Below are 57,671 nucleotides of genomic sequence, written 5' to 3'. Positions count from 1 at the left end.
CATCCAAAGAAATTAACCTATTTCAATTTCGAGGGATTTTTTAAAATAACAACCACCCTTATTTTACTTTTAGAGCAAAAACTAAAATAAGAAATTTCCTTATTTTATTTTTAGGACAAAAACTAAAATAAGAAATTCTTTATTCTATATTTGCGTGAAATCCTAAAATAAAATCTAATGAAAAACTTTAAATCGGGTATAAAAATAAACCAAGGTTACTACAAAAGTTTCCAACCGAACTTTATAAATAAAGCTTGGATATTAGATAACATGGAAATTATCACTCTTCTAAGCAAAGCAGATAGGATGCTTGGACGACTAGATATGTATTCGGAACATATCCCCAATATTGATTTATTCATCAGTATGCATGTAATGAAAGAAGCGACACAATCATCTAAAATAGAAGGAACACAAACAAACATGGAAGAAGCTCTTCTTGCGAAAGAAGATGTCCCTTTAGACAAAAGAAATGATTGGATGGAAGTCCATAATTACATCAATGCGATGAATGAGGCGATTAAAATGCTGGAAGAACTTCCTTTTTCTTCCAGATTGATACGGAATGTTCATAAAGTATTACTTAGTGGAGTGCGAGGAGAACATAAACAACCCGGAGAATTTAGAAAAAGTCAGAATTGGATCGGTGGCGCATCAATCAATGATGCGATATTCGTTCCACCCGTGCATACGTCCATTCCAGATCTAATGAATGATATTGATGAGTTTGTACACAACGACAAATTATTGATTCCTGAATTATTGAAAATTGCTTTAATCCATTACCAATTTGAAACTATTCACCCTTTTTTAGACGGGAACGGAAGAACTGGACGATTAATGATAACCCTCTATTTAGTAAGTAAAGGTATTCTAAAACGCCCAATCCTATACCTATCTGATTACCTGGAAAAGCATCGGAATTCCTATTACACAAATTTAATGCGGGCACGTACAGAAAATGACATTACTAGTTGGTTTCGATTCTTTTTGACCGGAGTAATTGAAACAGCAGATAACGGAGTCAAAACTTTTGAAAATATTTTATGCCTGCAAAAGGAATACGAAGAAAAAATCAAATCCTTGGGAAGCCGATCTGCAAACGCATTAAAAGTCGTAACCGAATTGTACAAACGACCTATTGCAAGTGCCAATTGGATTGCAGAAATTGCAGACATCAGTACCGCATCCGCTTACAAACTAATTAGAAACCTGGAAGAAGTCGGTATTCTATCTGAAGTGACAGGAAGCAAAAGAGGACGGATTTATATATTAAAAAAATATGTTGACATATTCAACTCATAAACAGCGCAGCATGAATCCCTGTATATAACCACTTATCATCCATTCCCGCAAATCACTCACAAATTGAACAAAAAATTGATAATCAATACAAACGCCATGTCAAACACCATCATATTCAACGCCCGAATCCTCACCATGAACGAGGAGATGGAGATAATTAAAAACGGTTCTATCCTAATAGAAAAAAATTGCATCAAAGAGATTCGCCCCGGTAAAATCGAGATGCCTGATGCCGAGAACTTCGACGCAGAAGGCATGATCGTGATGCCCGGGTTCGTGAACACGCACACGCACGTCCCCATGACCATGCTGCGCGGGTACGCCGACGACCTACCCCTCCACACGTGGCTGAACGACCACATCTTCCCGGCAGAAGCCCGCATGGTGACGCCGGAGAATGTCGTCATGGCCACCCGGCTGGCATTCATCGAGATGATCAAATCGGGCACCACCTGTTTCAACGACATGTACTTCTTCGAGGACATCATCGCCGCAGAAGCCCGGAAAGCCGGGATACGTGCCGTTATCGGCGAATCGCTCATCGACTTTCCCACGCCCAGCTTCCGCACGCTTGACGAGGGGATCGCCCGTTGCGAATCCCTCGTGCAACAATGGTACGGGCACGAGCTGATACACCCGACCGTCTGTGCCCATTCACCGTACACCTGCTCGAAACAAACCCTGAGAAAAGCAAAAGACATCACGGAAAAATACAACATACCTCTTCACATCCACGTGGCGGAAACCCGCCAAGAAGTGGAGGACATCACCACGCGGACAGGCTTATCCCCGGCAGCATACCTCTACTCGATCGGTCTGCTCGACCGGAACGTAATTGCCGCCCATTCCGTCTGGCTCAACCCGAATGACATCGAATTATACGCCCGCACGGGAACGTCCATCGCACATTGCCCAAAAAGCAACCTAAAACTTGCCAGCGGGATTGCCGACACGGACGCCTACCTGAAAGCCGGAATAAACGTGGGCATCGGGACGGACGGCACGGCAAGCAACAACACGCTGGACATGGTGGAAGAAACGCGTTTCGCCGCCCTACTCCCCAAAGGAGTACATTACAACCCGGAGGCAGTCTCCGCGAAAACCGCCTTGCGGATGAGCACCATCAACGGGGCAAAAGCTCTAGGGTTAAACCACCTGACCGGCTCCCTCGAACCGGGCAAACGGGCGGACCTGATCGTGGTTCATGCCGACGCCAGCAACATGATTCCGATGTACAACGAATACTCCGCCATCGTGTACGCAGCAAACAGCAAGAACATCCGCTCCTCGATGGTCAACGGGAAATGGATCATGCTCAACCGGGAAGTTATGAACATCGACAAAGAAGAAACCATGAATGCCATGCGACGCATCTCCGAAACCACTGTTTGACAGCCACAAATCGAAATAACAGATTAATTTTTCATTTTCAATTTTCAATTTTCAATTCTCAATTATATTCGTTAGTTTTGCAGACCTTTTTATAAAGAAAGGAGTTTATAAACACTATAAACCCAATTAGATATGGAAAAGAAAAATTATGGAGGACTCGAGGATGAGTTTACGGCATACGAAAGTGCCGAGATTGTAGTATTGCCTGTACCTTATGACGGAACAAGCACGTGGTTGAAGGGAGCGGACAAAGGTCCCGATGCGATCCTTGAAGCATCGGCTAACATGGAACTCTACGATATCGAAACGGATTCCGAAGTTTACACCCGCGGCATAGCGACACTAGACCCGGTGACGGAAGCCTCCTCCCCGGAAGCCATGTCCCAAGAAGTTGAAAAACAGGTTGATAAAATCTTGACAGATAAAAAATTCCCCGTGATACTGGGCGGAGAGCATTCAGTCAGCATCGGGGTATTCCGGGCTTTCGCCAAACACTATGACAAATTTTCTGTCCTGCAACTGGACGCTCACTCCGATATGCGTAGCGAGTACGAGGGTTCTACCCACAATCACGCTTGCGTGATGGCTCGTGCCAAAGAAGTAGCGACTGTCGCACAGGTGGGTATCAGAAGTTCAGCCATCGAGGAAAAAGAAAATATCATGCCCGACCGTATCTTTTACGCTCACGACTTGCATGACGCCAAGGAGGGGAACAACTGGATGTACATGGTATCCCAGAAATTACACGACAACGTGTATATTACCATCGATCTGGACGTTTTCGACCCGGCTATCGTGCCCGCAACCGGAACCCCGGAACCGGACGGATTGTATTACAGAGAGGTACTGAACTTCCTCAAACTGATTAACGAACGTCATAACATCATCGGTCTGGATGTGGTAGAACTTTGCCCCAACGACGTCAACAAGTCATCCGACTTCCTGGCAAGCAAACTGATCTACCAGATATTGAGCATGAAATATCAAAACCAATGATCAGAAATCACATAATCAAGAAATTGAGTCAATAAGGTCCTCATAATTGTACCTTATATTTTTAAATAAATAAAATGGAAAAGAAAGATTTATTAAAAGACACTATCAAACACATCGACATCAAGTCGTATGACTCAACCCAATTGATCGACGCGATGCGCGATATGTCCTTCACCTCTCGCGATACAGCCAGAGCAACTGATATTCTGATGAAAATGGTTGGCGAGAAAGAGTGTACGAATATTCTTACCATTGCCGGGAGTACCAGTGCTGCCGGATGTATGCAGGTTTACGTGGATATGGTTCGTAACAAGATGATCGACGTGGTAGTATCCACGGGTGCTTCTATCATTGACATGGACCTGTTCGAGGCTCTTGGCTTCAAACACTACAAAGGACACCAAGACGTGCCTGACATGCAATTGAGAGAACTTTACATTGACCGTATTTACGATACGTTCATCGACGAGGAGGAATTGCAAGCTTGCGACCACACTACTTACGAGATCGCCAACAACTTGGAACCCCGTCCTTATTCATCACGTGAATTTATATGGGAGATCGGGAAATGGCTACACGAGGGACACGCCGTGAAAAAAGACAGCTTAATCCAAACTTGCTATGAATGCGGGGTACCCATCTTCTGTCCGGCATTCTCTGATTGTAGCGCAGGATTCGGTATCGGTAAACACCAATGGGAACACCCCGACAAACACGTGTCTATCGACTCCGTGAAAGACTTCGTCGAATTGACCCAAATCAAAATCAAGGCAGGAACCACCGGATTATTCATGGTCGGTGGCGGAACCCCGAAAAACTTCGCTCAAGACACCGTAGTCTGTGCCGAAATCTTAGGTTTTGACGTGCCCATGCACAAATACGCCATCCAAATCACCGTGGCTGACGTTCGCGACGGTGCATGCTCCTCTTCAACTTTGAAAGAAGCTTGTTCATGGGGTAAAGTAGACGTTACCTACGAACAAATGGTTTACGCCGAAGGAACGACCGTTATTCCCGCTATCGCCAGCTACGTTTACCACAACGGACCTTGGAAAGAGAGAGAATACAAGAACTGGAACAAATTATTCCAAAAATAAGAGAACGAAAGGGACTTTGCTGTCCCTTTCTTCATTTTATAAACTCCCGCTTGCGGAAAACTTCTACACTTCCGCGGGGATAAATTCCTCATCATCCTTCCCCGCTTCCTTTCTATTCTCCCGGAAAATTTCTATATTTACTTCTTGAAAAAGGGAGATGGAAAACAGGAAAATCATTCACATTGACATGGACGCCTTTTACGCTTCCATCGAGCAACGAGATCATCCGGAATACCGGGGAAAGCCCCTTGCCGTGGGAAGAGCGGAGAAGAGAGGGGTTGTAGCGGCTGCAAGTTACGAGGCTCGCCGTTATGGCGTACGCTCTGCCATGTCGTCCATGAAAGCCAAGCAATTGTGCCCGGACTTGATATTCGCCTCTTCCCACATGGAGCATTATAAAACGGTTTCCGAGCAAATACACGAGATTTTCCGGGAATACACGGATGTCATAGAACCTCTTGCCTTGGACGAGGCATTTCTGGACGTCACGGAGAACAAAAAAGGGATTTCACTCGCCGTGGATATCGCCCGCGCAATAAAAAAAGAGATAAAGGAGAAACTGGGGCTTATTGCCTCCGCCGGGGTGTCTTACAATAAATTCCTGGCGAAAATAGCTTCCGATTACAAGAAACCGGACGGACTTTACACGATACATCCCGACCGGGCGCCCGCCTTTATCGCCAAACTACCGATCGAGGCATTCTGGGGAATCGGCAAGGTAACCGCCCGCAAGATGCATTCTCTCGGGATACACACGGGTGCCGACTTGAAGAAATGCACGTTGACTTTTCTTACCCGCAATTTCGGGAAAGCCGGAAGCCTGTACCACGATTTCGCCAACGGCATAGACCCAAGAATCGTCTGCCCCGAGAGAATCCGCAAGTCCGTGGGTTGTGAAAGTACTTTCGAGAACGACCTGACGAATTATATCGCCGTCATTATCGAGCTGTATCACGTGGCAACGGAACTCATCCATCGGCTGGAAAAGTCTAATTTCAAGGGACATACTCTCACGCTAAAAATCAAATTCCATGATTTTACTCAAAAAACACGCAGTGCCAGTGTGGCACACGAACTGTTTACATTAAAAGAAATACTCCCCCTGGCAAAAAAACTTTTGAAAGACTTAGAATTAACACAGTTTAGGATTCGCCTCATAGGTCTTTCAGTTTCAAATCCTTATGAAGAGATCGCAGACACTTCTCCTTTACAATTAAAGTTTGATTTTGATTAATTAGGAAACCTTTACGTTATATTGACGTATATAGGCATACAATTTGAATTAAAACATAGTGTAACCGGAACTTAATAGAAAAGTAACTTGGTTACGATGTAAAACCGATACATTTGTATCGGAATTCAAAAAGAGAGACTTCGATTTTTTTTCATAAATTTGTTATTGGTATTTTGGGTCCCCGCTGAGACAGCGCGGACCATTTTTATTTTCAGAGTTCATTAAAATTTTGCAGACAATCTTGAAACCTTTACATCGATAATACGTTTACATGTGTAGATTTCAATGATTAATCTATATAATGGAAATTTAACGGAAAGAATTTTCATATATAAAGAAAATCCGATACCTTTGTATCGGATTTCAAAAGAGACTTCGATTTTTTTTCATAAATTTGTTATTGGTTGCCTCCTGCTGTGACAGCACGAGGCTTTTTTCTTTCACCGTTGCTAAGCTATAAAATCTTTCTTTACCTACAAACGTTTGCGGGACTTTTAATAGTGTTAAATTCACGTCGCCATATAACACATTGATTTTCTGTGTGAAAATATTTACATTAACATTTAATCGTGAGGATTTTTACAAAAAAAGAGACGTGTCAAAACTCCATTGAAGTCATTGACACGCCCTTTCAATATCTAGTAGATTTTATTCTGCTTATTCCAAATAGGTATATCCATACAGTCCAGAACGGTAATTTGACAAAAACTCGCGACCTTCTTCCGCAGAAATAATTCCTTTCTTCACGGAACTGGTCACCCATACCTCAACGGTACGTGCCATTTTCTTCGGCATAAACTGCACGTATTCCAACACGTCTGCCACGGTTTCACCCTCTATCACCTTGTCTATCACGTACTCGTCGCCTTTCACTTTGATATGAACGGCATTCGTGTCGCCAAACAGATTGTGCAAATCTCCTAGAATCTCCTGATAAGCCCCCACGAGGAATACCCCGAAATAATAAGGTTCTTTCCCGTTCAGCTCGTGTACCGGAAGGTGGTAGGAGAAGTTACGCGTAGAGATAAAATTATCAATCTTCCCGTCGGAATCACAGGTAATATCCTGCAAAGTTGCCGATTTGGTCGGTTGTTCGTTCAAGCGGGAAACCGGGATAATCGGGAATATCTGGTCAATCGCCCAAGAATCGGGCAACGACTGGAATAACGAGAAATTACAGAAATATTTATCGGGTAATAACTTGGAAATCTTTCTTAACTCATCCGGCGAGTGCTTCGTGTTCACCGCCATGTCGTACACGTCACGTGCTACCGACCAGAACAAGCGCTCAACCTGTGCTCGGGTATACAAATCGATCAACCCGAGATTGAACAACCCCAGTGCATCCTCGCGGATCTGCATGGCATCATGCCACGTTTCGATCAAACGGGGCTGATTGAGGTTTTCCCAAAGGTCGTACAACTCTTTCACCAACTCGTGGGCATCTTCCGCGATTTCCTCGTTCTCGTCGAAAGCCGGCAAACTGGTACTTGCCAATGCCTCGAAAATCAACACGGAATGGTGTGCCGTCAAGGAACGCCCCGATTCGGTGATGATATTCGGTTGTTCTAGCTCGTTTTTCTCGCAGGCATCCACTAATGCGGAAACTGCATCATTCACGTACTCCTGAATCGAGTAGTTCATGCTGTTACCACTCGTGGCGGAACGGGTACCGTCGTAATCGACCCCCAGTCCTCCGCCGATGTCGACGAAGTGTACATTATAGCCCATCCCTTTCAATTGCACGTAGAACTGGGAGGCTTCTTTCAATGCCGTTTTGATACGGCGGATATTTGTTACCTGGCTGCCGATATGGAAATGTATCAATTGCAGGCAATCAGTCATCTTATTTTTCTCGAGCACCTCGAGTGCTTCCAGCAATTCGCTCGAGTTCAAGCCGAACTTGCTCACGTCGCCTCCCGATTCTTCCCATTTGCCACTGCCGGAACTTGCCAGCTTGATCCGGATACCGATATTCGGGCGAATTTTCAAACGCTTGGATATAGTCGCTATATTCCTCAACTCGTTCAACTTCTCTACCACGAGGTAAATGTTCCTTCCCATCTTCTGTGCCAGCAATGCCAACTCGATATAGTTCTCGTCCTTGTATCCGTTACAGATAATCATGGCATCGTCGTCAATGTCGATGGACAGGACAGCGTGCAATTCCGGCTTGGAGCCTGCCTCCAACCCGATATTATACTTTGTACCATGACTTACAATCTCCTCCACGACCGGACGCATCTGGTTCACCTTGATCGGGTAGATAATAAAGTTCTTCCCCGTATAACCATATTCCGTGGCAGCTGCCTGGAAACAACTTGAGATTTTCTCGATCCGGTTATCCAGAATATCCGGAAACCGCAACAACACGGGAGCGGACACATCCCTCACCTGAAGCTCTTCCATCAATTCTTTGATGTCTATCCTGGGTCCTCCCACCTTCGGCGTTACCGTCACGTGTCCTTTCTCGTTAATCGAAAAATAGTTCAGCCCCCAACCGTTAATGTTGTACAGTTCTGCTGAATCGTCAATGCTCCATTTTCTCATTTCTGTTCTATAAGATCTTTAAGATTGATTGTCCCGCAAAGCTACAATATATTTTCAAAAATAACGCACTTTTACGCGGGATAGTCCGAACCTAACCCTCTAAATTATTTAACTTTTAGTATCTTCTCTATAATTTTTGGATTTCCCGTATCCCGTCACGGGTTATCATTAAACGAAAACGCCGGTACTCGACATTCCCCTCGTGCTGGAGTTGAATCAAAAAATTGACGTAATAGATTTTCTCCCCCTTGATCGAGGCGTGGTCTGCCTCCCCTTCCGGGACATACAATTCATAAGCAGGTTCGTCCATCTTCCGGGCAAAACTCCCCAGGTCGAAACGAATAATCTCGTTTATCCCCGCAATGTCATACTGCCCATACTCGTCCAGAATCTCCGCGTTTAACTGCACCCATTTCCGGTACAGGATGATCCGCTCGCTCGAGTTCCGGTTGTCTGCCGCCAACAAGTCGGTACGTGCCCGCCGGCTGATGATCTCCTCCGGCACTTTATTTTCCGAGATAAAGTCCACGCCGTCCTTGATCTGCCCGACAACCTTGTCGCCCATGCTGACTTTTATTTTCCGGTCAAAATAATTCTTTCCCAAACGGTGTGCAAAGTAGAATCGCATCAATTCTTTGATGCGGTCTTTCAGCATATAACTCACGACTAAAGCCACGAACAAAGGCATCGTAAAGTTACCGTATTTTTTCTGGAAGGAGAAAGCGATTACCGTGGCAAATATCATCGACAACCCGGCAGCTATACTATAATATATTTGTTCAACCAGTACCCCGTCCCGTTTCTTGGATGCTTTCAAGAAAAGATCGCTCTCCGCATATTTTTTCAGAATACCCCGCCGATAGATCACGGCTCGATTCTGATCTTTACTGTCCTTTTCCGCCACGAGATAGCCGTTTTTCTGCTTGTAGCCGATTTCCCCGTGTATCAACTCCAACAATCTTTTCTTTTCCAGCTTGTAGCATTTTGGATCGAACTCCTTCAACCCGTCCAACAAGCGGAAAGTATGAAACTCTATCAGATTCGAGAGATACTCATCCCCGAAAGAAAAATAGTTCGCCGCCTCTTTAGGCAGCCCCGTGACATTAATGATTTTTTTTAATTCCCGGTAACGCCGGGCTATAACCCGAACACAAGTCACGTAATGCTCCACCTGAAGCTCCCGTTCGCTCCTCTCTACCTCGTGATGAATTGCCTCGTTCACCTTCCCCCGCAAGGCACTTTTAAATATGGAGGTAAACATCTTGATCTGGTACTCGTAAGTTTCGAGCGCTTCCTTCGTGCGTTCTTCCACGAGATGCAGGAAAGCATCCTCCAAAAACACGAAAGGCGTCCACTCCCCCTCGGCAATTTCTTCCAACGAGTAAATCGGAGTTATCAACCGCACGTTGGAACGCACATCTTTGTAGAAATCATCTTTCGAGTAAGTCGACGCACTAATACCAAGACTATGTGGCACGAAAAACCACGTGTTCATCCTGAACTCGTTCTCCTTCCGGTTGCGATCCACCACGTACCCCACCTTCATCTCCACAGAGTACTTATCATGCAGCTTTACTTGAATATCAATCATAACGAATCTACATCCTAAAATCGTTATGCAATGTACGCATATTTTTCAGAATAGAAAAACAAAAAAGAACGCTTTAAAAGCGTTCTTTTTATTGTTTGGTCGAGATGACTGGACTTGAACCAGCGGCCTCCACGTCCCGAACGTGGCGCGCTACCAACTGCGCTACATCTCGTTTCCGTTTTGCGAGGGCAAAGATAATAAAAGTATCAATTATAATCACTATATTTGTGGAAATTTTTTATTGAATAATTTTTTTTCTTGCTATGGACTCGATAAGACAAAATAAAGTAGGGCGTTTAATACAACGGGATTTAAGCGAAATGTTTCAAAAAGAGTGTAAAGAATACACCGGAGGTGCGATGCTTTCCGTTACAGCAGTGAGAGTTAGCGCAGATATGTCATATGCCCGGGTGTACTTGAGCATATTCCCGTCCAAGCTCTCGGGGAAGGTGCTGGAACTTTTGGATGAAAAGAACAAAAACATCCGTTTTATTCTAGGGAAAAAGATCGGAAAACAAACCCGTATCATCCCGGAATTGCGATTTTTCGTGGATGATAGCCTGGATTACATCGACAAGATTGATTCCTTGTTGAAGCAATAGCCCCGTTCACGATGAACCTGTCGATATTCATTGCCCGGAGGTACCTGTTCTCGAAAAAGAAGCAGAATGCCATAAACATTATTTCCATCATCAGCATGGTGGGAGTCATGATAGGCACGACAGCATTGATTGTCGTGCTTTCCGTGTTCAACGGCATCGACACGTTACTTACAACGGTCACGGACAGTTTCACCCCGGACGTGACCATTTCTCCGGTACAAGGGAAATTTATTACCACGGATTCCGTGTTGCTGGAACAATTGAAAAAGACGCCCGGCATCGCTTCTTTCGACGCCGTCGTGGAAGAAAATTCACTGGTTAAATTCGGGGACAAGCTCGTTCCCGTGGTCGTGAAAGGCGTGGACGAAGATTACGCCCGGCACGTGGGCATCGAACCCACAATCGTCAGCGGGAAATACGCTTTGCAAGAGGGTGACAAACCGACCGTGGTACTCGGGTATGGCATTGCCGCCGCTCTAAAAACCCGTCTTGGTGTACAGAACCCGGTGACCTTCTATTATCCCGATAAAACAGCCTCGTCGGCATCCATGTCAGCGTTGAACAACCAACGGATATACCCGATCGGGATATTCTCGGCACAACAAGATATTGACGGGAAATACGTGATCACGGGTATCGAAACCGCAAGAAAGTTGTTCGGGGTTCCGGGAGAGATATCCAAAATAGAGATCAAACTGCAAAACCCGGACGACCTCGCGTCCTTCAAAGCTACACTCGCCTCCCAAGTCGGAACCGAGTATAAAGTACTCGACAAATACGATCTCAACCGCTCGTTTTACGCCATGATGAAATCGGAAAAGTTGGCGGTATTCCTGATCTTGTTGTTTATTTTATTGATTGCTTCCTTTAATATTGTAGGATCTGTTTCCATGTTGATTATCGACAAAAAAGAAGATATAGGAATCTACCAAGCCCTCGGGATGACAAAAGAAAAAATCATTTCCATCTTCAAACTCGAGGGCAACTTGATCACGGGCATTGGGGCTCTTATCGGGCTGATTGTCGGAACGGTACTCTGCCTGTTGCAAGAATATTACGGATTCATCACCCTCGGGAATGGAAGCTACATCATTAGCGCCTATCCCGTGAAGGTAGTCACTTCGGACATCTTGACCATCATGGTCACGGTGATTGCTATTGGCTTTATCGCCTCGCATTTCCCCGTAAAATTCCTTGTCAACAAAATCGTCAAATCATAAACAACAATATATGTATAAACTTCTGATATTCTCGTTCATTCTCACCCTTTTCACTTTCCCCGGCAAAGGACAGGAAAAAGAGCGCATTGTGCTGATAGAAACTAACATGGGGAATCTTAAGGCTAAATTATACAACGACACGCCGATTCACCGGGATAACTTTATCGAACTGGCAAAATCCGGTCAATATGACGGAACATTATTCTACCGGGTGATTAAAAACTTCATCATACAAGGAGGTTCAGAGGACAGCCGGAATGCCGTCCCCGGACAAGAACTGGGTTACGGCAGAGAAATCACGATAGATGCGGAAATCAAACCGCATCATTATCACAAGAAAGGAGCCCTGGCAGCACCCCGGCAACCGGACGAAACGAATCCGCTCAAGAAATCAGACATCTCGCAGTTCTATTTTACTGTCGGCAGAAAATACCCGCTCCAAGAACTGGAATATATCGAGAAATCGGTTAACTCCCCTATCAAACGAGCGATACAGAATAAATACTATACCCCGGAGAAAAAAGCAATCCTAGATTCCTTGAAAGCCCAGAAGAATGTCCCGGAATTTCGGAAAATAGCCAACAAGATCAAAGAGGACATCGCCCGGGACTGGGACAAGAATACCGACAAACTCTTCATGGACGAAGCGAAAAAACAAGCCTACACGACAGCGGGCGGCGCTCATGACCTGGATGGCGAGTACACGGTGTTTGGAGAACTGATCGAAGGTTTCGACGTGCTCGACAAAATCGCCGCCTTACAGACGGATAAAAAGAACCGTCCGGTAAAAGACGTAAGAATAATCAAAGTAAAAGTAATTGAATAATGATCGCACGCAAATACATTCTATTATCGCGAACACTGATATGGGCAGGAATCATTTTCTTCCTGTGTGCCATTCCGTCGAGCTCCATTCCCGACCCGAAACTCAATATTCCCCACCTGGATAAAGTAGTTCATTTCGGAATGTTCTTTATCATGTCGATCTTTCTGTGCAGCGAATTACGCTACCAAACCAATTTGTCCCCACGGGCTTGCTACCCGATCGCCATCGGGTTCAGTTTCGTGTATGGCGGACTGATCGAAATATTGCAATACTCGTGTTTTCACCGGGGTGCCGAGTGGTGGGATTTGATTGCCGATATACTCGGGGGAGTGGCAGGCTGTTTGCTATACCCCACTGCAAAAAAGTACAAAGACAAACTGATTGCTCGTTTCTGGAAAAAGAATTAATCACGATAGCAAGAATGTGTAAGACTTTTTTATTAACTTTGCCCTCCAAGGATTTCAAATTTTTGAGAAGATGTTAGATAAGATAAAACAACTCCGTGATGAAATAGCAAACTTCCAAGCCACGACGCTGGATGAAGTAGAGCAATTTAGAATCAAGCATTTAAGCAAGAAAGGTTCTATCGCCGCTCTGTTTGATGATTTCAAAAGCGTCCCGGTTGAGCAAAAGAAAGCCGTGGGACAGGAGTTGAACGTGTTGAAAAATACGGCATTAGAGAAAGTAAACGAGTTGAAAGAGATGTTGAGTAACGCGGAAGAAGGGCTCAGCGGGCTGGATATGACCATGCCGGGAGACCCCATGAAACTCGGGACTCGCCACCCTCTGTCTATCGTTAAAAACGAAATCATATCTATCTTCAACAGACTTGGTTTTACCGTGTCCGAAGGACCCGAAATCGAAGACGACTGGCACAATTTCTCTGCATTGAACTTCCCGGAGGAACATCCGGCTCGCGATATGCAGGACACGTTCTTCATCCAGAAGAACCCTGATCTGGTACTCCACACGCACACCTCATCCGTGCAGGTTCGCGACATGGAAACACACCAGCCTCCCATTCGTCTTGTTACCCCAGGACGGGTATTCCGTAACGAGGCTATCTCGGCTCGGGCACACTGTATTTTCCACCAGATCGAGGCACTTTATATCGACGAAAATGTTTCTTTCGCCGACTTGAAACAGACTCTCACTTACTTTGCAAAGGAACTATTCGGGGCTGACACGCAAATTCGTCTGCGTCCCTCGTTTTTCCCGTTCACCGAACCGTCGGCAGAAATGGACGTATCCTGTACGTTATGCCACGGGAAAGGCTGCAACGTGTGCAAAGGCACGGGTTGGTTAGAAATTTTAGGTTGTGGAATGGTTGACCCCAACGTACTCGAACTAAATGGTATAGACAAAGAAAAATATACCGGGTTCGCACTGGGAATGGGAATCGAGCGTATCGCGATGTTGAAATATGGCATCAAAGACATACGCCTTTTCTTCGAGAACGACATCCGCTTCCTTGAACAATTTTCGGCCGCAGGCAAATAATATATAAACACAACACAAGAGAGATGAGGATGCCGTTTATGCGGCTCCTCATTTTTTATTCACTCGAAAACATTTGTTATGAAAAAAAAACTTCTCTTGTTCCTGGTTATCCTTCCCTCTATATTCCCGGGATGTAAGGCTCAATCATCTATATCCCCGGAAGATAAAGCCACTCTCACCCGATTCTTCGAGTACGCCTCGGAAAAGGGATTATACAAATTTCCCTTGAACGAACGGATTGTAGCTATCGGGCAATTCTTTATCAATACGCCATACAAGGGAGGCACGTTGGAAATCAACCCGAAAGAACAACTTGTCGTAAACCTACAGGAACTCGATTGCGTGACTTTCGTGGATAATGTACTTGCATTAGCTTTGTTGGAAAAATACGATCCACAACAAACAGAAACATTCTTGAAAAACTTACAAAGAATACGTTATCGAAACGGTGAAATCACCGACTACACGGCACGCCTTCATTACTCTACCGATTGGTTATATGAAATGAGCCAAGCAGATATGCTGAAAGATGTTACCCGGGAGAACGAAGGCATACCTTTCCCTAATAAAGTTGGTTTCATTTCCCGTAATTGGCAAAAATATCCTGTATTAAAACAGGATTCCACCCTTGTCGAAAAGATCGTCCGCATTGAAAACAATATCAATAACCGGAAATATTACTATATACCCAAAGATCAAGTTTCCTCCGCAACCGGACAAATCCAACCGGGAGACATTATCCTTATCACAACGGATAAAAAGGGACTGGATACCGCTCATGTGGGAATAGCTATCGAACAAGAAGGACAAATTCATCTGCTCCACGCCTCTCTTTCCGCCCGAAAAGTGGTCATCACGGAAAACACTTTACCAGAATATTTGCAGGGCATTCGCTCCCATTCAGGCATAATAATTGCACGTCCTGTCAATTTTAAATGAAATTAACATCCTTAAGAAGCGCTAATACGTATATTTGGTCAAATTATTGTTATGAAATTTGATATATATCGTGGAATTTGAATATAAACCTAAAATCGAAAGAATATGAGAAAAGTATTTATCGGAACACTCGTCGTGTTAACCTTCGCGATACTGAACGGATGCGGGAGCCGGAAAATTGCCCGTTTAGACCCGAGCGAAACTATTGATTTGAGTGGACGCTGGAACGATAGCGATTCACGCCTCGTGTCAGAAGAAATGATCGGGGACTTATTGACCTCTGCCTGGATTCCCCGCTATTTAAAAGCGAACGAAAAACGCCCGGTAATCGTGGTCGGGCTAGTGGAGAACAAGAGCCATGAACACATTAATTCTGAAACTTTTATCAAGGATGTCGAGAAAGCTGTCATCCGTGATGGAAATATCCGTTTGGTCGTAGCAGGAGAGAAACGTAACGAACTACGAAAAGAACGTGCAGAACAACAGGATTACGCTTCCCCCGAAACCACCAAGAAATGGGGTAAGGAACTAGGAGCAGACTTTATCCTGCAAGGTACAATCAACAGCATCGTGGATTCGTACAAGAAACAAAAAGTAGTCACCTACCAAATTGATTTGCAACTTACTAACATCGAAACGAATGAAGTTGTCTGGATGGGGGACAAGAAAATAAAGAAACAAATCACGGATAAAGTATTCTAATTAGTTTGTAAAGCTTATAAGGTTCATAAAGTTTATAAAGTAATCCAACGCTACATGATACACGTTCATCATTCATATTTTAGCAGAAATGCCGCAAGGATTCACAAGCTTTATGAACCTTACAAACTCTTCGGGTTCATTATCGTTCTCTTCCTCTTTTCCGGATGTGCCACCTGGTACCAACGTACCGCCGAATTTCAATCAGCCGTGACTGCCGGGAATTTTGAAAAAGCAAACAAACTACTGGATAAAGACAAAAAACAAGCTACCGGGAAAAACCGGATTCTCTACTATCTCAACAAAGGATACGTGGAATTCATGCTGGGACACCCCCAAAATAGCAACCAGTATTTTGAAACTGCCGAGAATCTAATTGATGAGCAACATCGCAATCTCGGTTCGGAAGCAGTCGCCTTAATCACGAACCCGGAAGCACGTCCGTATCACCCGGAAGATTTCGAGGTAATCATGATCAATTTTTATAAAGCATTGAATTACCTTGACTTGAACGACATGGAAGGGGCTTTGGTGGAAGTCAGGAAAATAAACATCAAACTGTATCAACTGAATGACAAATATCCCGACCACAAGAACCGCTATCAACGGGACGCTTTCGCCCATTTACTGATGGGATTGATCTACGATGCCTCCGGGGACGCCAACAACGCATTCATTGCATATCGTAACGCTTACGAGGTCTACCAATCCGATTACACGAAAAACTTCGGAGTGCAAGCCCCGGAACAATTGAAACAAGATCTGATGCGTTCCGCCTATAACTGCGGATTCACGGCAGAATTAAAGCAATATGAGAAAGAATTTAACACTACTTACAAGCACACCCCACCCCCGGCAAACGGGCAACTTGTTTTCTTCTGGCTAAACGGAATGGGGCCCGTGAAAGCGGAATGGAGCATCAATTTCGCCAAACAAAAAAGAGGCGACGGGGCAATCGTCTTCCACAATGACGAATTCGGATTTGCATTCCCCTTCTTTTTTGATTCCCGTTACTCGGATGCCGAACGACAAAGCATTGCCAACCTACAAATGCTGAGAGTCGCTTTCCCAAAGTACATGGAACGTCCGCCCTTGTATGCCAACGGCTCGCTCGTGCTCGACGCAAAAACCTATCCCCTGGAAATTGCAGAGAACATCAACGAGATTGCTCTCAAGACTTTGCGAGATCGCATGGTGCGTGAATTTTCTACTTCCCTCTTGCGTGTAGCCGCCAAAAAAGGAATCGAGTACACCGCCCGAAAACAAAACGAATGGCTCGGGTTCGCCGTCGGCATTGCCAATTCCCTGACAGAAAAAGCAGATACCCGCAACTGGCAAACACTCCCCTATTCCATTTCTTACACTCGTGTCCCTCTCAATGCCGGAATAAACAACATTCCCCTGCAATTTACCACTCGCAACGGTTCCCGCAACACGGATCAAATCTCCATCGAAGGCGGTGGCAGGAAAACCCGCTTTCACGTGTTCCAAACGATGGACTCCCGCCAATTCTAACCTTGTCCACGCACCCCTGTTCCAAAAGTACAAAACATTTTTCCCCCTTTTAAATCCTTCCGTGTTCATTCCGCACACGAGGTCTATCCTTATTTCTCAACATGAATAAAACCGCCCCCTGTCGGCTTTAACTCGGCTATAAGTCTACTTTATTCCATCTCCTCACCCTAAAACAGCAGAAATATACCCTGATGCGCAGGACAAAGCCACAAATTTACTTTTTGTCCTGCACGCAAAACAAATGCCTAAAGATTTTCACAATTTTACCATCTGCAATCCCATCGGACACTTCATCAACTCGAAAAAAGGAACCTGCGACAAGATTAAAACCACCCCGGAAGAAGCCCGCCCCGCGTAATTTTGATTAATATCATCTCTCGTTACAAAACCTTCCTTCAATATCTTATTTACCGCATACTTAAAAATCTCAATCTTAATTTTTCCTATTTTCCCATTAGACGTAATTCTTTTCACTTCACCCCAATCTACTTCAAGTATTTGATTTTCGTTCCCATTTTCCCGCTTCAACGTTTTGCCTGCCAAAGGAATAATATATTTACTCCAAATCGTATCAAAATCAAGTCCTTGTGAATTAACATCTACATCCCTCTGTCGTGAAACAGATTCATTTCCCTTCCCGTCCAAATAAATAATATCAATTTCCAATTTTCGTGCAACCATTACAGCATCATCCATCACATCACCACTTGTCACCATTATCGCCCTCGTGCAATCAAAATATTCTTTTGTACCGCATAACTCCATCACCATTTGTCGATTGATCTTTCTCGTTCCCCCTCCATAATTTTTTACTTGAATAGCAATTTTTTCATTACTCTTCCGTGCAAAAATATCTACTCCCCAATCTCCCGTTTCCGGAGTTATTTCAATTTCATATCCTTGTTGGCGAAAATAATCGCCAACAAACAATTCGTATTCTCTCGGTTTCATTAATCTCTCAAATTAGCAAAAGGTCGTTTACCAGAATATTCTTTTTTAAATGATTGTATCAATTCTCGTTCCATTTCTTCCGGATCCTCTACCGGTTTCCAACATATTAACAAATCACCGGCATTCTCTATTTGCCAAATGTATCGACCTCCCCAATGACCAACATTTTCCCCTTGCCCAAACTTCAAGTACTGCGACAAACGCCTATACAAGGTTGCCAAGGATGTTTTTCCTCCCGCCTTTCCAATATAAATCACGGGAGTATCAACAACCCAATTCTCTCGTAATTCACGTAATGAAACATTCGGATTTTTCCCCTTGAACAATCCCCCGCACCCCTTCTCCAAGAAAATCGGCATCCCGTCATTCACGTACAACACGAGATAAACACCTTTCTCTTTCGAGATACAAGAAGCATCTCTCCATAACTCGTTTATTGACACGAAACCAATAAACCCTTCTTTTTTTAATTCTTCGATAGATTTAAATTTCATAACTCATAACCTTTTCCTCGTTCAATTTCAAAAAAACTTACTTCATTATTAACCTACATTACAATAAAGATAAAGAATAAATGAACATAAAAATGAATATTCCAATAAAAAAAGCAAGAAGAATTTTATTAGCCATCTTTTCCTTATTATCCAAATTCGCCGTATCAATTGCTTTATAAAGTCTTATAACTTTTTTCGAACAAGCACTACCTTCTCCATATGCACTCAAGTAAATAACTTTACAATTCGCATTACCAAAAAAGATTCTAACAGATTGATTTCCTTGTAAAGGAATTTCTCCTAATTCAGAACATGTAACTTTAATTGCATTCTTTACATCCCAATATAACATGATTTGTTCTTTATCTTCAATTAATTCTTTGGGTGTATGAAAATGTAATATTTTAGGGTTGCTTATATCTGCTTGCTTTAAACATATCTTGGAATACGTAGTATACTCGTGCTTACTAGCTACTAATTCAAACACACAGCATCCATTCGTAAATTTATTTATTCTAATATTTTTACTTCCTGCTAAAGATTGTCTTCCCAAGTTTTTGATATAAACATTTTCTGCATATAAAACTTCCCAAGATAATGTAATTATGTCACCAACATGCACTTCATCTCTAGAAGATGTAAAGTACATAATTTGAGGTTCCTCTAAATCCATGTAATCAGAATAGTCTTGCTCATCATCTTCTGAATGTGATTTCTGATTCAATAGAATTTCATATGCTTCTTGAATTTCTTGAAATCTTTCTTTAAAAAATTCGTCATTTTGATGCAAATCCGGATGAAATTTCTTAGCATACTTTTTATACGCTTGCTTTATTTCATCTTGTGTAGCTCCTTTTTCTAACCCTAATATTTGCCAATAATTTTTCATAGATTATCTACTTTTCTATCCTTAAGAAATAACAATATTTACCAAGAATAACTACCGATTACATTCAAAAAGTTAAAATCACGTTGAGATCAATCAAATATTAAGGCTATAATCCCAGAAATCAATATCAAAAATACAATTAAAGCAAAACATCCATTTAGCGCATTCTGCACTTTTTGCTTCTTACATTCAATCTCTTCCGGAGTCATTGTCATGGCTTTAAACTCCAAACCTTTTAGGATAAGCCCACCAATTACTACCCCAATAATAATCAATATTACAATCATTTTTATTAATTTCAAATTAAAAAATCACTTCTTATTCTCCCTGAAAAAAGAATAAAAATTATTTCTAACGCCTTTGAAATGACTTTCATTATTGCACGGTATATAAAATCAATCGACCAGCTTTCGTGATTTTATAAATAGGTCCTAATTCATCACAAAAAGTTAATGACCCATCTTCTCTAAGTAAAATGTATTCTCTCATTTCGTCATTATAAACAAATTTCTTCATCCCTCGCCACATTGAATATTTCAAAGACTGTATTCTAAAATCGCCATAAACATCTGTCTTTTTCATTTTATAGACCGTACCTTCTTTATAGATTTCTATCCAAAATACACCACCACCAACACTCGCCATATAAGTATCTTTCCATTTACCTAAACTTACTCTAGTCGACTTTATAACTTTCTTCTCTTCTACTTCTTTTACAATTTTAGCTGAAACTTTTTCTATTTTCTTCTTTTCCTCGAATCGTTCTTTCAATTTTTTCTCTGCTTCTTTATTCCCTTGTGATGTAGCTTTTTGATACCATTTTTTAGCCATCTCAAAATTTCGTTCTGCATAATAAATATCCCCAACCACAACTTGTGCATCCCTATCCCCCCGTAAAGCTACTCTCTCAATTAAATTGAAACCTCTCTTTTTATTAAGCATCGTACCTTGGCTATTGTATAACAAACATCCTAATACAAATTCCCCTTCTCGATATCCACCTAAAACTGATTTATTTATCCAAAAATAAGCCTGATTACTATCACGCTTCACCATTTTCCCTTCAAAATAACAACTTCCAAGTGTAAATTGCGCTACCGGATATCCTTGTTTCGCCGATTGAATACAATATTCTATAGCTTGATTTGAATCTCTCAGCACCCCACATCCCTCCATATAGCACAAACTCAAATAATACTTTGCAATAGAATCATTCAACGACGCCGCTTCCCGCCAACATTCCAAAGCTCTTAATGTATCTTGCTTAAGAAAAAGAGTATCTCCCTGTTTACGCCATTCAACACGACTTTTCACATTACTATTTATTGCACTTTTGTTAGTTCCTCCACACCCGAAACAAACAATCAACAAAATCACGATCAATAATCTCATATTAATTCATCATTTAACTGTACTTACTCCTTCCAAAACAATAAATTCATTACAAATTTCGTAATCACTTTCATTTGTTTTTATTAACAAATGCTTTTATTATCAAACCTATTATCACCAAAGAAAGAAAACCTATTATAGATAAAGGCAAAATACTTTTAGATCGTCGATAAGAATCATAGAGTTTCTCATATTTTTCTACTAATGCCAAATATTTTATCTTTTCTTGATTTTCGACACGTTCTTTGTAATACCTTTCAAGATTATCTTTAGGTTCCCACTCAGGGAAAAGATCCTCCACATATTCTTTTGCAAAAAACAAATCTTTCGGATTAACTCCCTGTTTTACATATTCTTCTACTTTTTCTGAAGTACTTAAATCAACGATTGCGACCTCATCCAAATTCCTTTTTACTTTTTTCTTTCTCTGATAAGTTCTCTCCCCACCACGTATTTTCCTAACATTCTGTGTATCATTAAAAATAATTGAAATTCCATTCCAATTATCCCAAATAACAAAATCTTCAGGTTCATAACCTTCATTAAACAAATTCATTACCGACTTTCTAATGGATACTTGTCTTTCAGTACTAATATCTTCAAATCTTGTTAATTCTATTTTTGGAACACCTGAATCACAACATGATAACATCCAAAAACTAAATACAAAAAATATCCCTGCTCGCAAAATATTGTGATATATACATCTTTTAATTTTCTCCGTAATCTCAGCCGCCGTCATCGGGTGATTTTCATCTTTCAAAACTTTCTCGATAGCTTCATGTAACTTCATACTTTATCTATTTTAATTACCTCCGCCTGTCCCCGACACGGAAAATTCATACACGAAAAAAGCGTGGGAACTGTATGCTTATCCGATAAAGTGGCTCTGGTAAACCATTGGTACAAATAAACAACAACCCACGCTTAACCGGTATATATGAAGTACATATACGGCAAGCATGAACGTTATTCGTTTGTGTTCCTGTACCTTGAAAATTTACCAGACTTTCTTTACCAAGAATCAAACAAAACGCTTCAATATAAAATATGTTCACCACATGGCATTTTCATGCCAGTGATGCAACAAATTTACAATTTTATCACGAATTAAACAACGTTCGTGGGTTGTTGCAAGAACTTTAATCCGGGACAAAGAAAAACGATAACAGGGACAGGGTATGGCACGCGCTCGAAAAAATATTATCTTTAAACCGATTTACACGACATATTATGGCAAAAAGCGATTACACTAGACGATACTTGTATATCATCCGAAAAGTACAGGAACATCCTTACATCTCGAGTAAAGAATTAATCCAGCACGTGTCACGACAACTCGTTCTGCATGACTCGGAAGCAACCTCTTTCTCCACTCGTACCCTGAAACGGGATTTAAAAGAAATACGCGACAAACTTGGTTTTGCCATAGAATGGGATAACCGGAGGAAAGGATACTACATCCCCGATAACGACGAGGCGAACGATCCGGAAGGAATTGCTCGTTTTCTAGAATCTTTCGAGATCCTGAACTCCTTGAACGCGGACAACGGGCTCTCCCGATATGTATTCCCGGAACACCATCATCCTTCCGGGACCCAACATCTTTACCCTCTCGTGCAAGCTATGAAAGAAAAGCGGGTTATCACCTTCAATTACTACAAATTTAGAGAACAATTGATAACCTCTCGTGAAGTGGAGCCATACGCGGTAAAAGAATGCCGGGGACGCTGGTATCTAATCGGGAAAGAATCCGGTTCGAATATCTTTAAAACATTCAGCTTAAACTACATCTCAAACTTAAATATAACCGCACGTACTTTCAAAAGAAATAACGACATCAACATCGACCTCTCGTTCCGGGATTCTTTCGGGATTATCAACGACGAGAAATTCCCCGTCGAAAACATAACCCTATCATTTGACTCTCTCGACGGTCAATATATCAAAACCAAACCTTTTCACCACTCGCAACAAATCATCAAAGACACTTCCGAGGAATTTTCCATTACCCTCCGCTTACGCATCACTAACGATTTTGTCATGGAACTTCTTTCCAGAAGCCGATCTCTACGAGTTATTCAACCACTAAATCTCAAAGAAAGAATTAATGAAATATACAAACAAGCCCTACTACGCAATTCTTAACCAACAAGACAAAATCAATGCTAAAAATTCACCCCAAAATTCAACGAGAAATTTCTATTTTTTGCAGTAACTCCTTCCAGAATCTTCTTGTTCGCGATATTGATCATCCCTAAATCGTAGTACAATCCCACGAATAATCTTTTAATAGTAACACCCGTGCCGAAAGTAAGCCCCCAATCAAATTTCTTTAGAGTACCCTGTTCACCGTCTTCTCCTTCCGTGAACAGGCTCACCTTCACGTTCGCACCTTTCTCCTTAAACTTCGCCTTACCTCCTATAGAATAAGCCACATAAGGACCTGCATACAGATGCCATTTCTTCCCGGCAGACTTCATTTTAAAATTAAGGCTTCCCAACACCGGCAACTGAAAATAGAATAATCGGTCAGACTCAGTCGTCTTCACCCCTTTTATTTCCCCTTTAAATCTTGATCCAATCATCGAAAGATACAATCCCGGCTGTATCGAAAACATTCTCTTGTTCTCCACGTTCCCGACAAACCCAATCCGGAAGCCCTCTTTGTACTTGTTGCTGTTTCCTCCCACGAAAACAGCTTCCGTCATATCAAGCGTGGACATATTCAATCCACCCCGGATACCCCAATTTTGCTGCGCCTTAAGGGATGCCATCCCTCCTACACAGAACACCGCTAACAATAACATTTTCTTAAACATACACGACAATATTTTTATTGCTATAAATATACGTTATTAAAGATTCTTTTCAAAATATTGAAATACCATTTTTATAATTAAAAAAACCGTCCGACAAAATTCGGACGGTTCACACCTAATTTCAGGCTATTTCTTATTTCTTCATAATCTCCCCGAAATACTTGTAGAACAACGGGATCGTCGTGATTCCATTGAAGAATTGTTCCAACGGGTAATTCTCGTTCGGCGAATGGATAGCGTCAGCACCTAACCCGAAGCCCATCAACACGGATTTGATACCCAACACTTCCTCGAAAGTGGCAATGATTGGAATACTTCCACCGGAACGTACCGGAACGGGTTGTTTACCATACACTTCCTCGTATGCTTTTTCTGCAGCCTTGTAAGCCGGAAGATCAATCGGGCACACGTAAGAAGGTCCCCCGTGCAAGTAATCTACTTTCACTTTCACGTAATCGGGAGCGATAGACTCGAAGTATTCTTTAAATAATTTAGCGATCTTCTCGTGTTTCTGGTTCGGAACCAGGCGACAGCTGATCTTGGCATACGCCTTCGAGGGCAACACGGTTTTTGCACCTTCTCCGGTGTAACCGCCCCAGATTCCACAAACGTCAAACGTCGGACGAATACCCGTGCGCTCGTTCGTGGTGAATCCTTCTTCGCCTTTCACCTCTTTAATATCCAACGACTTCTTGTAATTTTCCAAGTTGAAAGGAGCTTTCGCCATTTTCGCACGTTCTTCGGCAGTCACTTCTAACACGTCATCATAAAAACCGGGGATCGTGATATGCCCCTTCTCGTCCTGCATTTCGGCAATCATCTTGCACAACACGTTAATCGGATTTGCCACCGCTCCACCGAAAATACCGGAATGCAAATCAGCGTTCGGTCCGGTCACTTCCACCTGCCAATACGCCAAACCTCTCAATCCTGTCGTGATAGAAGGCACATCCGGCGCAATCATGCTGGTATCGGAAACCAAGATCACGTCAGCCTTCAACATATCTTTATGTTCCTTGCAGAACTTCGGCAAATTCGGAGAACCGATCTCTTCCTCCCCCTCGATCATAAACTTCACATTGCAATTCAACTTCCCGGACTTCACAAGATACTCGAAAGCCTTGGCGTGCATGAAAGCTTGTCCTTTATCATCGTCAGCACCACGAGCCCAGATCTTACCGTCTTTCACAACCGGCTCAAAAGGCTTCGTGTTCCACAAGTCGATCGGGTCAACCGGCATCACGTCCATATGCCCGTAAACCAATACCGTCGGGAGAGCGGGATCAATGATCTTTTCCCCGTATGCCACAGGATTTCCATCTGTTTCATACACTTCAGCTCGATCTGCCCCGGCGGCTAACATGATCTTGGTCCATTGCTCGGCGCAACGATACATATCCGGTTTGTGCTCTGACAATGAAGAAATTGAAGGAATACGGATCAACTCGAACAACTCGTTCAAGAAACGTTCCTTATTCTCTTCCACGTACTTTTTGATTTGTTCCATTTACTTGAATATATATTGATTAATAAATAATAAACACTCTTTCGCCGTGTAAATATAATACTTTCAAACGAACGGATCAAACCATCGGCACAAAATCGCCCGCCACCTGTTACATTTCCATTAAATATTTTTCAATATTCAATTCTCTATCTAAGATTAATTTCCTACTTTTGCGGGGTGTTTCAACTAATCAATTAGATATGTCAAATTTGCCCGAAATTAAAGTTTTTGCCGGAGAAAACAGCCATTACATCGCTGCAAGCATCGCTAGTTCTCTAGGGCTTGAACTCGGTAAAAAAACGTTTACGAGATTTAGTGACGGAGAATTCGTCACCTCTTTCGACGAAACGGTGAGAGGGGAACATGTGTTTATCGTGCAATCCACCTTCCCGCCCAGTGATAACCTCATGGAATTACTCCTGATGATCGATGCTGCCAAAAGAGCATCTGCTTACAAGGTAATTGCTGTAATCCCTTACTTTGGGTTCGCCCGTCAAGACCGGAAAGACAAACCGCGTGTTGCTATCGGGGCTAAACTTGTTGCTAACATGTTGCAAGCTGCCGGTGTAGACCGTATCATCACGATGGACTTGCACGCCGACCAGATTCAAGGATTCTTCGATGTCCCGGTAGACCACCTTTACGGCTCCACGATATTAATCCCTTACATCAAATCATTAGGATTAAGAGATTTCGCCATAGCCTCTCCTGACATCGGCGGTGCCAAACGAGCTAATTCATGGGCAAAATACTTCGATTCAGGCTTGATCATCTGTCACAAAACCCGCATCAGAGCCAACGAAGTTGCCGACATGAAAGTAATCGGGGACGTTGAAGGCAAAAACATCATCATCGTGGATGACATGATCGACACCGCGGGTACAATCTGTAAGGCTGCCGACATGCTTGCCGAAAGAGGAGCTGCCAGCGTGCGTGCAGTCGCCACCCATGCCGTACTTTCAGGAAAAGCATACGAGAACATCGAGAAATCAAAACTAACGGAAGTAATCTTCACGGATTCCATTCCGCAAAAACAAGAATGCTCAAAAATCAAGGTGTTACCCGTTGCCCCAATGTTCGCCGATACCATTCGCAACATCTACGAGCACAAATCAATCAGCGATCACTTCCTCATGTAATTTTATTGCATAAGATAATATAAAATGGCGCACGAAAATCATGCGCCATTTTTATTTTTATAACCTTTCTTAAAATCTCTCGTATAACATTTATATATCAAAAATGAAAGGTTATGAAAACAATATTACATAAAGCAGAGAGCCGGGGATTCTTCGACCACGGGTGGCTAAAGACCCATCATACATTCAGTTTCGCGGACTACTACAACCCGCAACGTATTAATTTCGGTGCCTTACGGGTTCTCAATGATGACCGAATCGACGGAGGCACGGGATTCGACTTACACCCGCACCAGAACATGGAAGTAATCTCCATTCCGCTAAAAGGCGACCTGGAACACCAAGATAGTCTCGGGCATAAGGATACTATCCAGGAAGGTGAAATCCAAGTCATGAGTGCCGGAACAGGCATCATGCATAGTGAATATAACCGGAATGACGACCGTCCTACCGAATTTTTGCAGATATGGGTATTCCCGAACAAAAAGAATGTCCCGCCCCGTTACGAGAATGCCGTGATTTCCGATCTCGTGCAACGTAACGAAATCAGTGAGATTGTATCCCCTTACCCCGGAAACGGCAAAGGATTATGGATTTACCAGCAAGCCTGGTTCTCCATTGGTGATCTGGATAAAAACGTGCTTCAAAGCTACAAAATGAAATCAAAAGATAGCCTGGGTGTTTATATCTTCATCATCGAGGGGGGGATCACGATAAAAGACTTGGAACTCAAACGCCGGGACGGAGTCGGCGTGTACGACACGGAAGAAGTTGAATTTAGAGCCACCGAAAAATCAAGAGTACTATTCATTGAAGTTCCACCCTACCATTAATATATAAACACATCATCAAGTAGGAGAAAATTAAAGTAGTTTGCTCCTACTTTGATTTTCTATCTCTCACGATGACTATACCCCTGCTGACTCTCACGATTCATTGTTACCGCCTGTTTTTTCTCGAGCCAAAGAAACCTCCTTCGTTACAAATACTCCAGACTTCCAATATACAAGACATACAGAGAACCCACTGTAAACCCAAAGAAGATTAACCCTAATCATACCACACTACTGTTGTATCTCCGTTTCCGCCGTAGACATCCTATAATCTTTTATATAGAAACATAGGAGCGGGAACACCCGCAACACGACAGTGAGAGATAATTGCCTTGGATTTTCTTCGGATTCTCTTCGGTTCTTCAATAGCTAATGAAAAAGAAGGTATCCATTCACACGGGATACCTTCTTCTTTATATCATAATCAAGATTATCGAATTGTTTTCAACCTCTTTTCAATCTCAACCAAATTATCCTGAGCTACACTCACCCCCTTTTGCAATGCTTGGGTCAATTCATCTTTCGCCTTATCCAATTCTCCGGTAAGCATATAATATACACCTAGATTATTTCCGTATTCAGGCGCATTTTTATCCGCTTTATCTAAATACATTTTTGCCTGAAGCGTATCTTTTTGGGATAATGCCATGGCAGCAGCATTCAGATTGGCTATCGGATCATCCGGATAGGTACGGACTGCTATTTCAAAAACCCTCCGGAATTCCTCACTATCTGCCGGATAAGAATTAGCAATCCGATACATCTCGTCCAGACTCAAGTACCGCGGATTCGTTTCAAGCATCTCTTTCCCTTCCTCTACACTCAAATTCCGCACGTGGAAAGAAACAAAGCACTCCACCTTCCGAAGCTTCGGGTAAAGATCGACTAACATTTGACGATAAGGCTTTCCATTATCAAAATTCCTCAATTCATTTTTCCGGGCATTAATATCTTTCGTGTTTTTTATCAAAGCCATGATCTCTTCCTTGCCTTCTATTGTTGAACTTCTCAACAACTTCAACAATCCATCCCAATTCTCCTCCCCGTTTTTCACGCGATAAACATCCGATGGGAAAAGATTTTGCGCCATAAGCCGTCCTTTCAAGGCTTTGGCTCGTTCGCAAGCCAACCATTCGTTATGCTCCCGTGTGCCCTCAGGCGAGGCGTACCCCGTGATATCAACACGTGTCACTTCTATATTTTTGTCCGTCCGAATCTCGTCGAGAAAAATTTCTATCTTGGACAATTCCTTCCGGTTGTTCATGTAGTCGGGAAGAATTTTTATTTTTCCCACGGGAAAATCAAGTTGTACTTCTTGCCGTTCGCTCCGCAATTTGACCAACTCCTCCCGGGGTTGCGCGCAAATCACGATCGGTTGCATTTCATACGGAAGCGGAAGTAATATCGACTCTTCGTTGACTTCCTGAACGTGTCCGCCACAACCACATAAATCTTCCACAACCACAAAATCCGCGTCACTCATCCATACTTCGTAAGGCAAAACAACCGAATAATCAAGTATATCCTTCGTATCCCGCCCTGCCCGAAGCACTCCATACGGTTGTTCCGTACCCGACAAATCCCGGTCTATTGCCATTGCCCGAACATATGCTTTATGCTTCATCGTTCCATTAATCAGGATAAAAGGTAATTCCACCCGATGAACTCCTTCCGACAAAACCGGCGTTAACGTCAATGCCCGTTCCCGGTCTACCTGCAAGCGAGTCATATCCAACTGCATATTTATATACAACATATTATCCTGTCGCCTCAATTCGACCGAGGTAATCCCGATCTCCCCTTTGTATATCTGTTGTTGCGCCATCAGCGGGATACTCGCCACCGATAACAAACAGGCTACAAATATTTTATATAGTTTATTCTTTTTCATAACCGTGATATTATTATTTGATGATGTAAATCAAATTGATCCCTATCTTTGTCGGACCCACATAATTTCGCCTGCCTTCTTTCAACTTGGGTCCGCATTTCTCACACCTGTACTTGTCATACGTGATATGGGCATACCCGACATCGAGCGTTCCCTCCAAACTCCAACGTTTACCCAATATCCAGTGATAACCGTAGGAAATACCTCCCCCGTACAAATCTCCCTGGTAACGCTTGTGTTCCCAATCGAACATCTTGATTCCGCACATATTGAACTGCGCATAAAAAGCGTGTATCCCGAAGAAATGTCCATTAAAGCGATCACACGACCAGTATCGTAATTCCGGCTGAACCAACCAATGCTTGAACTTCTTGCTACCCGACCATTTCCATGGATTGTAATTTCCCGAAATATCCATCGTGAACTTCTTCGATAAAGCAAATTCCACGCCCAAGTTCGGGGTTACCGTTGCCCAGTAAAGCGCATTTGTCTTGACTGCCAGCACGGGCATTTCAGGAACCTTGTGTTTCTCCTGCCCCATGACACTCATCATCGACAAGATCAACATATTCAATAAAAGAATCCGTTTTTTCATCTCTATTTTATTTTAAATTAAGTACAACCTGCTGTAAAAGTTGTTTTACGGTATAAGACCCGGAATACTGCGATCTTCCCGACCGGATATAAAACGTGACAACATCCGAAATTTTCACCCCGGGTTGTATCATAAAAGTATAAGTACTTGTATTCGATGTCGTGAAATTAGGAACAATACTCTGGTTTGAGGTCGTCACTTGGAAACGAGCTACCGTGTAAACATCCATTACCCGGACATACCCGCTCGCCCATACACCCTCCGCAAGTTGATTGTCGTAATATATTGTTGCACTTCGGAAACCGGGTGCAGAGATCACCACTTGCTCGCTACTTATCGGCTGATTCGACAAGAATTGTACAGTTTGTTCTCCTTGCGGGGCAGAAGTGTACACCCGCTCGTACCCGTCGCTGACTTTTGTCCATCCGGCATCACTCGTCTTGAGATTCCGTGTCGAAATATGCACCTTTAACGGGTACGTCGAGGGAAAATCAGGGAAGTCCGGTATCGTGAAATGAAATACTGCCGTACTATTCGGTCCATAGTTCACAATGTTATTCCCATTTATCGATACGTTCGAGAAATAGCGGGATTGCAATTTTACATTCGCCGTGTGGAAATAATCATTCTCTATCGTTATGGTTTCATCGTTATCCTCGTTGCTCGTCTTAAAATTCAAACTCTTCTCTCCCGGCTCTTCCGCCCAATACACGTATTTGTATGTTCCGTCCTCGAACAAAATCTCCATATTCTTGTTAGGAGCAACAGGATAGAGATTATTTGTTGAAATCACGCATTTCACGGGAAACAAATACTTCGGGATAGAAGACGGAATCGTGAATTTCAACGTCACGTCCTGATCCCTTTCCGTGTACAACTCCGGGGAAGTGGATGCCGGTAGAAAACTATACAAAGACGTGGAAGTTATCGTCATAATCCTCGACAACACCCCTGCTTTCACGGAAATGGTTGCCATGTTCTGCCCGGATACCACCTTTGCCACGTTAGCCGAGATCAACCCCGTGCTACTATCATAAGAAAGATTCGTCAATATATTATTCAGGTCTTCGATAACAGAAACATTTATCTCGCCATCAGCAGCGACGTCATTCTTCGTGTAGTGAGCCGATACGCTCAATGTTCCCCCTTGAATAAACAACAGGTTCAACTGTCCCACGGTCAACGTGTTCTTCTGGTTATCCGAGATCGTCGGCGAATCTTTAAAAATCTCCGCGTAGATATTATTGGACGGCTCCGCCTCTTTCGCATCATCAAAAGAAGTACTACCATTCGCCTGTTCGCTGAACGATTTGATTACCACCCGATAATGATAGTTACGCACGATAGGATAAGGCTTCTTATCCCCGTCTAAAAGTTGAATCTTATAATATTTCTCGGAAGTACCCCCGGTTAATTTTCCCTTCACGATCACGTAGCATTGATTGTTAAACAAGTTCAAATTTTCACTCATGTATTTAGGGGAAAGATCACAATTCTCCGCAGTCTGATCCACTTTCTGCCCTTCCACCAAAGGAATTGTCGGGGTATTTTCCAAAATAACGAAAGGAGAAGATGTTTCCGTGGGATTAAAAGGTGCCGTGGTCCCCACCGTGGTGTAATTACATAAAGCATACCCGGTCACGTCAAAATTCGTGGTTTCATTCTCCACGGTCACTTTAGCCTGATTTCGATACAAAACCACGTCCACGTTCGATCCATTCGCCAATTCCCCGCGTCCCCAAAATACCATTCGATTGCCATACAATGCCGGAATCAACTCTCTCTCGTCCTTTTGCAATGCCGCCCGGTCATCATAAGATGCTATTTCATCACAATTCGCGATAAAGTGGATAATTTTAGTTCCAAACGGAACCTTCACCTTAAAAGACCCCGTTCCGATACCCCCGGTTTCTTCCACTACCAAATCCGTCGCGTGTACACGTGCCAAAAACAACCCCTTGGCATCAAAGGCGAACAGCCAAACATCATTAATAGCGTTCTCGTACGACACGCTTCTCGACTGCATCTCGGTATACTCCGGGATATGAAGCGAAACGTTCAAAGAAGTACCGTCCCCATCCGGTTCTTCTAACTTTCCCGGCATATCCGTACAAGCGAGAATGGAAAAAGATACGGCTAAAAATATATATACTAACTTTTTCATAACCAAAAATTTAATCACCTACCTGTTGTCATTGACATCCCTGACACAGCGAACGGCTGCCCGCAACCCGTAATACCCCAAAGTACTTCCCACTCTCGGGTCCATAAACTCCACGTTCTTTTCCTCCCTGGCACTCCAGTACGCTCCTCCTTCAAGAATCTTCTTCACCTCACATAAACGGATATTCTGAAGTATATCGATCATATATAATTCCGCTAACGTGGGCATACGCCAATCCGAGTAAGTTTCCCCGGTCGTTTCATCCCTCTCGACATAAGAAGCACATTTATCCCTTGACAAAACATAGGTGTCTGCCGTGGTTGTCCCATGCTGCGAGGCAAGCATAAACCGGGGAGAAATACGTCTGTTATTCTCCTCCGTGTCTACCGTGTTCCCCTTGCTATCCCTCTTCGGGTATCCTAAAACCGCATTATTCCTGATATAAGAGGCGTAAGATGCTCCCAAAGCAGGGTTTGCGGCGGAATGAGTGTACCCGGTACCGAAGTCCTCGTCAAACTCGTCAGGATCGGGCAAGGTCGAGAAATCGGCAACAAATGAATTTATAATAAACATCTTGTTGTTATTTTGTCCCTCACTTCCTCCCGGGGCATCTGCAGAAATATCATACCCGATATACAATGCCGGAAACTGTTCCACCTGAACGTCTTGCTTCATCCCCGATTCATTCGTCACCGTGAATGTCAATTCCCTGGATACAAAATTATTCGGGAGTTCACTATTAATCACTATATTACCCGATTTCGCATCCTTCGTCCACACGATGCTCACCCCGCTTCCGTCGGAAGGTTTGCCGTTCACTTGTATATTGCTTATTGCGACAGGGGTCGACGATTGAAATGTCGTCGTATACTTCGTGCTGTTCGGCATCGTGATCCGGGTGTCCTCCACGTACAAAAAGTCGATTCCTTCCACGGTGACAAGTACATCTTTCGTCGTCCAGTCTTGAATCGTGTATCGTGTCGTCAACTCCACGGCTCCTTCCGGGGTCGGAGTGCCTATTGTATCTATCTGTACAGAAATATCATAAAGGCAATTCCGTTGTAATTTGTACAACTCCTTAACCGCCTCGCTATCGTCACTGGCTGATAGGCGATAATTCACCGGTATCCGGAAATAACTATTCGGGTATCCAAGAGATCCTTTCGCCAACGGAATATCTACAATAATATAAGTTTCGTTATCCGCGTTATCATTCCAGTCATTGGCATAAGCATACAAGACAAAATCCGCATCCGCACCAGCCCCGACCATCACGCTGGAGAAATCTGCCATCTCTTGCAAATCCGGAGTAAACGAATTGCCACGTTCCAGCACCCTGCTGTTTGTCGCATAATGTACAAGTTTTTTTCTTATCGGAGAATCTCCGTATGTTGTATACCCGTTCGCGTAGTTAATCTTAACCCGTATCTTTGAAGCCGCACGCTTTAAAGATACAGGAATCTCTTTATTCACAATGATTCCGTCATTCAGCACCATTTTAGCAGAAACCCCATCCATCAAGAAATAATCCTGCTTCATGTCGGGATTCAACCCGGTGACGGATAAATCTTTCAATGCGCTCAATGCCATTCCCCCGCTAGGGATTGTTCCCGAATAATTCGCTACAACATAAGTCTCGTGATTGGCATTAAATTCGAACACTTCCTGAGTTGCATCCAAATCAACAACATATTCTCCAACCCCTGTCAACTCGGAGTCCGGCACAATATGCTGGTAAAAAACGCAATCATCACCACCCTCTTTGTATATAAACACATCCAGCGTCTTTATTCTGTTCTCATTCAGGTCATCATTCCCAATTTCACTCGTTGCCCTCGCCACCGATCTGCTGCTAAATGAACATCTCACGGAAATATTTCTGTCATGCACGCCCTCGGTATTTACCAGTTCCTCCCGGGAACAAGACAAAACCACGGATGACGTGAGCAACAGAAACAATATTTTATAGATCATACTTTTTTTCATAATCCTACCTTATTAAAAACCCATTTGCGTAATCAGTATGTCCGTATCGTTATTACCCGGAAACTTCCTCTTGTTATCACTTTGCAAAGGATTAATTTTCAACTTCTTCCCGTTGACAGTAATGTACATATAGGTACTCCTTTTCACGCCGCCCCAACTCTTGGTCGCTCCAACCCGGATAAGATACTCTTTCTCCCGGGCAATCCCCCTGGAAACGGCAATCTCATCCTCGGTTACGCCTGTATTGCCAAAAAAGAATTCCAAACCGTTCGTTATCGTCGCCGTCCATACCGCCCCAGCCGGAGCTGTCAACTTAAAACTATAACTGGCGTAAGAAGTCGCGTTCACGGGAGCGTTGTTCAACACGTAAGGGAAATACACGTTCCCCGTCGTTGCCCCGGAATCATTTCCCCCGTAAGCATCAAATGTATAGTCCCCCTCTGTTACCTGACCGCCCACTTGAGATTCGGCTACCGTCCAAGGCAACGGTATAATCTTCAGGAACAACTCGTTATCAGGATGTTTAAACATAGCTATAACACGATAAACCGTATTTTGGTTCAAACTATATTTATCAGTCGTCTGCCCGTTATCCGTGATATACCCCTTGTATTTATAATCCTTCCCGTCAATATTTATCGTTACCAGCAAATAAGGGGTGATATCATCATCCACAACAGCAGAAGGCGATATAACATTCTGGTAACTATAAAAAGACGCGTGTGCATTCTCCGGAATAATCACGCTCAAATCAGAAGGCATATTCTGCAAAGTTGTATTTGTCGTGATCACACGAGTTTCATGCAGCGTCTTCACTGGACTCACCATTTCACGCTCCAGATTACACCGGCTATTCATGACTTGATTGACAAACTCAACAGAAACAATCTTCACGTCACTATCTTTCAAATCATTATTCTTAAACACGTAAATATCCAAACGTGCTACCAATCTTTTCATCGGGACTTCTACCTCCACGAAAGGATTATCTACAACGATTTCTTTTTTTCCCACCATGAATACCGAACTGCCGGAAAAAGTAGTATTAGTCACGATCATATCCTCCAAGTCCTGCATCGTCGTGTTTTTATCCAAAGAAATAGAAAGGGACTTATCCGAACCGACATAATTGCCGATAGCATAGACGATCTTCGCCCGTGAAGTTACAGCCACAACCTGCCGATATTCTTTTATTGCTTCCGGGGTAATATCCGGCAGGAACTCTGAATACTCGCAATCCCCATTCTGTTTGTCAAAAATATATATCGCCAGACTCGAAAATTCGCTATCATTGCCTTTCGCCAAACCGTCTGCCGCCAATTCTGCCCTGAAAGCCAAAGACAATCGGGCATCTTTATCTGGCATCACCACGTCGCCCTCGTTCTTTCCACACGCCACAAACAACATGACGAAAAAAAGTGACAATAGACCAGTTCGTATATTATTATTTTGCATCATAATTCCTCAATTACATACCGGGTTTTATGCTCTCCTCCTCCCAAGGGGTTACCGTAACGCTCAAACCATTCACTCTAAATCGGATGCCCACGAAAGCCTCGTTAATACCATCTACCGTAATCTGATTTCGTTGCATGAAATCTTTCAGGTCCAGATTATATATCAACTGATTTGTCTCGTTATTATACAAATTGACATACACATCGTTATCATCATTAAAACGCAAGACATTAAAATCAGCCATAAAACTCCCCGTTCCGGATTGAGCTTGGGCAGCGGGGTAATAATGTTCCTTCTCTCGCGAGAAATTTCTAGCGAAATCCACGGTCGGGCTCAAATTCCCGACTTCAATCTGCAAGGGCATCTTCGTTTCATGCTCCAACCCGACAATTTCCACCCGCATCTTTATATGAGAACTATTAAAATAAACGGTATCCCGTTCCCATTCATCCCCGTGTATGGCTATCTCTCTCTCCCCGAAATACAGGCTATCATTCGTCGTTATCAGTTCCCTGGTAAAATAATGGGGAGCGGCAACTATTCCGGCTGCTAACGATTCCCCGTTATTTATCCGAGTCGTCTCGTGGGCATTACCCCAGCAAACCAAATGATAATTCCCGTTTGGCAAATCCAACATTGTCCCCTGGGAAAGCCGAAGCTGATCCCGATCAAAAACGCTTGTTTTCACCAACACCCCAGATTCATCATACACGTACAAGTTCACTCTTTCGATCTTCTCCGGGAATATTTCTTTGTTGAAATCACCCAAATAACTAAAGTAAAGATATATACCGCAATCATCCAGATCTTCCTTTATACACGAGGAGGAAAGAATGAGCAGGAACAAACCCAAAATTATTTTTATATATTTCATCTTTCCATATATTGATTTCCATGCAAGAAGACAAGATCACAAAGTACCCTGTCTCTTCCATAAACATACTTACTGAACGAAATCGAAATCCGGAATAATTGTTTCCTCTACCCATGGCTCGATTGTCACGTGAATCAATATATTATACTGAATATTACTTAAATCATTATCAAGCATAGGAACTACCTTAATATCCATATTATAAATTGTTCCCGGCTTAAAATCCGCGGGTGTCATTTCCGTGTCAATATCCTTGTAGAACTTCACGATATTCGCGAACCTCGCGTTCTTAACCAAATCCGGGTTAAACACGGCTGTATTTGTCGAAGTCATACCAGTCACGTTAATTTGGTCAAGGTCCAAATGTATTGTCGGCATGGCTGTCCCGGGGAAGAAATTAAAAGCATAACACTTATCCGCTTCCTGCAAGGGAAGATCGTTGTAAACTCCATTGGCATAATTCACGTAACTTGCATAATCCGAGGCGTCCATTGTCGATGTCCTGTCAAAAAGCCACATCCCGTCCGTTATATGAGATTGGAATGTCGTATTTTGGTACAGATCATCCAAAATGCCCGGTTTATTATACTTGAAATAGAAATTATTAAAGTAAATACCTTTCAAAACAGCCGAAAATCCTGTCCAAGAAACCGTAGCTTCTTCAGCGACACCATTTATCTCCCGGCTGAATTTAAAACTTCCCGTATTCTCGAAAGATATACTCTTAATTTGCATCCGGGCTACGATCGGCACGATACTCACGTCCGCCGTGTAAGTCTGCCCGGAAGTAGGATTCGGATCAATCGGCTCGTTTTGGATAGGAGTCAAATCCTCATCCACCCCGTAATAGATCACGCCCGACCCCTGTTGCTTTTTGATATCTGTCGAGATCACGTTATCCACCACGTCCTCTCCGGGATTACCATACACGTACACTTTTGAAACAGATTTGGGAACATTAATAAATTTCAATCCATCACCGGACTCCGTGAGAGCCACCCAATCGGAATTCAATGCCGTACTTTTACTTATTTGTCGATAAACGATAATTTTGCCGTTGACATCCGTGATATTAATACAAACACTCTCAACATTCTTTGTATCCTTCGTGTAAACATCCGTTGGACCCGTAGCCCGGGATGCCGATAACCCTTTTAAAGAAACAGATACAGATACCGAATCACTCTCCAAATCATTATAGTTTCCATTGTCACTACAAGCCAAAAAAACTGCGCTTGCCAGAAAAACAAAAAAATAATAACCTATTTTCATAATTTTAAAATTTTGTGTTACAAATATTTATTGTGGAAAAAAAGAGATTAAAACGTCTACAACCACTTCTTTAGCAAAGAGATGGCAACACTTCAATCTTCAAGATTCCTTTATTATAGGGCTTGTACGACACAAATTAAAATAGGTTATATTTTTGTACGATTTATTAGAATGATTTTAAATTACATGGTTAACCTTAGCAATAATCAACGCGAAATCAGGTCAATACGTTATTTAATCTTACATTTCCTATCGGGATAGAAAGAATTCAACCCCTTTTTTAACTTACACAATAACAGCAAAGTATTGAAAAAAGTATTGTAGTTTTGCAAACCAAAAAAAGTCCATCCCGTAAAGAAAAAATAAATTAGGGAGATAATACAAATGACACCGGAAGATATAAAACAACTCACTGCTTTTCAAGCAAATGAGATCACAGAAAGTAACATATACCGCCGATTAGCAAACATTCAAAAGGATTCTCACAACAGTGAAGTTCTGAAAGAGTTATCCGCCGAAGAACTCAAACACTATCATATACTTAAGAAACACACGGGAAAAACGCCATCCCCCAAGCACTGGAAAATCATATTTTACATCTTGGTCGCCCGACTCTTCGGACTCACGTTCGGGATAAAACTAATGGAAAAGGGAGAAGTCCATGCGCAGGGTTCTTACCGCAAATGGACGAACGAGAAAGACCTGCAAACCATGGCGGACGAGGAAGAAAAACACGAGAACAAACTCATCGCCCTGATCGACGAAGAAGGGCTAAGTTACATGGGAGCCGTCGTATTAGGACTCAACGATGCCTTGGTTGAGTTCACGGGAGCCCTAGCGGGATACACCTTCGCCCTACAAAATCCCAAACTGATTGCGCTAATCGGAAGTATCACGGGTATCGCCGCCGCTCTCTCCATGGCAGCCTCCGAATACCTTTCCTCCCGAACAGACAATGACGGGAAGAACGCCATAAAAGCAGCCGTGTACACCGGGATCGCTTACATCATCACGGTTGTCGTCCTCATCATGCCTTTTGTTTTGATGTCCAACCCGTACTGGGCTTTAGTAGTCTGCCTCGGCGGGGCTGTCACGATCATTGCCACATTCAATTACTACTACTCCATCGTGAAAAACGAAAGCTTCAAAAAACGATTCCTTGAAATGGTGACTATCAGCATCGGTATCGCGGCAATCAGCTTTGGCATCGGTTACGCCTTGCGGGTATTCACCGGAATTGACTTATGACGTCTTTCCCGGATAAACAATAACCCGAGATAGCAAAGCGCCCCGTTAAACAACAGAATCTCGAAACCGAACCTGTAACCGAAAAGAAGTTCCTCCGAATAACAATTAATCACGTATGCCACCACCGGGGAAAGCAAGCACACGAGAGGAATATATTTCTCCCGCACTTGGTAACGGGTCGTCAGACCAAAAGTAAAAAGCCCCAGCAACGGACCATACGTGTACCCCACGGCTTTAAAAAGAGCCGAAATCACACTGGAATTATTCAACTCCCGGAAAAGCACCACGACAAAAACCATCAACAAAGAGAACACCAAATGCACCCCCATGCGTTTCCGCTTATCCCGCTTATTCCGGGGATCTACCTTCAAAAAGTCGATGCAAAAAGAAGTCGTCAGCGAGGTCAACGAAGAATCGACAGATGAATAAGCCGCCGCCGTGATCCCCAGCAAAAAGAATATCCCCACCGTCGTTCCAAAATAATTCAACGACAGAAACGGGAACACGTCATCCGACTTCCCGGGCAACACGATACCTTCCCGTTCGGCATATATATACAACAAAGCCCCCAGCATAAGAAACAGCACATTGGTCACCAGAAAGAAAAACGAAAAAGTAAACATATTCGTCTTGCAATCCCGCAGCGAACGGCAAGTCAAGTTCTTCTGCATCATATTCTGATCCAGACCGTTCAAGCTCACGGTTATCGCAATTCCCGCCAAGAACTGTTTTACCGTGTTTTGCCCGGAACGCCAGTCAAAATCGAACATCCGGGAGAGAGGGCTCTCCTTCACCGCCGCCACTGCCGAAGAAAAATTGAGATCCAACGCTTCATTCACCACGGCAATCGTCAGCCCCACGGATATCAGGATACATACCGTCTGCAAAGCATCCGTCCACACGATCGTCTTGATACCTCCCCGCACGGTATAAATCCACACGAAAGCAATCGTGACAATCACCGTCACGGGAAAAGGAACCCCCACGGCATCAAAAAAAGCCAACTGCAACACGCCCACCACCAAAAACAAGCGGAACGAAGCCCCCACCAACTGCGACACGATAAAGAAAAAAGACCCCGTCAACCGGGCTTTCTCCCCGAAACGGGAGCCCAGCCATGAATAAATGGAAACCAGATTCTGCTTGTAATACAACGGCAAAAGCACCAGTGCGATCACGATATACCCCACGCAATTCCCCGCCACCAGCGCCAAATACGTCCAGTGAGTATTGCCGACCTCCCCGGGGATGGATATAAAAGTCACCCCGGAAAGCGTAGTACCGATCATCCCGAAAGCCACCAGATACCAGGGCGAATTCCGGTTCGCGGTAAAAAACATTTCACTATTCGCTTTCCTGGTTGTCACGAAGCCAACCAGGATCAACAACAGGAAATAAGCCAGCAATACCGTTAAAACTACACTCGTGGACACAGACACTTGTTTTTAAAATCCACGACAAATATAGCATACTTTACGCTCCGTTTCTATTCCGGAACATAAATAATTTCGCCATTCTCAAGTTCATAAGCAATACCCACTTTCTTTCCCCTCTTCCCCGATTGCTCCTGATTTTCCGACGGTGTATAACGATTGATCTTTTCTCCCTCTTTCGTGATAATCTCCATATTCTCCTTCCCCGGATTCTTCACCATCGTGAAATCCTCCGTCGAAAGCATCTCCGTCATGTCATACCGCGTCACCAGCGCCACCATCAATGCCACGGCAAACACCATCGCCACGTCGAAAAGATTCGACACCGCGCTGATCGGGTCATTATCCTCTTCCTTTTTCAACAAATTCCGTTTCATTTCCTCTCGTTTTTTTCATTCAACACCTCTACCAGGCACTCCAAATTCGTCATGTCCTGCAAATACCAACGTTGCTTCACCTGTTGCGTCAGAAAACCGATCGCACCTGCCACCAACCCGATCACCGTCGTGGCAAAAGCCACCTGCATATTGTAAGCCATAGAGGCAATATCCCCCGTCGACAACCCTACCAGCGCCGGACCCATCGGGATCAAAGTTCCCATCAACCCCAGGATAGGACCCAACTTCGTCAACGTCTTGGAAGTCGCCAAATCCTTGTCGGCAGCAATCTCGAAATTAGCCAGCAACCGCTGCACCTGAGCCCTGTTCCCCTGCTCCGCCAGTATCCGTTTCATAAACATCACCACCAAAGAACTGCTCTTTTCCGGCAACTTCGTCCCGAAACTATCAATATTATCCACGTGCAACGTTTCCATTTGCTCCCGGATCAGCTTGTCCGTCTTACGAATAGAAACATATTGCCCGAAAAAACTCCCCACCAGCAGGAGTGAGCGGAAAAACAACAAAATCAACAACACGATAACAGGCACCAACAACCCTGTTGAAATCCAAAACATAATATCAGAAATCGCATTCATTATCTTCTCAATTTAAAAGTTAGTTTTCTTTTCATTACATACACCATCCATCCCACGACAGCTCCCGCCACGAAAAATCCGACGCACCCGGACAATGCCGACCAGTCCACCCGTGTCGTCCCGTCCACGGCAGTACGCCCGTTCACGGTAGCAATAATCCCCAGAACAGCCGCCAAAGCATTGGTCAGGAAAAACAATTCCAGCCGCAACTCCGCCTCCGGCAACAACCATTTGACCAACCAGCGTCCCAATGGAATAACCACCGCGACAAAGGCGGCAAACAACCAGGCTATCAACTCGAACGATACCCCCGGAAAAGTAAATACCGCCTGCGTCAACCCAAAAAACAAAACCGGCAGAATCAACACCCCCGGGAACCAGTACAACACCCGGTAAGCCCACATCATACGCCTTTTCACCGGGGAGAAATTCGCCACGTGAACCGACAACAGGCAAAAAGCCATCTGCAAAGACAACTCGATCGTTAAAATCACAGACGTATCCAGCATCAACTGGTTATTGGACAACCAATCCGCGATCTGCGTCTTCGACTGTTCGATAGCGTAATGCCACGTCAGCAACACGAAAACGGCGGCTATACCGGTAGCGACACACATCGCTACCGGCTTCCAAAAAGTCTGTTTCAACAAAAAATTAAATGCCGTCAATAAAATCAGAATCCAAACAATCGTATCCATGATTACATCCTGTTTTTACGTCTTTTCCGCATCAAGACAGCCAAACCCGCCAGCACCACAATCATCCCTGCCGCGATCCACGGCGTGCTCACCTCGTTCGTGCGCTTCCGCGTTTCCGAGGCAATCTCATCCTTCTTCATCACCACCCCTTGGGACTGATCCGCTGCCACTTCCCGCACCTCCTGAATACTATTCCGGTACTCTTTCGCCGTTTCGGGAGTTGCCTTGGAAGCGATAAAATCACGCAACTTGGCATTGTCACAAACGAACCCGGAACACGCCGGTTTATATTTTTTAATCAAGTCGGTGTGCAACTTCGACAAATCAGCTAATTGCTGGTCGGTCGCCTTCCACATCCCCTTTCGTGCAGTTTCCATCATCACCGCCGTCATCTCCTGCAAGGCAGCGGGACTCTGTTTTTCAAAGAAATCCTGTACCCCAAGGTTAAATTTATCCTTCACGTACACGTTATAAATCTCATCCCACATCTCGTTGTCGATCACCGAAGGTTTCATCACGTTCCACCCGTAAGTATTACGCACGATCTCGGCAAACCCGGCAGCAGAAGTAGCCTCCCCCTTCATCTTCTCTTTAATATAAGAGGGATTGAAAATCGTGGTTCTCGACTCCACGCCAATAGCCTCCTTCACCTCCTGCATCCTATTATTATTCCGGTTGCGATAGTCACTGAGATAAGCATCCGGGTCTTTCCCCGTCACGTTCCGCACCGTCAGGTTCAATCCGCCCATAAACTCGAACACGTGATCCAGGCTCAACGCCCCCCACGTGTTGCTCTGCCGGGGCTGAACCACCACGTCCGTATGGGTCAGCGCCGCCTCGAAAGCAAACTGCTGGAACTTCTCCCAATTCTTCTCGCTACCGTAATACGCGCCCATGTTATTCAGGTAAGTCGCGGCAATCTCCGACTCGTCCTCCCAGCGGTCGCCGGCATCCACCATCCCCGTGATACCCGTCCCGTAACCGCCATTCGCACCCCCGAACACCCGGAATGTCGAAATCTCCCGGGCATCCTTCGGCGAAATTCCCTTATCAATCAATGTCTTTTCCGCTTCCAGCACACCGGCTGCCACCTGATTCTCGTACTTGTCGTCTTTAGCAGCAGCAGCCATCTCCACCGCCCGGTTCACAAGGAAAAGGCGGGAAGCGGCAATATCACGCAACTGACCGGAAGTCTGCACGATAGCATCGATACGGGGGCGTCCCAATTCCTCGGAAGGAATCAATTTCAAATCGCTCACCCGCCCGAAAGCATCCCGCACGGGCTCCACCCCGAGCATATACAGCACTTGGGCAATCGTGGCTCCTCCCGTTTCGATAAACTCACCAGACCAAAGCGTGTAACTCACCTTCTTCGGGTACTCCCCGTCATGCCGCTTCCGGTACATCTCGATCGTGCTCTTTGCCAACTGCATTCCCTTCTCCCAGGCAGATTCCGTCGGAGTTTCCTCCGCGTTAATGGCAAAAAGATTACGTCCCGTCGGCAACGTATTCGGGTTCACGATAGGATCACCTCCCGGCGAAGGAGCCGTGTATCCGCCATTCAGCGAATGGATCAACGACTGCAACTCAGCGGCAGGACTCTCCTGTAATGCCCGCTTATAATTCGTCACGTTTTTCAATGTCCGTTCCACTTCCATGATCGCCAAAGCCTTATTCACCACTTCTTTCGAGTACTCCTTCGACTTCTTCCCCATCATCGCTTTCATCATCGCACCCATATCCGTCTTCTCCTCTCCCGACTTCGTCATCGAGGCTTTTACCTTCTCGATCGCTTCCTTAGGCATTCCCATCTTTTCCGCCATCTTCATCATCTCCTCGGGCGACTTGCCTTTCGCCATCTCGCCCATCTTCCCCTTCATCGCGGCTCCCATATCCTGCTCCCCCTCTTTCGATTTCGCCATTGAAGCCTTCACCTTCTCGATCGCTTCCTTGGGCATTCCCATCTTCTCCGCCATAGCCAACGCTTCCTCGGGCGTCTTGCCCTTCCCCATCTGCTTCATCATATTTTTCATCATACCCGACATCCCCTCTTCCTTCTGCTCCGTCCTCACCGCCGGTTGTTTCGTGGCAGCAGCCATCATCATAGCCATCATCCCCTTCGGGGCATTCCGGTCTGCGTCTATCTCACGGGCTTGAGCCAATTCTTCTCTCGTGATTCCCGCCACACGGCAAATAAAATCATCATCCGCCTTCTCCCTGCCGTTCAACAATCTTTCCACCAGCCTCTTCGCCGGGTCTAAATAACGATCGGTAAAAATAGTCTTCCGCTTCAACACTCCGGCATCCGCCTTTCCCCGCAACCGATCCAACCCGTACAACCCGTAAGCAATCGGGTCTGTCGCCATCGAGTAGACGGACGACTCAATCCGGGCTGCCTCGTAAGGGACTCCCATCGTGTACAACTGCCCGGTGATCTTCTCTGCCGCCAACTCGTCGGCAAAATTCTCTATCTTCAAAAGTTCCTCTTCCGTGTAAGGCTCCGTCAACACGCTATCCAACCCCAACTCCCGGTGCATTCCCAGCGAAACCGCCAACTCCTTCACCGCCAGCGAAGCCTTCTCCACCTCCTTCGGGTTGGCATCCCCCTTCTCCGGGTACAACTTCTGGTTATATATCTTTATCTTTTCCGTCAGATTCCGGTAAATACCCCGCACGTTACTCTCCATAAACGGCGGAGTCAAATAGGACTGCAACACCCCGTATCCCCGGCGTTTGGCTATCATGCCCTCGCCCACGTCGCCAATGGAATAGATGTAGAAGTGAGGTACGCTGCCCACCAGTCGATCCGCCCAATCCAAATCGCACAACGCCGCCTGCTTCTTGGGCGTAAACTCCAAACTCCCGTGCGTGCCGAAATGAATCATGGCATCCGCCTTGAAACCGTACTGCATCCACAAGTAAGCGGCAACATAAACATGCGGAGGCGCCTCGTCCGTCCCGTGCACGATCTGAAAAGCATTGTCACCACCGCCCGCCGCGGGTTGCGGCATAATCACCACGTTGCCGAATTGAATCCGGGATATTCCCAGTTTACCGTCGGCAGTGCTCATGTACTCCCCCGGGAACTCCCCGAAAGCGGCAACCACCTCGGCATACTTCTCCGGGCGCAACCCCTGCTTCACCCAACTCTCGTACTCTTCCTTGGACACCAACAAAGGGTGGCTCTCCTTCAAAAAGCGATCTACCGCGCCGTCCGCGTAAGTCCCGTACACGGCTCCTTCCGCCATAATGATCTTCTCCAACTCCTTGGAACTCGCCGGAAGGCCATCCACCCGGTAGCCCTCCTCCTTCATCTTCTTCAACAGATTATACAACGAGGGCACAACTTCCATCCCCGCCGCGCTCATGGCGCTCTGTCCCGGACCCTTGTAGTAATAAATCACCACCCGTTTCTCGCTATTCGGCTTCTCCTTCAGCGCGAGCGTCCTTTGTATATTCTCCACGTATGTCTTCAGACGGGAAGGCACCGCGAAGGAATGCCGCAACCCTTCCTCATCCTGATATTGTGCAAAAAGAGCCGACGTGCGGATAGCCCCGTCTATCTCCGGGGTCACGATACTCTGGGACATAAAACCACCGGACATCCCCATCGGGTCACGTTCCCATTCCTCCACCAAACCATTCACAGTCAGTGGCGAAAACAGCAAAATATCACGTTCCTTCAAATAGTCCACCATACCATCGCCCAGCCGACCGTGCGCCATATTGATAATAGCATCCGGACTGATCTCCCGCACGAAATCAAGCAAACGCCGGAGCGACAGGATCGGGTAAACATTATACCCCACCCGTTCCAACGTATCGATCAATCCCGTGGCATCAGCCATCTGCCCCGTCACCACGATCTTCTTCGCACCCTGCTTGTACAACTTCCTGCTTTTCAAATATCCCTCGTACTCCCCGACAGACACGAAATCCAGTTCATCCCCGGGCTTATCCACATCAGCATGATACAGGATATCCGAAGCTCTCTCGATCGGTGCCTCCGGTTCGTCAACCGACATCTTCTTCCTGTCGATATTCTTCCGGATATAATTCAACATATTCCGGTAATTCCGTCTTCCCCCGCTACCCAAGTAAGCCCGTATAGCCACTTGATCGACCGAATCGATCGTGCATATATTATTCGCCGGGTTCGTTGCCATCGACGTGTACACCGGAACACCCTTGTCCGCTGCCCTTTGTATCTGCTGCCGCTGCTCCTCCACGACGCGCAACCCCATCCCGTTCACGAACACCATATCGAAACCGGACAACCGTCCCAATTCCTCCACAGGAACTTCCTGCAATTTAATAAACGAGTTGTCATTCGCCTTCGCGATGCCTCCCATCGTCATCGTTTGGAAATTCACGAACGCGATCCTGGTGGTTCCGAACCATGTATTATACCCCCACACACCCAACAAGATCACGATCAAAAGACAACCTAACGCAAGCCATTTCTTTTTCATCAGTCTTCTTTTTTTATCGATTATAATTTAAATAAATCCGCCAAATTCACGGACAACGTCCCGATCACTCCGATTCCCCGTTGCGGGATCACCGACTGATCTGCCGTCACGTTCTTATCCCTGAAATCAAACAAGTTGTCAACACCCGCGGTAAAACGTATTCCCCTCGGGAAACGAGCCCCGAGATTCAACGTGCAGAACGTCCGGCCGTCATACTTATTCCGCACGTAACCTCCCGCGCTATTCTTGTACCACGTTTCCACCGACGACATCCACCGCCCGTTCACCGCCGCCGACAAAGTGACCTTCCCGAACGTCTTGGAGTAATTCGCCGTGAACGTCACGCTATGCGGGCGGTCGCTCGCCGTGTTATAACCATCCACCTCGGAATGCGCATCAATATACGCGTAAGCTCCTTTCAACATCAACCCGTTCTTAAAACGGAATTGCGCCATCACGTCCACACCCGTCCGTGTCGCATCGTCCGCATTATAATACTGTTGATTTTCCCCGTCAGGAGCCGTCCCCAAGGCGATTTCGTCAAAATACCGGGTATAATACCCCGACACGGAACCGTTAAAAATCCCCTTTGTCACCTCCAGGGATAACGTACCCTGGTGGCTGATTTCCGGTTCCAAATCCTCGTTACCAAGAATCATAAACCAACCGTTACCCCCCATATCATACTCGCTATACAACTCTTTCAACGAGGGTATACGGAATCCCATCCCGTAACCACCCCGGGCTGTCAACACCCCGAACTTATACATCAGGGAAATCTTCGGGCTGGCATGGAAATCATATTTTGAATGGTAATCCCCACGCACTCCCGCCAGGATACTGAACTTATCGCTCACCCTGAAATCTTCCTGCAAATACATCACGTACATCTGGGCATCGAACTTCTTGCCCGACCCATTATCAAACCAGTAATGTTGCAAATTTTGCGTGTTCACCTCGATACCGGCGGTCAACGTGTGTTTCTCGTGTAAATACCCCGTGTAATTCAACCGCACGGTATTCGTCAAATCACCGAACACCTTCTTCACTCTTTTAGAATTATCTTCTTTCTTCTCGTAATTCTCCGTCACGTACGAGAAATCCAAGATATGATCGTCACTGATAGCGTAATACACCCGCGGGTTAATAGTATAGGTAGAGAACACGTCCTGCACCTTACCTTGCTTATACTCAAGCACGTGATTATTATAATAAGTACCATTCAGCGACACCCGGAATTGCTCGTTAAACGTGAAACTCAACTTCTGGTTCACCTGCCAGATCTCGAATCCCTTCACGCTCGTTATTCCCGTTGACGAAGTATCCGTAACCACGGAATCCTGCCCATGCGAATCCACGTAATGCGTGTACGCCACTTGTCCCTCTTTATCCTTCAGCGCGTAGGCATCCCGTGTACGATAAGAAAACGACGTCAATGACGAGAACCTCCCCTGCTTTGTCCCCAGGGATAAAGAATACTTGCTCTCGTCGTTCGTGCCGTAACGGGCGGATACATTCCCCGTGAAAGGACGATTGGCATCCTTCGTGATAATATTCACCACCCCGCCCATCGCCTGCGAACCGTACAAAGTAGACATCGGACCTTTCACCACCTCAATCCGCTCCACATTATCCATATCGATTAAAGTATAATCGATATTATTACTGGAACCTTCCCCGGCGATACGTTCCCCGTCCATCAAGAACAACACGTACCCCCCCGCAGATCCTTGAAATTTCAATTCCGGCAAACCCGAACCGTGCGCCAACCCGAATTGCAATCCCGGCATCTCGTATTCCAATAAACTCTGAAAATCCAATGGATTGATCTGCGCGATATCCTCTCGCGAGATCACACGAGTAAGCACGGGCACATCCTTCAACGGCTTCATCGTGCGGGTTCCCGTGATTACCACCTCATTCAAAGAATTATCCGTCGGCTTCAACGTGAAGCGGAACAAACTGTCCACTCCCGGCGTCACCTCCTGTTCCCGCGGGGTGTACCCCATGAAACTAACCCGCAATACACATTTCTTCTTCGAGGATAATTTTAATGAAAACTCCCCCTTTGCATTCGTTCCCGCCCCCACGACAGTCCCCTTCACCCACACGGAGGCTCCCGCCAATGGTTCGCCTTTCTCGTCCGTCACGACTCCCTTCACTTCAACGGAAGGAGCCTCATTTGCATTCTCGTCCGCGAACAAACACGGCAACGACCAAAACATCAAAAACAATAATAATAATCCGTTTTTCATCTATTTCCACTTTACGGCAAAAACCGTAAGGGAAGATCAACTTCTCCCTTACGGTTAATGAATCATGAACAAAAATTATTTTAGAGGAAATTCGTAATCAAAAGCCGCATAAACCGTCTTATCGTCATCGTTAGAATAATCCGTGAATCTGATCTTGGCATATTCCCCATCAGCCGTCTTCACCACGAACACATTACGATTCAATTCGTAAGTATACGGGGGCATTGAACCCGTGGGTGTAGCTGTCACCCAGCCACACAACACCTCGTTCAACTTCGTGGATTGATATCCCACGAACCCCTGTTGCATCTTCGACATATCCACCATTACTTGATGGTCGTCCGTGTCAACCGTAAAATCCATCCCGGTAATTGAAGCCGCAGTCACGGAAACCAGATCCGTCGTGTTCAACTTCACGGCAGCCCCGCCATTGGTCTTAATATCATATTTGTGGAACGCAATATCCCAGTCAAAAGAAATCTCATCACCATCCAACACGTAGGTCTTATTGTCCCCAACCGTTGCCGTATAAGTCCCGGAGAGGGCAAAAGGCATTCCTTTCGGTTGAAAACTAACCGTAAGCACCGCTTGCGTACCTTCTTCTTTTCCTATCGTCCCACTAAAAGACACATTTTCCAATATAACGCCCCCACTTTCGATCTCTGTCGGCGCTCCTGTCAACACCCACTGGGCACTTCCTTCTTCCACTTTCGCTTTCGCAGAAAAAACAAATTTCGATGCGGACGAACCACTCATAGCAAGTTCTATCGTATCCATGGAAATTAACACCGTATCTTTAGAAACCGTTGAAATAATTACTTTCACGTTCTCCGTCGTTCCCACTCTGGGAATCACCAAATCTCCCTCATACATCCCGGCAACTCCACCTTCCTGTGATTTCACGTTCAATGTCTTCGACATACCCGTTTCAAAATCAAAATAAGTCCATGACTCATAAGCAGCTGCATTCACCACAACAGAATTTCCGTCCCAGGAATCACCATTGTCATCATCAGAACAAGCCGTAAAACAAACCGCACAAACCATCAGCCCCCACGCAATAAACTGATTCATCTTTTTCATTATATTTAAAATTTTAGTTTAACAGACTATTTAACGCCACAAAATTAGAACGGCGATCACCCCCATACAATCCCTAAAAATGATGAAAAAACGTACTTCCTGTCATCTATATCGGGTATCGTCCAAGTACTACCGAGAACAAGCAAGAATACCATTTCAATCAAGGTTTACTTCCGGTTCAATTCCGTGAGAAACGCTGTAGATTCCCTGTAGATTCGCTGTAGCAACGCTGTACATATACAGCGTTGCTACAGCGAATCTACAAAATATCAATAGCTCATTTTACACTAATATACCGGAATTAAAACGGGAATATTCCGTAATTGATTATAGACTTCACCTAATCACGATATGATACTCTCTGAAAAATTCGCCTATCTATTTGAATGATAAAATAGCGCAATTTTTTTATATCTTTGCCGTTCATTACGAGAACTAAAATAAGGAATAACATGGAATACAATTTCAAGGAAGTCGAGAAAAAGTGGCAAAGCTACTGGCAAGAGAACAAAACTTACCGGGTTGAAATGGATCCTTCCAAACCCAAATACTACGTGCTGGATATGTTCCCTTATCCCTCCGGGGCAGGGCTACACGTGGGACACCCGCTAGGCTACATCGCTTCCGATATATATTCCCGCTACAAGCATTTGAAAGGTTTCAACGTGTTGCATCCCATGGGATACGACGCCTACGGCCTGCCGGCTGAACAATACGCCATACAGACGGGGCAACACCCCGCAATCACGACGGAGCGGAACATCAACCGTTACCGGGAGCAAATGGATAAGATCGGGTTCTCGTACGATTGGGACAGAGAAATCCGTACCTGCGACCCGGGATATTACAAGTGGACGCAATGGACTTTCATTCAGATGTTCAATAGCTTCTTCTGCAATGACGAACAAAAAGCGATGCCGATCGGCGAGCTGGTAAAAGCATTTGAAACGACCGGCACGGAAGGGCTGAACGTGGCTTGCGGCGAAGAACTGCATTTCACGGCAGAGGAGTGGAAATCCAAATCTGAAAAGGAACAACAAGAGATATTACTAAATTACCGAATCGCTTACTTGGCGGACACGATGGTGAACTGGTGCCCGGAACTGGGAACTGTACTCGCCAATGACGAGGTGAAAGACGGGCTGTCCGAACGGGGAGGCTATCCCGTAGTGCAAAAGAAAATGCGCCAATGGTCGCTCCGGGTTTCCGCTTACGCCCAGAGATTGCTGGACGGGCTGGAGCAACTGAACTGGTCGGACTCGCTGAAAGACGTGCAACGCAACTGGATCGGTCGCTCGCAAGGAGCCGACATCGTTTTCGACGTGAAGGACTCTGACGTGAAACTGGAAATCTTCACCACCCGCCCGGATACCATCTTCGGGGTTTCTTTCATGGTACTGGCTCCCGAGTCAGATTACGTGAAACCGTTGACAATGGCGGAACAAGCGGATGCCGTTGCCGAATACCTCGATTACGTGTCCAAACGCACGGAACGGGAACGCCAGACGGAAGTGAAAAAAGTAACGGGAGTGTTTACCGGATCATACGCCATCAACCCGTTCACGAACGAAGCGATCCCGGTATGGATCAGTGAATACGTCCTGTCCGGTTACGGAACGGGGGCTATCATGGCAGTACCGGGACACGACAGCCGCGACTACGCTTTCGCGCGACATTTCAACCTGCCGATCGTTCCCGTCATCGACGACGGGGAGGGACACGATATGTCCGAAGGATCGTATGACGCGAAAGTCGGCAAGCTAATTAACAGCGGCATCATCAACGGCATGGAAGTAAAAGAGGCTATCGCCTATATCGCGCAAGAGGTGGAAAAAAGAGGCATCGGGAAAAGCAAAATCAATTACCGCCTGAGGGATGCCATTTTCAGCCGCCAGCGTTACTGGGGCGAACCGTTCCCGGTGTACTACAAGGATAACCTGCCTTATATGCTCGACGAGTCAAAATTGCCGTTGGAATTACCGGAAATCGACAAATACTTGCCGACCGAAACGGGAGAACCGCCTCTCGGTCGTGCTAAAAACTGGAAGACAGAGGACGGTTACCCGTTGGAATTGAACACGATGCCCGGTTTTGCAGGTTCCTCGGCGTACTTCTTGCGTTACATGGACCCGCACAACGACAAGGCGTTGGTGGACAAGGATATTTGCAACTATTGGCAGAACGTGGATCTCTACCTGGGAGGTTCCGAGCACGCCACCGGTCACTTGATCTATTCCCGTTTTTGGAATATGTTCCTTCATGACATCGGCGTGGCTAGCGAGGAAGAGCCTTTCAAGAAACTGATCAACCAGGGGATGATCCAGGGACGTTCAAACTTCGTGTACCGGATACAAGGCACGAATACTTTTGTTTCCCTGGGATTGAAAGACCAATACAAGACCACGGAACTACACGTGGACGTGAACATTGTCAAGAACGACGTGTTGGATCTGGAGGCTTTCCGTGCTTGGCGCCCGGAATTTGCCGATGCCGAATTTATCCTGGAAAACGGGAAATACATCTGTGGCTGGGCGATCGAGAAGATGTCCAAATCCATGTTCAACGTGGTGAACCCCGACACGATCGTCGAAGAATACGGGGCCGACACGCTGCGCTTGTACGAGATGTTCCTCGGACCGCTGGAATTTAGCAAACCGTGGGATACCCAAGGTATCGACGGGGTATTCAAATTCCTGCGTAAATTCTGGCGCTTGTTCCAAGTCGGCGAGGATTTCCGCATAAGCGATGAAGCCCCGACCAAGGAAGAGTTGAAAGTACTGCATAAAACGATCAAGAAAGTGGAATACGACATCGAGAACTTCTCGTTCAACACGTCCGTACCCGCGTTCATGATCTGCACGAACGAGTTGACCGCCTTGAAATGCAACAAACGGGCTATCCTCGAACCGCTCGTGATCGCACTTGCTCCTTTTGCCCCGCACATGGCGGAAGAATTGTGGAGCCTGTTAGGACATACCCAGAGCATCACGAAAGAATCGTTCCCCCAATGGGAAGAGAAATTCCTCGTGGAGGACGAGTTCGAGTACCCGGTTTCCTTCAACGGCAAAGTACGTTTCAAACTTGCCCTGCCGGCAACTGCCACGAACGCGGAAATAGAAACCGCCGTGAAAGCCGCTCCCGAATTCACGAAATGGCTGGATAACAAAGGTATCAAAAAGATGATTATCGTTCCGAAGAAAATCGTGAACGTGGTGATCGGATAAAGAACTATCGCACGCTTAAATTGCATAAACCGGAGGTACTTTTCCAAGTACCTCCGGTTTATGCAATTTAAGCGTTCCAATCACGAGTCGTGAAGATGTATTTAACTTTTATTTACCCACTAGCTGTCACCCGTCAATAGCATTTCGGGATATATAGCAAGTGAAACGATATACAAATTATACAGACCAACTAACAATTTGGCTATTTGCCATTTTATTGCCAGTAACAGACAAATACAATATTTGTTTTACGGGGCTTACTACTTATACTTTAATTTTTAGCATACTCGTTGCACACACTCTAAGAATATTATTTAAACACGAAACCTATACATGGAATAAAATAGATTTATTATGGGGACTCGTTATTTCATGGAGTATTATTCGTTTATTAACCTCATCTTATCCCGTAGATTCAATTACGATATTCTACTTTGTATGTTTATTCATGCTATATTATTGGACTCGCAATGCTCATTACAACAACACGTTTGTTTTAGCCCTATCTATTTCAGGAATAATTCAAGCCATTTGGGGTATCTTACAATTTATAGATATACTACCATCCTACCATGTATATTTCAAACAAACTGGAAGTTTTATAAATCCTAGTTTATGGGGTATTTATTTAACCCTTTCTATTATCAGTTGCTCTCTTTTACTATACCACACTTCAAAAAACATATACAAAATTTGTCTCATAGGTGGGCTATGTATCATGTTAACAGGAATTTCGTTAGCTCACTCCAGAGCTGCTTGGTTTGCTTTAATTAACGGAATGGTATGGATATACTGCAAAAGCAATAAATACCATTACCAACAATTCAATAAAAGAATGATTTACTCATGTACCTTAATAACATTTCTTACACTACTCTTGTTAGGAGGAATGTACTTGATCCATCCTGCATCTGCTAATGGTAGAATTTTAATTTATTTGGTTTCATTTTCAATTTTCGGACAAGCTCCATGGTTTGGGCATGGTATATCTTCATTTAAGGCTATGTATATGCCACAACAAGCTTTGTGGTTCCAGCAAAACTCTAATTCAATATTCATACCCATCGCTGAAAACAATTATACAGCCTTCAATGAATATATCAAAATTGCATGCGAAACAGGCATTATCGGTTTAACATTATTCTCCGTACTTCTATTTTATTGTCTCAAAATTTCACCCAAAGAACATAATAATATTCGGCATTATCAAGTACTATTAATTTCATTTTCAATTTTTAGCGTATTCGGATATCCCTTTGAAAATATATCTATCACACTCATTTTTTGTACGATAATCGCTATAATTGCCAAAGAAACAACATTAAAACGACATACCATTTATATATCAAGATTTACCAAGAAGATTTTAACAATCATATTATTAATCATCTCATTCCTATTTTATAATCAAATTATTTTAAGGACAAAAGCCGAACAAACATTAAAAACAGTAACCACAGAAAAAACGTGGATGAAATATTATCCTCAATTAATAAACTCTCCCGAATTTGTTTTATGGCTAGCAGAAGAACTTTACACTTGCAAAAAATATAGTGAAGCCCTCCCCGTTTTAGAACAAGCGTACAAATTACGCCCCAATTCCATGGTCTTAAACAACATCGGTTTATGTTACCAATATTCTCAAAAATTTGATAAAGCTCAAAACGCCTTTCAACAAGCACATCTAATGGTTCCCGCACATATCCTTCCACAATTCTATTTATTCTCCCTGTACCAAGAAACAGGTGAAAAAGACAAAGCTGAAAAAATCGCAAAAAAAGCACTCGCAACAAAAGCCAAAATCACGAATACAACTGTTTTAAAAGCCCGCTATATCATGAAATCTTTTTTAAAAAACAGCTATAATAAAACAAAAGAAAGGAGGTGTTATGAAATAGACAGAAACAAACAAAACTTCAAAGAAGAATTATGTGATGATTAATTTTTTAACGTAACAAATCATGAAAAGAAAAAAAATTATCCCGCTAGGAGTTGCTTTATTGCTACTGATTTATTATTCTTGCCGAGATTACGGATTGGATAACAATTCTACCCAAAGCAATGATTATCCGATATCATTCAGTATCGGGGAAGCTCAGGAGTTCTTTGAAATGAATGCAACAGATCTAGCACCACTATCTTTCAAGGAAAAGACGCAAAGTAGAAACACATTAAATGTTCACCCGGAAATGAGTCCCGATTGGGGAAAAGCCATTATATCCGGACATAAAGGTGTTACTTTAATAGAAATACCTTTACGATCGACGTCAACAGTTCACGTTGCAAGACAAATTTACCATAACCAAAAACACGTGTACACTTGCGAGGTCCCCGCCGGAAGAAGATTAGTTATCGCCAAACGTTCCGATAATGAAATTGATATGTTTGTCACAACTATCATTCCGGAGATACAAGGAACTCGAGACAAGGATCCGCACACACTAATCGAGAATTTTAAATACTTGGGTGGAAATAATTTCACAGGGATGGTTTTCTGTTCTACTCTAGAAGGGAAATTTGTGAAAGCATTCGGGTACACAAACGGAAAACTTAACGGAACACTTTGCACACGCATAACGAATCAAGGGGACTCATTATGTTCTCAAGAGAATTCTAATTACGAACACATGCGATTTAACGAAGTGCAAACAAATGTTTCAAGAGCTTTCAGTTCTATTGAAAACTCTTCTATTAGAAAATGTGAACATGGCTATGCATATGCAGACTGTCCCTTTAATTGTTCACTTCCAGGAGATGATCTTGAAGAAGTTATTGTAGTCGTATGTCCCTATTGCGGAACCCGTGACGGATGCGTTTGTCCCAAATGCATTTATTGCGGAGCGAAAGAGCGAAATTGCCTATGTGTAAGATGCGCATTCTGTCACAAAAAAACGCCAGAATGTACTTGTTACGACTATCCCGATCCGGATATACCACTTGATCCGAACGATCCCACCACTTCCGGAGGAGGAGATAAGGATGATACACCAAAGGATCCTAATATACCGGATCCATGTGACGGCCTATTATTCGAGGGGGTTATGGAAAAAGTGCTGAAACACGAGGGTGGATTTGTTAATCATCCCAAAGATCCCGGCAAAGCGACCAATAAAGGGATTTCTTGGGACACGTGGCAAAGATTTGCAAAAAAAATTTTAGACATGGAACCAACTTTAGAGAATCTGAAAAAACTCACATCCGAACAAGCAATTTCCATTTATGAAGCGGCATTTTGGAACAGAACTAAAATGGAAACAATTGACGATCCTGATATGAGATACGCTTTTTTCGATTTCTATATCAATGCAGGAGTTAATGCAACAAAAGTATTACAAAAAACCTTAAACACATTACAGTCAAAGGTCGTTTTGGTGGAAGATGGTGCTATTGGTCCTAAAACAATCGCCTGTCTAAATAGCATTGACCATAAACTTTTATACAACACTTTTATAGAAAAAAGAAAAGAATACTATCAAGATTTAGTTAAATCCGATCCTGGAAAAAAAATCTTTTTAAAAGGATGGCTCAACCGAACAAATACGTTTAAACAAAAAACGGATTCAAATAAATATAATGTTAACTGTTAATATCGAATAATATGAAAACACTAATTATCACAATCATCACCCTATTCGCCATCGTATCCTACCCAAACTATAATGGGAAGTGGATAGAGGAAACTGAAAGTTCATTATTTTCCCTAACACTAACCCAAAAGGATTCTATTGTGACTGGAAGACATTCCTCTATAATGCTGTATGGCAATAGAATAGATGACAGTGGGGAAGAAGAATCTATTCAAGGAACAATCAAAAATGGAGAATTGATTGTCAAGATCAAAAGTGCTTATGAAATAGGGGAACCGGGAACAGCCAAAATCACTTTCATCGGTAAAGATTCTATACATTTCAAACTTATAACTCAACCATCATGTGAAAACTGGATTCCAAATGAAGCAATACTGACAAAAGTTAAATAAACTTTTCATTCACCATGGCAGTGTAAAGCCATGGTGAATTCCATCTGTTACGTCATGAAACTTACATACTTTACAACTATATTTTCTATTGTTCTCTTTTCTTGCCAACATCATCACTCAAAATTAAAAACGGCTCTTGAGTTGGCAGGCAATAATCGACCGGAACTGGAGAAAGTACTCGCCCATTATACACAATCGAAAGATTCTCTTAAACTCGAAGCCGCAAAATTTTTAATCGAGAATATGCCCGGACATTACACTTTGCGTGGAGATTTAATAGATTCATTCCGGCTCGTCAGCAAGCATGTACAAAACACCTGTTTTGAAAAAAAAATTATAAATACGAGCGGCATAATCAAAATGAAAACCCAAGATACAGTCACTTATCTTGACACAAAGATATTTGATATCCTAGCCAGTCACACCGAAAATATTAAAAACATATCTCAAAAACAAGAAGACATAAAACACATTTCTTCCGATTTTCTCATCAAACATATTGATGCATCATTCAAACTATTACAAATATATCCTTGGCTCTCGGATATTCCCATGAACATTTTTTTCGAA

Annotated in this window: 46 protein-coding genes and 1 tRNA gene (1 of these 47 only partly in view); 22 read left to right on the top strand and 25 right to left on the bottom strand. The window is 44.1% G+C overall.

What is annotated here, in order from left to right; all coding sequences use genetic code 11:
* The first annotated feature begins 177 nt into the window (after nucleotides 1-177).
* From A3CY_RS0111250 to dinB, 5 genes are all read left to right on the top strand, one after another.
* Nucleotides 178-1,305: a Fic family protein gene (locus tag A3CY_RS0111250; RefSeq protein ID WP_018338027.1), complete on the top strand. Its 1,128-nt coding sequence runs from the start codon at nucleotides 178-180 to the stop codon at nucleotides 1,303-1,305.
* A 96-nt stretch (nucleotides 1,306-1,401) separates the two neighbouring features.
* Nucleotides 1,402-2,697 (top strand): amidohydrolase family protein, encoded by a 1,296-nt coding sequence (locus A3CY_RS0111245; protein ID WP_040371679.1) that lies wholly within the window; start codon nucleotides 1,402-1,404, stop codon nucleotides 2,695-2,697.
* 132 nt (nucleotides 2,698-2,829) lie between these two features.
* Entirely contained in the window at nucleotides 2,830-3,693 is an 864-nt protein-coding gene (gene speB, locus A3CY_RS0111240; protein ID WP_018338025.1) for an agmatinase, read from the top strand.
* 74 nt (nucleotides 3,694-3,767) lie between these two features.
* A complete protein-coding gene (locus A3CY_RS0111235) occupies nucleotides 3,768-4,790 on the top strand; it encodes a 1,9-bis(guanidino)-5-aza-nonane synthase (protein ID WP_018338024.1) in 1,023 nt (340 codons plus the stop codon).
* Nucleotides 4,791-4,947: 157 nt separating this feature from the next.
* Nucleotides 4,948-6,024 (top strand): DNA polymerase IV, encoded by a 1,077-nt coding sequence (gene dinB / locus A3CY_RS0111230; RefSeq protein WP_026207571.1) that lies wholly within the window; start codon nucleotides 4,948-4,950, stop codon nucleotides 6,022-6,024.
* 657 nt (nucleotides 6,025-6,681) lie between these two features.
* Here the strand turns inward: dinB and speA are convergent.
* The 3 genes from speA to A3CY_RS0111215 all read right to left on the bottom strand — a co-directional run bounded on the left by speA (nucleotide 6,682) and on the right by A3CY_RS0111215 (nucleotide 10,337).
* Nucleotides 6,682-8,574, bottom strand: coding sequence for a biosynthetic arginine decarboxylase (speA, locus tag A3CY_RS0111225; protein ID WP_018338021.1), 1,893 nt, complete (start codon nucleotides 8,572-8,574; stop codon nucleotides 6,682-6,684).
* 127 nt (nucleotides 8,575-8,701) lie between these two features.
* Entirely contained in the window at nucleotides 8,702-10,165 is a 1,464-nt protein-coding gene (locus A3CY_RS0111220; protein ID WP_018338020.1) for a hypothetical protein, read from the bottom strand.
* A gap of 96 nt (nucleotides 10,166-10,261) precedes the next feature.
* Nucleotides 10,262-10,337: transfer RNA gene (locus A3CY_RS0111215), tRNA-Pro, on the bottom strand.
* A 91-nt stretch (nucleotides 10,338-10,428) separates the two neighbouring features.
* Here A3CY_RS0111215 and rbfA point away from each other — a divergent pair.
* The 8 genes from rbfA to A3CY_RS0111175 all read left to right on the top strand — a co-directional run bounded on the left by rbfA (nucleotide 10,429) and on the right by A3CY_RS0111175 (nucleotide 17,466).
* The gene (rbfA, locus tag A3CY_RS0111210; RefSeq protein ID WP_018338019.1) at nucleotides 10,429-10,767 is read left to right on the top strand and encodes a 30S ribosome-binding factor RbfA; all 339 of its coding nucleotides are present in this window, start codon (nucleotides 10,429-10,431) and stop codon (nucleotides 10,765-10,767) included.
* 11 nt (nucleotides 10,768-10,778) lie between these two features.
* Complete coding sequence (locus A3CY_RS0111205; RefSeq protein ID WP_018338018.1) at nucleotides 10,779-11,987, top strand: ABC transporter permease; 1,209 nt, start codon at nucleotides 10,779-10,781, stop codon at nucleotides 11,985-11,987.
* A gap of 10 nt (nucleotides 11,988-11,997) precedes the next feature.
* Entirely contained in the window at nucleotides 11,998-12,813 is an 816-nt protein-coding gene (locus A3CY_RS0111200) for a peptidylprolyl isomerase (RefSeq protein WP_018338017.1), read from the top strand.
* Entirely contained in the window at nucleotides 12,813-13,220 is a 408-nt protein-coding gene (locus A3CY_RS0111195) for a VanZ family protein (protein ID WP_018338016.1), read from the top strand. Before A3CY_RS0111200 ends, A3CY_RS0111195 begins: the two co-directional genes overlap by 1 nt.
* 70 nt (nucleotides 13,221-13,290) lie before the next feature.
* Nucleotides 13,291-14,313: a phenylalanine--tRNA ligase subunit alpha gene (pheS, locus tag A3CY_RS0111190; protein WP_018338015.1), complete on the top strand. Its 1,023-nt coding sequence runs from the start codon at nucleotides 13,291-13,293 to the stop codon at nucleotides 14,311-14,313.
* Between the two features lie 78 nt (nucleotides 14,314-14,391).
* Nucleotides 14,392-15,252: an N-acetylmuramoyl-L-alanine amidase-like domain-containing protein gene (locus A3CY_RS0111185; RefSeq protein ID WP_018338014.1), complete on the top strand. Its 861-nt coding sequence runs from the start codon at nucleotides 14,392-14,394 to the stop codon at nucleotides 15,250-15,252.
* Nucleotides 15,253-15,357: 105 nt separating this feature from the next.
* On the top strand, nucleotides 15,358-15,954 hold the full coding sequence (locus A3CY_RS0111180) for a penicillin-binding protein activator LpoB (RefSeq protein WP_018338013.1): 597 nt from the start codon (nucleotides 15,358-15,360) through the stop codon (nucleotides 15,952-15,954).
* A gap of 54 nt (nucleotides 15,955-16,008) precedes the next feature.
* Nucleotides 16,009-17,466 carry a COG3014 family protein gene (locus tag A3CY_RS0111175; RefSeq protein ID WP_018338012.1) on the top strand — a complete coding sequence of 486 codons (1,458 nt, stop codon included), beginning with the start codon at nucleotides 16,009-16,011 and terminating at the stop codon, nucleotides 17,464-17,466.
* Nucleotides 17,467-17,721: 255 nt separating this feature from the next.
* Here the strand turns inward: A3CY_RS0111175 and A3CY_RS0111170 are convergent, their stop codons facing one another.
* The 6 genes from A3CY_RS0111170 to A3CY_RS0111145 all read right to left on the bottom strand — a co-directional run bounded on the left by A3CY_RS0111170 (nucleotide 17,722) and on the right by A3CY_RS0111145 (nucleotide 21,985).
* Nucleotides 17,722-18,417, bottom strand: coding sequence for a restriction endonuclease (locus tag A3CY_RS0111170; RefSeq protein ID WP_018338011.1), 696 nt, complete (start codon nucleotides 18,415-18,417; stop codon nucleotides 17,722-17,724).
* A complete protein-coding gene (locus A3CY_RS0111165) occupies nucleotides 18,417-18,911 on the bottom strand; it encodes a hypothetical protein (RefSeq protein WP_018338010.1) in 495 nt (164 codons plus the stop codon). The genes A3CY_RS0111170 and A3CY_RS0111165 overlap by 1 nt, the downstream gene beginning before the upstream one ends.
* A 58-nt stretch (nucleotides 18,912-18,969) precedes the next feature.
* Nucleotides 18,970-19,800, bottom strand: coding sequence for a J domain-containing protein (locus tag A3CY_RS22085; RefSeq protein WP_018338009.1), 831 nt, complete (start codon nucleotides 19,798-19,800; stop codon nucleotides 18,970-18,972).
* A gap of 89 nt (nucleotides 19,801-19,889) precedes the next feature.
* Nucleotides 19,890-20,087 (bottom strand): hypothetical protein, encoded by a 198-nt coding sequence (locus tag A3CY_RS0111155; protein WP_018338008.1) that lies wholly within the window; start codon nucleotides 20,085-20,087, stop codon nucleotides 19,890-19,892.
* An 88-nt stretch (nucleotides 20,088-20,175) separates the two neighbouring features.
* A complete protein-coding gene (locus tag A3CY_RS0111150; RefSeq protein WP_018338007.1) occupies nucleotides 20,176-21,192 on the bottom strand; it encodes a tetratricopeptide repeat protein in 1,017 nt (338 codons plus the stop codon).
* Between the two features lie 70 nt (nucleotides 21,193-21,262).
* Nucleotides 21,263-21,985: a hypothetical protein gene (locus A3CY_RS0111145; RefSeq protein ID WP_018338006.1), complete on the bottom strand. Its 723-nt coding sequence runs from the start codon at nucleotides 21,983-21,985 to the stop codon at nucleotides 21,263-21,265.
* A gap of 440 nt (nucleotides 21,986-22,425) precedes the next feature.
* Between A3CY_RS0111145 and A3CY_RS0111140 the strand changes: the two genes are divergently transcribed.
* Nucleotides 22,426-23,340, top strand: coding sequence for a helix-turn-helix transcriptional regulator (locus tag A3CY_RS0111140; RefSeq protein ID WP_018338005.1), 915 nt, complete (start codon nucleotides 22,426-22,428; stop codon nucleotides 23,338-23,340).
* A gap of 20 nt (nucleotides 23,341-23,360) precedes the next feature.
* On the opposite strand, the gene A3CY_RS0111135 is transcribed toward A3CY_RS0111140, so the two are convergent.
* Together A3CY_RS0111135 and A3CY_RS0111130 are read right to left on the bottom strand one after the other, a co-directional pair.
* Nucleotides 23,361-24,014, bottom strand: a complete 654-nt coding sequence (locus A3CY_RS0111135; protein WP_018338004.1) for a porin family protein — start codon at nucleotides 24,012-24,014, stop codon at nucleotides 23,361-23,363.
* A gap of 133 nt (nucleotides 24,015-24,147) precedes the next feature.
* Nucleotides 24,148-25,521: a dipeptidase gene (locus A3CY_RS0111130; protein ID WP_018338003.1), complete on the bottom strand. Its 1,374-nt coding sequence runs from the start codon at nucleotides 25,519-25,521 to the stop codon at nucleotides 24,148-24,150.
* Nucleotides 25,522-25,721: 200 nt separating this feature from the next.
* Here A3CY_RS0111130 and A3CY_RS0111125 point away from each other — a divergent pair, with 200 nt between their 5' ends.
* Nucleotides 25,722-26,660, top strand: a complete 939-nt coding sequence (locus A3CY_RS0111125) for a ribose-phosphate pyrophosphokinase (protein ID WP_018338002.1) — start codon at nucleotides 25,722-25,724, stop codon at nucleotides 26,658-26,660.
* Between the two features lie 113 nt (nucleotides 26,661-26,773).
* Nucleotides 26,774-27,493, top strand: a complete 720-nt coding sequence (locus A3CY_RS0111120) for a pirin family protein (RefSeq protein ID WP_018338001.1) — start codon at nucleotides 26,774-26,776, stop codon at nucleotides 27,491-27,493.
* Between the two features lie 430 nt (nucleotides 27,494-27,923).
* On the opposite strand, the gene A3CY_RS0111115 is transcribed toward A3CY_RS0111120, so the two are convergent.
* From A3CY_RS0111115 to A3CY_RS0111085, 7 genes are all read right to left on the bottom strand, one after another.
* Complete coding sequence (locus A3CY_RS0111115) at nucleotides 27,924-29,384, bottom strand: DUF3868 domain-containing protein (RefSeq protein WP_018338000.1); 1,461 nt, start codon at nucleotides 29,382-29,384, stop codon at nucleotides 27,924-27,926.
* Nucleotides 29,385-29,397: 13 nt separating this feature from the next.
* Nucleotides 29,398-29,979, bottom strand: coding sequence for a DUF3575 domain-containing protein (locus tag A3CY_RS0111110; protein ID WP_018337999.1), 582 nt, complete (start codon nucleotides 29,977-29,979; stop codon nucleotides 29,398-29,400).
* A gap of 7 nt (nucleotides 29,980-29,986) precedes the next feature.
* Nucleotides 29,987-32,143 carry a hypothetical protein gene (locus A3CY_RS0111105; RefSeq protein ID WP_018337998.1) on the bottom strand — a complete coding sequence of 719 codons (2,157 nt, stop codon included), beginning with the start codon at nucleotides 32,141-32,143 and terminating at the stop codon, nucleotides 29,987-29,989.
* A gap of 18 nt (nucleotides 32,144-32,161) precedes the next feature.
* Complete coding sequence (gene fimD / locus A3CY_RS0111100) at nucleotides 32,162-34,129, bottom strand: fimbrial tip adhesin FimD (protein ID WP_026207570.1); 1,968 nt, start codon at nucleotides 34,127-34,129, stop codon at nucleotides 32,162-32,164.
* A 12-nt stretch (nucleotides 34,130-34,141) separates the two neighbouring features.
* The gene (locus tag A3CY_RS0111095) at nucleotides 34,142-35,587 is read right to left on the bottom strand and encodes a FimB/Mfa2 family fimbrial subunit (protein WP_018337996.1); all 1,446 of its coding nucleotides are present in this window, start codon (nucleotides 35,585-35,587) and stop codon (nucleotides 34,142-34,144) included.
* Nucleotides 35,588-35,597: 10 nt separating this feature from the next.
* Complete coding sequence (locus A3CY_RS0111090; RefSeq protein ID WP_018337995.1) at nucleotides 35,598-36,461, bottom strand: FimB/Mfa2 family fimbrial subunit; 864 nt, start codon at nucleotides 36,459-36,461, stop codon at nucleotides 35,598-35,600.
* Between the two features lie 69 nt (nucleotides 36,462-36,530).
* Nucleotides 36,531-37,733, bottom strand: a complete 1,203-nt coding sequence (locus tag A3CY_RS0111085) for a hypothetical protein (RefSeq protein ID WP_018337994.1) — start codon at nucleotides 37,731-37,733, stop codon at nucleotides 36,531-36,533.
* 384 nt (nucleotides 37,734-38,117) lie between these two features.
* Here A3CY_RS0111085 and A3CY_RS0111080 point away from each other — a divergent pair, with 384 nt between their 5' ends.
* Nucleotides 38,118-38,981, top strand: a complete 864-nt coding sequence (locus tag A3CY_RS0111080) for a VIT1/CCC1 transporter family protein (protein WP_018337993.1) — start codon at nucleotides 38,118-38,120, stop codon at nucleotides 38,979-38,981.
* Here A3CY_RS0111080 and A3CY_RS0111075 read toward each other — a convergent pair.
* From A3CY_RS0111075 to A3CY_RS22080, 7 genes are all read right to left on the bottom strand, one after another.
* On the bottom strand, nucleotides 38,945-40,414 hold the full coding sequence (locus tag A3CY_RS0111075; protein WP_018337992.1) for a sodium:solute symporter: 1,470 nt from the start codon (nucleotides 40,412-40,414) through the stop codon (nucleotides 38,945-38,947). The genes A3CY_RS0111080 and A3CY_RS0111075 overlap by 37 nt on opposite strands.
* 53 nt (nucleotides 40,415-40,467) lie before the next feature.
* A complete protein-coding gene (locus tag A3CY_RS0111070; RefSeq protein WP_018337991.1) occupies nucleotides 40,468-40,791 on the bottom strand; it encodes a DUF2149 domain-containing protein in 324 nt (107 codons plus the stop codon).
* Nucleotides 40,788-41,390 (bottom strand): MotA/TolQ/ExbB proton channel family protein, encoded by a 603-nt coding sequence (locus A3CY_RS0111065; protein WP_018337990.1) that lies wholly within the window; start codon nucleotides 41,388-41,390, stop codon nucleotides 40,788-40,790. The genes A3CY_RS0111070 and A3CY_RS0111065 overlap by 4 nt, the downstream gene beginning before the upstream one ends.
* Nucleotides 41,390-42,088 (bottom strand): hypothetical protein, encoded by a 699-nt coding sequence (locus A3CY_RS0111060; RefSeq protein ID WP_018337989.1) that lies wholly within the window; start codon nucleotides 42,086-42,088, stop codon nucleotides 41,390-41,392. Before A3CY_RS0111060 ends, A3CY_RS0111065 begins: the two co-directional genes overlap by 1 nt.
* Nucleotides 42,089-42,090: 2 nt before the next feature.
* The gene (locus A3CY_RS0111055; RefSeq protein ID WP_018337988.1) at nucleotides 42,091-46,560 is read right to left on the bottom strand and encodes a cobaltochelatase subunit CobN; all 4,470 of its coding nucleotides are present in this window, start codon (nucleotides 46,558-46,560) and stop codon (nucleotides 42,091-42,093) included.
* 20 nt (nucleotides 46,561-46,580) lie between these two features.
* On the bottom strand, nucleotides 46,581-48,815 hold the full coding sequence (locus tag A3CY_RS0111050; RefSeq protein ID WP_018337987.1) for a TonB-dependent receptor: 2,235 nt from the start codon (nucleotides 48,813-48,815) through the stop codon (nucleotides 46,581-46,583).
* Nucleotides 48,816-48,890: 75 nt separating this feature from the next.
* Nucleotides 48,891-49,898 carry an HmuY family protein gene (locus tag A3CY_RS22080; protein ID WP_018337986.1) on the bottom strand — a complete coding sequence of 336 codons (1,008 nt, stop codon included), beginning with the start codon at nucleotides 49,896-49,898 and terminating at the stop codon, nucleotides 48,891-48,893.
* A 452-nt stretch (nucleotides 49,899-50,350) separates the two neighbouring features.
* Here A3CY_RS22080 and leuS point away from each other — a divergent pair, with 452 nt between their 5' ends.
* The 5 genes from leuS to A3CY_RS0111020 form a co-directional block, all read left to right on the top strand.
* A complete protein-coding gene (gene leuS, locus A3CY_RS0111040; RefSeq protein WP_018337984.1) occupies nucleotides 50,351-53,122 on the top strand; it encodes a leucine--tRNA ligase in 2,772 nt (923 codons plus the stop codon).
* A 160-nt stretch (nucleotides 53,123-53,282) separates the two neighbouring features.
* Nucleotides 53,283-55,064, top strand: a complete 1,782-nt coding sequence (locus A3CY_RS22955) for an O-antigen ligase family protein (RefSeq protein ID WP_155828274.1) — start codon at nucleotides 53,283-53,285, stop codon at nucleotides 55,062-55,064.
* Between the two features lie 19 nt (nucleotides 55,065-55,083).
* Entirely contained in the window at nucleotides 55,084-56,709 is a 1,626-nt protein-coding gene (locus A3CY_RS22735) for a glycoside hydrolase family 108 protein (protein ID WP_018337982.1), read from the top strand.
* Between the two features lie 11 nt (nucleotides 56,710-56,720).
* Complete coding sequence (locus A3CY_RS0111025; RefSeq protein WP_018337981.1) at nucleotides 56,721-57,101, top strand: hypothetical protein; 381 nt, start codon at nucleotides 56,721-56,723, stop codon at nucleotides 57,099-57,101.
* Between the two features lie 54 nt (nucleotides 57,102-57,155).
* Nucleotides 57,156-57,671, top strand: the beginning of a protein-coding gene (locus tag A3CY_RS0111020; RefSeq protein ID WP_018337980.1) for a discoidin/SUN/FTP domain-containing protein. Its footprint extends 1,392 nt past the window's final position; 516 of the gene's 1,908 nt are visible here — the first part of the coding sequence; its start codon is at nucleotides 57,156-57,158; the stop codon falls past the right edge of the window.

This window comes from Butyricimonas synergistica DSM 23225 (assembly GCF_000379665.1).
GTDB lineage: Bacteria > Bacteroidota > Bacteroidia > Bacteroidales > Marinifilaceae > Butyricimonas > Butyricimonas synergistica.
This window is presented reverse-complemented; position numbering and strand designations above follow the sequence as displayed.

What these genes read in the sequence shown, in the direction of transcription:
- A3CY_RS0111250 (WP_018338027.1), top strand. Translation starts at nt 178, where the DNA reads ATGAAAAACTTTAAATCGGGTATAAAAATAAACCAAGGTTACTACAAA.
- A3CY_RS0111245 (WP_040371679.1), top strand. Translation starts at nt 1,402, where the DNA reads ATGTCAAACACCATCATATTCAACGCCCGAATCCTCACCATGAACGAG.
- speB (WP_018338025.1), top strand. Translation starts at nt 2,830, where the DNA reads ATGGAAAAGAAAAATTATGGAGGACTCGAGGATGAGTTTACGGCATAC.
- A3CY_RS0111235 (WP_018338024.1), top strand. Translation starts at nt 3,768, where the DNA reads ATGGAAAAGAAAGATTTATTAAAAGACACTATCAAACACATCGACATC.
- dinB (WP_026207571.1), top strand. Translation starts at nt 4,948, where the DNA reads ATGGAAAACAGGAAAATCATTCACATTGACATGGACGCCTTTTACGCT.
- speA (WP_018338021.1), bottom strand. Translation starts at nt 8,574, where the DNA reads ATGAGAAAATGGAGCATTGACGATTCAGCAGAACTGTACAACATTAAC.
- A3CY_RS0111220 (WP_018338020.1), bottom strand. Translation starts at nt 10,165, where the DNA reads ATGATTGATATTCAAGTAAAGCTGCATGATAAGTACTCTGTGGAGATG.
- rbfA (WP_018338019.1), top strand. Translation starts at nt 10,429, where the DNA reads ATGGACTCGATAAGACAAAATAAAGTAGGGCGTTTAATACAACGGGAT.
- A3CY_RS0111205 (WP_018338018.1), top strand. Translation starts at nt 10,779, where the DNA reads ATGAACCTGTCGATATTCATTGCCCGGAGGTACCTGTTCTCGAAAAAG.
- A3CY_RS0111200 (WP_018338017.1), top strand. Translation starts at nt 11,998, where the DNA reads ATGTATAAACTTCTGATATTCTCGTTCATTCTCACCCTTTTCACTTTC.
- A3CY_RS0111195 (WP_018338016.1), top strand. Translation starts at nt 12,813, where the DNA reads ATGATCGCACGCAAATACATTCTATTATCGCGAACACTGATATGGGCA.
- pheS (WP_018338015.1), top strand. Translation starts at nt 13,291, where the DNA reads ATGTTAGATAAGATAAAACAACTCCGTGATGAAATAGCAAACTTCCAA.
- A3CY_RS0111185 (WP_018338014.1), top strand. Translation starts at nt 14,392, where the DNA reads ATGAAAAAAAAACTTCTCTTGTTCCTGGTTATCCTTCCCTCTATATTC.
- A3CY_RS0111180 (WP_018338013.1), top strand. Translation starts at nt 15,358, where the DNA reads ATGAGAAAAGTATTTATCGGAACACTCGTCGTGTTAACCTTCGCGATA.
- A3CY_RS0111175 (WP_018338012.1), top strand. Translation starts at nt 16,009, where the DNA reads ATGATACACGTTCATCATTCATATTTTAGCAGAAATGCCGCAAGGATT.
- A3CY_RS0111170 (WP_018338011.1), bottom strand. Translation starts at nt 18,417, where the DNA reads ATGAAACCGAGAGAATACGAATTGTTTGTTGGCGATTATTTTCGCCAA.
- A3CY_RS0111165 (WP_018338010.1), bottom strand. Translation starts at nt 18,911, where the DNA reads ATGAAATTTAAATCTATCGAAGAATTAAAAAAAGAAGGGTTTATTGGT.
- A3CY_RS22085 (WP_018338009.1), bottom strand. Translation starts at nt 19,800, where the DNA reads ATGAAAAATTATTGGCAAATATTAGGGTTAGAAAAAGGAGCTACACAA.
- A3CY_RS0111155 (WP_018338008.1), bottom strand. Translation starts at nt 20,087, where the DNA reads ATGATTGTAATATTGATTATTATTGGGGTAGTAATTGGTGGGCTTATC.
- A3CY_RS0111150 (WP_018338007.1), bottom strand. Translation starts at nt 21,192, where the DNA reads ATGAGATTATTGATCGTGATTTTGTTGATTGTTTGTTTCGGGTGTGGA.
- A3CY_RS0111145 (WP_018338006.1), bottom strand. Translation starts at nt 21,985, where the DNA reads ATGAAGTTACATGAAGCTATCGAGAAAGTTTTGAAAGATGAAAATCAC.
- A3CY_RS0111140 (WP_018338005.1), top strand. Translation starts at nt 22,426, where the DNA reads ATGGCAAAAAGCGATTACACTAGACGATACTTGTATATCATCCGAAAA.
- A3CY_RS0111135 (WP_018338004.1), bottom strand. Translation starts at nt 24,014, where the DNA reads ATGTTTAAGAAAATGTTATTGTTAGCGGTGTTCTGTGTAGGAGGGATG.
- A3CY_RS0111130 (WP_018338003.1), bottom strand. Translation starts at nt 25,521, where the DNA reads ATGGAACAAATCAAAAAGTACGTGGAAGAGAATAAGGAACGTTTCTTG.
- A3CY_RS0111125 (WP_018338002.1), top strand. Translation starts at nt 25,722, where the DNA reads ATGTCAAATTTGCCCGAAATTAAAGTTTTTGCCGGAGAAAACAGCCAT.
- A3CY_RS0111120 (WP_018338001.1), top strand. Translation starts at nt 26,774, where the DNA reads ATGAAAACAATATTACATAAAGCAGAGAGCCGGGGATTCTTCGACCAC.
- A3CY_RS0111115 (WP_018338000.1), bottom strand. Translation starts at nt 29,384, where the DNA reads ATGAAAAAGAATAAACTATATAAAATATTTGTAGCCTGTTTGTTATCG.
- A3CY_RS0111110 (WP_018337999.1), bottom strand. Translation starts at nt 29,979, where the DNA reads ATGAAAAAACGGATTCTTTTATTGAATATGTTGATCTTGTCGATGATG.
- A3CY_RS0111105 (WP_018337998.1), bottom strand. Translation starts at nt 32,143, where the DNA reads ATGAAAAAGTTAGTATATATATTTTTAGCCGTATCTTTTTCCATTCTC.
- fimD (WP_026207570.1), bottom strand. Translation starts at nt 34,129, where the DNA reads ATGAAAAAAAGTATGATCTATAAAATATTGTTTCTGTTGCTCACGTCA.
- A3CY_RS0111095 (WP_018337996.1), bottom strand. Translation starts at nt 35,587, where the DNA reads ATGATGCAAAATAATAATATACGAACTGGTCTATTGTCACTTTTTTTC.
- A3CY_RS0111090 (WP_018337995.1), bottom strand. Translation starts at nt 36,461, where the DNA reads ATGAAATATATAAAAATAATTTTGGGTTTGTTCCTGCTCATTCTTTCC.
- A3CY_RS0111085 (WP_018337994.1), bottom strand. Translation starts at nt 37,733, where the DNA reads ATGAAAATAGGTTATTATTTTTTTGTTTTTCTGGCAAGCGCAGTTTTT.
- A3CY_RS0111080 (WP_018337993.1), top strand. Translation starts at nt 38,118, where the DNA reads ATGACACCGGAAGATATAAAACAACTCACTGCTTTTCAAGCAAATGAG.
- A3CY_RS0111070 (WP_018337991.1), bottom strand. Translation starts at nt 40,791, where the DNA reads ATGAAACGGAATTTGTTGAAAAAGGAAGAGGATAATGACCCGATCAGC.
- A3CY_RS0111065 (WP_018337990.1), bottom strand. Translation starts at nt 41,390, where the DNA reads ATGAATGCGATTTCTGATATTATGTTTTGGATTTCAACAGGGTTGTTG.
- A3CY_RS0111060 (WP_018337989.1), bottom strand. Translation starts at nt 42,088, where the DNA reads ATGGATACGATTGTTTGGATTCTGATTTTATTGACGGCATTTAATTTT.
- A3CY_RS0111055 (WP_018337988.1), bottom strand. Translation starts at nt 46,560, where the DNA reads ATGAAAAAGAAATGGCTTGCGTTAGGTTGTCTTTTGATCGTGATCTTG.
- A3CY_RS0111050 (WP_018337987.1), bottom strand. Translation starts at nt 48,815, where the DNA reads ATGAAAAACGGATTATTATTATTGTTTTTGATGTTTTGGTCGTTGCCG.
- A3CY_RS22080 (WP_018337986.1), bottom strand. Translation starts at nt 49,898, where the DNA reads ATGAAAAAGATGAATCAGTTTATTGCGTGGGGGCTGATGGTTTGTGCG.
- leuS (WP_018337984.1), top strand. Translation starts at nt 50,351, where the DNA reads ATGGAATACAATTTCAAGGAAGTCGAGAAAAAGTGGCAAAGCTACTGG.
- A3CY_RS22735 (WP_018337982.1), top strand. Translation starts at nt 55,084, where the DNA reads ATGAAAAGAAAAAAAATTATCCCGCTAGGAGTTGCTTTATTGCTACTG.
- A3CY_RS0111025 (WP_018337981.1), top strand. Translation starts at nt 56,721, where the DNA reads ATGAAAACACTAATTATCACAATCATCACCCTATTCGCCATCGTATCC.